The organism is Vibrio sp. 11-4(1), assembly GCF_013048625.1.
In the GTDB taxonomy this organism is placed as follows: domain Bacteria; phylum Pseudomonadota; class Gammaproteobacteria; order Enterobacterales; family Vibrionaceae; genus Vibrio; species Vibrio diabolicus.
The window spans coordinates 346029-403699 of sequence record NZ_VHSY01000006.1; the positions used below are offsets into that span (position 1 = coordinate 346029).

Annotated in this window: 47 protein-coding genes (2 of these 47 cut by a window edge); 32 read left to right on the forward strand and 15 right to left on the reverse strand. The window is 43.3% G+C overall.

Translation table 11 applies throughout. The features are described from left to right. The 12 genes from nrfE to FKN16_RS14620 all read left to right on the forward strand — a co-directional run. A protein-coding gene (gene nrfE / locus FKN16_RS14565) for a heme lyase NrfEFG subunit NrfE (protein WP_085343485.1) crosses the window boundary here: on the forward strand, window positions 1-1775 show its 3' portion. The gene continues 130 nt to the left of window position 1, outside the view; the window shows 1775 of its 1905 coding nt (coding positions 131-1905); its start codon lies beyond the left edge, outside the window; the stop codon is at window positions 1773-1775. Beyond that, on the forward strand, window positions 1753-2286 hold the full coding sequence (locus tag FKN16_RS14570; RefSeq protein WP_170902998.1) for a DsbE family thiol:disulfide interchange protein: 534 nt from the start codon (window positions 1753-1755) through the stop codon (window positions 2284-2286). Before nrfE ends, FKN16_RS14570 begins: the two co-directional genes overlap by 23 nt. Further along, window positions 2273-2683 carry a heme lyase NrfEFG subunit NrfF gene (nrfF, locus tag FKN16_RS14575; RefSeq protein ID WP_170902999.1) on the forward strand — a complete coding sequence of 137 codons (411 nt, stop codon included), beginning with the start codon at window positions 2273-2275 and terminating at the stop codon, window positions 2681-2683. The genes FKN16_RS14570 and nrfF overlap by 14 nt, the downstream gene beginning before the upstream one ends. 146 nt (window positions 2684-2829) lie before the next feature. After that, window positions 2830-3006 (forward strand): hypothetical protein, encoded by a 177-nt coding sequence (locus FKN16_RS14580; RefSeq protein WP_005394761.1) that lies wholly within the window; start codon window positions 2830-2832, stop codon window positions 3004-3006. Between the two features lie 216 nt (window positions 3007-3222). Further along, the gene (gene ribA / locus FKN16_RS14585; RefSeq protein WP_005394759.1) at window positions 3223-3879 is read left to right on the forward strand and encodes a GTP cyclohydrolase II; all 657 of its coding nucleotides are present in this window, start codon (window positions 3223-3225) and stop codon (window positions 3877-3879) included. A gap of 176 nt (window positions 3880-4055) precedes the next feature. Further along, window positions 4056-5318 (forward strand): imelysin family protein, encoded by a 1263-nt coding sequence (locus FKN16_RS14590; RefSeq protein WP_047009973.1) that lies wholly within the window; start codon window positions 4056-4058, stop codon window positions 5316-5318. 97 nt (window positions 5319-5415) lie between these two features. After that, window positions 5416-6798, forward strand: a complete 1383-nt coding sequence (locus FKN16_RS14595) for a di-heme oxidoredictase family protein (RefSeq protein ID WP_170903000.1) — start codon at window positions 5416-5418, stop codon at window positions 6796-6798. Window positions 6799-6808: 10 nt separating this feature from the next. Next, on the forward strand, window positions 6809-7846 hold the full coding sequence (locus tag FKN16_RS14600) for an imelysin family protein (protein ID WP_170903001.1): 1038 nt from the start codon (window positions 6809-6811) through the stop codon (window positions 7844-7846). Beyond that, the gene (locus FKN16_RS14605; RefSeq protein ID WP_170903002.1) at window positions 7827-8909 is read left to right on the forward strand and encodes a DUF1513 domain-containing protein; all 1083 of its coding nucleotides are present in this window, start codon (window positions 7827-7829) and stop codon (window positions 8907-8909) included. Before FKN16_RS14600 ends, FKN16_RS14605 begins: the two co-directional genes overlap by 20 nt. 141 nt (window positions 8910-9050) lie before the next feature. Next, entirely contained in the window at window positions 9051-10592 is a 1542-nt protein-coding gene (locus FKN16_RS14610) for a L,D-transpeptidase family protein (protein ID WP_170903003.1), read from the forward strand. A 166-nt stretch (window positions 10593-10758) separates the two neighbouring features. Beyond that, a complete protein-coding gene (locus FKN16_RS14615) occupies window positions 10759-11307 on the forward strand; it encodes a DUF882 domain-containing protein (RefSeq protein WP_170903004.1) in 549 nt (182 codons plus the stop codon). Between the two features lie 95 nt (window positions 11308-11402). Continuing rightward, window positions 11403-12059: an MBL fold metallo-hydrolase gene (locus FKN16_RS14620; RefSeq protein WP_048625699.1), complete on the forward strand. Its 657-nt coding sequence runs from the start codon at window positions 11403-11405 to the stop codon at window positions 12057-12059. Between the two features lie 18 nt (window positions 12060-12077). On the opposite strand, the gene FKN16_RS14625 is transcribed toward FKN16_RS14620, so the two are convergent. Continuing rightward, complete coding sequence (locus FKN16_RS14625; RefSeq protein WP_046876193.1) at window positions 12078-12743, reverse strand: DUF2982 domain-containing protein; 666 nt, start codon at window positions 12741-12743, stop codon at window positions 12078-12080. Window positions 12744-13016: 273 nt separating this feature from the next. Here FKN16_RS14625 and FKN16_RS14630 point away from each other — a divergent pair, with 273 nt between their 5' ends. From FKN16_RS14630 to FKN16_RS14655, 6 genes are all read left to right on the forward strand, one after another. Beyond that, window positions 13017-13421 carry a hypothetical protein gene (locus tag FKN16_RS14630; RefSeq protein WP_005394736.1) on the forward strand — a complete coding sequence of 135 codons (405 nt, stop codon included), beginning with the start codon at window positions 13017-13019 and terminating at the stop codon, window positions 13419-13421. 414 nt (window positions 13422-13835) lie between these two features. Further along, window positions 13836-14927 carry a TRAP transporter substrate-binding protein gene (locus FKN16_RS14635; protein WP_005394734.1) on the forward strand — a complete coding sequence of 364 codons (1092 nt, stop codon included), beginning with the start codon at window positions 13836-13838 and terminating at the stop codon, window positions 14925-14927. Window positions 14928-15042: 115 nt separating this feature from the next. Continuing rightward, complete coding sequence (locus tag FKN16_RS14640; RefSeq protein ID WP_012841642.1) at window positions 15043-15582, forward strand: TRAP transporter small permease subunit; 540 nt, start codon at window positions 15043-15045, stop codon at window positions 15580-15582. Window positions 15583-15594: 12 nt separating this feature from the next. Beyond that, a complete protein-coding gene (locus tag FKN16_RS14645) occupies window positions 15595-16881 on the forward strand; it encodes a TRAP transporter large permease subunit (protein WP_005394731.1) in 1287 nt (428 codons plus the stop codon). A gap of 151 nt (window positions 16882-17032) precedes the next feature. After that, complete coding sequence (locus FKN16_RS14650) at window positions 17033-18388, forward strand: cache domain-containing protein (protein ID WP_005394729.1); 1356 nt, start codon at window positions 17033-17035, stop codon at window positions 18386-18388. Continuing rightward, entirely contained in the window at window positions 18381-19019 is a 639-nt protein-coding gene (locus tag FKN16_RS14655) for a response regulator transcription factor (protein ID WP_005394727.1), read from the forward strand. Before FKN16_RS14650 ends, FKN16_RS14655 begins: the two co-directional genes overlap by 8 nt. A gap of 40 nt (window positions 19020-19059) precedes the next feature. Here FKN16_RS14655 and FKN16_RS14660 read toward each other — a convergent pair whose 3' ends face one another. Next, window positions 19060-19536 (reverse strand): MarR family transcriptional regulator, encoded by a 477-nt coding sequence (locus tag FKN16_RS14660; protein ID WP_031780419.1) that lies wholly within the window; start codon window positions 19534-19536, stop codon window positions 19060-19062. A 387-nt stretch (window positions 19537-19923) separates the two neighbouring features. Between FKN16_RS14660 and FKN16_RS14665 the strand changes: the two genes are divergently transcribed. Both FKN16_RS14665 and FKN16_RS14670 read left to right on the forward strand, forming a co-directional pair. Beyond that, a complete protein-coding gene (locus tag FKN16_RS14665) occupies window positions 19924-21495 on the forward strand; it encodes a BCCT family transporter (protein ID WP_005394723.1) in 1572 nt (523 codons plus the stop codon). A gap of 230 nt (window positions 21496-21725) precedes the next feature. After that, window positions 21726-23609, forward strand: coding sequence for a methyl-accepting chemotaxis protein (locus FKN16_RS14670; RefSeq protein WP_012841645.1), 1884 nt, complete (start codon window positions 21726-21728; stop codon window positions 23607-23609). Window positions 23610-23679: 70 nt separating this feature from the next. On the opposite strand, the gene FKN16_RS14675 is transcribed toward FKN16_RS14670, so the two are convergent. Both FKN16_RS14675 and FKN16_RS14680 read right to left on the reverse strand, forming a co-directional pair. Continuing rightward, on the reverse strand, window positions 23680-24399 hold the full coding sequence (locus FKN16_RS14675; RefSeq protein ID WP_080955984.1) for a 3'-5' exonuclease: 720 nt from the start codon (window positions 24397-24399) through the stop codon (window positions 23680-23682). Window positions 24400-24407: 8 nt separating this feature from the next. Beyond that, the gene (locus tag FKN16_RS14680) at window positions 24408-26297 is read right to left on the reverse strand and encodes a DUF294 nucleotidyltransferase-like domain-containing protein (protein WP_005396868.1); all 1890 of its coding nucleotides are present in this window, start codon (window positions 26295-26297) and stop codon (window positions 24408-24410) included. 318 nt (window positions 26298-26615) lie between these two features. Between FKN16_RS14680 and FKN16_RS14685 the strand changes: the two genes are divergently transcribed. Beyond that, window positions 26616-27257: an outer membrane beta-barrel protein gene (locus FKN16_RS14685; RefSeq protein ID WP_046876189.1), complete on the forward strand. Its 642-nt coding sequence runs from the start codon at window positions 26616-26618 to the stop codon at window positions 27255-27257. An 82-nt stretch (window positions 27258-27339) separates the two neighbouring features. On the opposite strand, the gene FKN16_RS14690 is transcribed toward FKN16_RS14685, so the two are convergent. From FKN16_RS14690 to FKN16_RS14700, 3 genes are all read right to left on the reverse strand, one after another. Beyond that, complete coding sequence (locus FKN16_RS14690) at window positions 27340-28530, reverse strand: amino acid aminotransferase (RefSeq protein WP_012841647.1); 1191 nt, start codon at window positions 28528-28530, stop codon at window positions 27340-27342. A gap of 331 nt (window positions 28531-28861) precedes the next feature. After that, window positions 28862-29161 carry a hypothetical protein gene (locus FKN16_RS14695; RefSeq protein WP_005396873.1) on the reverse strand — a complete coding sequence of 100 codons (300 nt, stop codon included), beginning with the start codon at window positions 29159-29161 and terminating at the stop codon, window positions 28862-28864. Window positions 29162-29406: 245 nt separating this feature from the next. Beyond that, window positions 29407-29637 carry a hypothetical protein gene (locus FKN16_RS14700; protein ID WP_005396877.1) on the reverse strand — a complete coding sequence of 77 codons (231 nt, stop codon included), beginning with the start codon at window positions 29635-29637 and terminating at the stop codon, window positions 29407-29409. A gap of 259 nt (window positions 29638-29896) precedes the next feature. On the opposite strand from FKN16_RS14700, the gene FKN16_RS14705 reads away from it, so the two are divergent. Both FKN16_RS14705 and FKN16_RS14710 read left to right on the forward strand, forming a co-directional pair. After that, window positions 29897-31318 (forward strand): PLP-dependent aminotransferase family protein, encoded by a 1422-nt coding sequence (locus FKN16_RS14705; protein WP_170903005.1) that lies wholly within the window; start codon window positions 29897-29899, stop codon window positions 31316-31318. Window positions 31319-31424: 106 nt separating this feature from the next. Further along, a complete protein-coding gene (locus FKN16_RS14710) occupies window positions 31425-31643 on the forward strand; it encodes a hypothetical protein (RefSeq protein ID WP_012841649.1) in 219 nt (72 codons plus the stop codon). A gap of 101 nt (window positions 31644-31744) precedes the next feature. Here the strand turns inward: FKN16_RS14710 and asnS are convergent, their stop codons facing one another. Both asnS and FKN16_RS14720 read right to left on the reverse strand, forming a co-directional pair. Next, window positions 31745-33145: an asparagine--tRNA ligase gene (gene asnS, locus FKN16_RS14715; protein WP_046876186.1), complete on the reverse strand. Its 1401-nt coding sequence runs from the start codon at window positions 33143-33145 to the stop codon at window positions 31745-31747. 188 nt (window positions 33146-33333) lie between these two features. Beyond that, a complete protein-coding gene (locus FKN16_RS14720; protein WP_170903006.1) occupies window positions 33334-34959 on the reverse strand; it encodes a methyl-accepting chemotaxis protein in 1626 nt (541 codons plus the stop codon). A gap of 595 nt (window positions 34960-35554) precedes the next feature. On the opposite strand from FKN16_RS14720, the gene FKN16_RS14725 reads away from it, so the two are divergent. The 4 genes from FKN16_RS14725 (at window position 35555) to queD (ending at window position 43451) form a co-directional block, all read left to right on the forward strand. Continuing rightward, complete coding sequence (locus FKN16_RS14725) at window positions 35555-36757, forward strand: EAL domain-containing response regulator (RefSeq protein WP_346341426.1); 1203 nt, start codon at window positions 35555-35557, stop codon at window positions 36755-36757. Beyond that, window positions 36757-41541: a PAS domain S-box protein gene (locus tag FKN16_RS24805; RefSeq protein WP_170903007.1), complete on the forward strand. Its 4785-nt coding sequence runs from the start codon at window positions 36757-36759 to the stop codon at window positions 41539-41541. Before FKN16_RS14725 ends, FKN16_RS24805 begins: the two co-directional genes overlap by 1 nt. Before the next feature lie 20 nt (window positions 41542-41561). Next, on the forward strand, window positions 41562-42485 hold the full coding sequence (locus tag FKN16_RS14735; protein ID WP_104971889.1) for a hypothetical protein: 924 nt from the start codon (window positions 41562-41564) through the stop codon (window positions 42483-42485). Window positions 42486-43079: 594 nt separating this feature from the next. Beyond that, entirely contained in the window at window positions 43080-43451 is a 372-nt protein-coding gene (gene queD / locus FKN16_RS14740) for a 6-carboxytetrahydropterin synthase QueD (protein WP_170903008.1), read from the forward strand. Between the two features lie 90 nt (window positions 43452-43541). Here the strand turns inward: queD and FKN16_RS14745 are convergent, their stop codons facing one another. The 5 genes from FKN16_RS14745 to FKN16_RS14765 form a co-directional block, all read right to left on the reverse strand. After that, window positions 43542-44009, reverse strand: coding sequence for a GNAT family N-acetyltransferase (locus FKN16_RS14745; RefSeq protein WP_065646580.1), 468 nt, complete (start codon window positions 44007-44009; stop codon window positions 43542-43544). 94 nt (window positions 44010-44103) lie between these two features. Continuing rightward, window positions 44104-45819: an EAL domain-containing protein gene (locus tag FKN16_RS14750; RefSeq protein WP_104971878.1), complete on the reverse strand. Its 1716-nt coding sequence runs from the start codon at window positions 45817-45819 to the stop codon at window positions 44104-44106. A 210-nt stretch (window positions 45820-46029) separates the two neighbouring features. Continuing rightward, window positions 46030-47391, reverse strand: a complete 1362-nt coding sequence (locus FKN16_RS14755) for an L-serine ammonia-lyase (RefSeq protein ID WP_005396900.1) — start codon at window positions 47389-47391, stop codon at window positions 46030-46032. A 98-nt stretch (window positions 47392-47489) separates the two neighbouring features. Then, on the reverse strand, window positions 47490-48743 hold the full coding sequence (locus FKN16_RS14760) for an aromatic amino acid transport family protein (RefSeq protein ID WP_170903009.1): 1254 nt from the start codon (window positions 48741-48743) through the stop codon (window positions 47490-47492). A 344-nt stretch (window positions 48744-49087) separates the two neighbouring features. Then, on the reverse strand, window positions 49088-49687 hold the full coding sequence (locus FKN16_RS14765) for a CoA pyrophosphatase (RefSeq protein ID WP_046876183.1): 600 nt from the start codon (window positions 49685-49687) through the stop codon (window positions 49088-49090). Between the two features lie 242 nt (window positions 49688-49929). Between FKN16_RS14765 and FKN16_RS14770 the strand changes: the two genes are divergently transcribed. Together FKN16_RS14770 and FKN16_RS14775 are read left to right on the forward strand one after the other, a co-directional pair. After that, a complete protein-coding gene (locus tag FKN16_RS14770) occupies window positions 49930-50469 on the forward strand; it encodes a heme NO-binding domain-containing protein (protein ID WP_012841652.1) in 540 nt (179 codons plus the stop codon). A gap of 7 nt (window positions 50470-50476) precedes the next feature. Continuing rightward, the gene (locus FKN16_RS14775) at window positions 50477-52177 is read left to right on the forward strand and encodes an ATP-binding protein (protein WP_170903010.1); all 1701 of its coding nucleotides are present in this window, start codon (window positions 50477-50479) and stop codon (window positions 52175-52177) included. 372 nt (window positions 52178-52549) lie between these two features. On the opposite strand, the gene pabB is transcribed toward FKN16_RS14775, so the two are convergent. Further along, entirely contained in the window at window positions 52550-53911 is a 1362-nt protein-coding gene (gene pabB / locus FKN16_RS14780; RefSeq protein WP_170903011.1) for an aminodeoxychorismate synthase component I, read from the reverse strand. A gap of 270 nt (window positions 53912-54181) precedes the next feature. On the opposite strand from pabB, the gene FKN16_RS14785 reads away from it, so the two are divergent. The 3 genes from FKN16_RS14785 to FKN16_RS14795 all read left to right on the forward strand — a co-directional run. Then, on the forward strand, window positions 54182-55699 hold the full coding sequence (locus FKN16_RS14785) for a fumarate hydratase (protein WP_005376905.1): 1518 nt from the start codon (window positions 54182-54184) through the stop codon (window positions 55697-55699). A 173-nt stretch (window positions 55700-55872) separates the two neighbouring features. After that, window positions 55873-56058, forward strand: coding sequence for a hypothetical protein (locus tag FKN16_RS14790; RefSeq protein ID WP_012841654.1), 186 nt, complete (start codon window positions 55873-55875; stop codon window positions 56056-56058). Window positions 56059-56314: 256 nt separating this feature from the next. Next, a protein-coding gene (locus tag FKN16_RS14795) for a YcjX family protein (protein ID WP_170903012.1) crosses the window boundary here: on the forward strand, window positions 56315-57671 show its 5' portion. Its footprint extends 20 nt past the window's final position; only the first 1357 of its 1377 coding nucleotides appear in the window; the start codon lies at window positions 56315-56317; its stop codon lies off the right edge, out of view.

The window sequence follows — 57671 nt, forward strand, 5'->3', positions numbered from 1 at the left end:
ATATTATCAGCTTAGCCTCCTTAGTTTGTTTGGCGCTTTTGATAGTCTGTTTTATTCAGGATAATTTTGCGCTTGAGTATGTGGTTACACACTCGAACAGCCAGTTACCTATCGCGTTTAAGATTGCAGCTGCTTGGGGCGGCCATCAAGGGTCTATGTTGTTTTGGGTGGTTACGTTGAGCTTATGGGCGTCTTTTATTGCTATCAAGTCGCCAGTTTGCACTCAATATACAGGCGATTGCTTGGGTATCATGAACTTACTTATTGCTATTTTCGCTTGGTTTACCCTCACCACGTCCAATCCTTTTGAGTATGCTCAGACACTAGCGTTGGAGGGACGAGATCTCAATCCGATGTTGCAAGATATCGGGCTTATTATTCATCCACCGCTGTTGTATTTGGGTTACGTTGGTTATGCCGCGATACTGGCGTTCGCCTTAGCTGCGTTATTAGCGAAACGACCTATAAATGAATGGTATGGTGTTGCCCGTAGTGCCGCTTTCTTTGCTTGGGGTACGCTAACAATTGGAATTTTGATCGGTTCTTGGTGGGCATACAATGAGTTAGGTTGGGGCGGGTGGTGGTTTTGGGACCCGGTAGAAAACGCGTCTTTGCTGCCTTGGTTAATGGGTACCGCACTACTGCATAGCGGTGTGTTGTCGAAGCGTAATAAAGGAGCAATTTGGAGCACCTACGCATTGGCTTTTGCGACGTTCAGTTTGAGTATTCTCGGCACATTTGTGGTGAGATCGGGTGTATTAACCTCAGTACACGCGTTTGCGGTTGATCCAACCAAAGGTGTAGTACTTCTTGCTGTTCTCAGCATTTTGGTGATTGTCACCTTTGGTGTGCTCATTATGCGAGGGCTACATATTCCTCGTTTTACGCTCGATTCGTTAATAAGTCGTGCCTACATGGTATACATCGCTATTGGACTTCTCGTTGTTTGTATGGCGATTGTTTTCCTCGGTACCTTTTACCCAATGCTTTATCAACTGCTTGGCTTGGGTAATATATCCGTTGGGGCACCTTACTTTAACAGCCTCGTTTTTCCCCTTACATTACTTGCTCTGACCTTTCTCGCCTTTATGCCCGTGTTGAAGTGGACGAAAGGAGCCAGTCCTCATGCCGTTAAAACTATTGGGTTTGTCGGTATTCATGTTATTGCGGTTAGCGCTATTTTCGTTTTTGCTACTAAAGAGCTTCATATAACGACTTTGATTACTCTGGTATTAGCGACGTGGGTAGTGGTTTCTCATGTGCTATTGCTGTTTTGTGCAGAAAACAAGAGCAAATTAATGCCTATGTTTCTTGCTCATGTTGGCTTTGCGTTGGCTGCAAGCGGGGCAGTATTTAATAGTGACTATTCGTATGAATACAACTTACGGGCAGGGCCTGGTAGCTCGTATCAAAAAGCGGGTATCACCGTTGATTACCACGGGATTGAATGGTTAGTTGGGCCGAACTACACCGCAGAACAGGGAAGTGTTGATCTTTATTTGGAGAGCGGTAAGGCGCTGAACTTTCAACCCGAGAAACGGCATTACCCTGTGCGCGTGATGAATATGACCGAGCCCGCTATTCGATCACTATGGCATGGAGACTACTACATCACTTTGGGTGACAAGCTCGACAACAGCGCCTACGCAATTAAAGTGCAATATCGGGCGGGTATCTGGTGGATATGGTTTGGTGGCGCTTTAATCGTAATAAGTGCTTTGGGGAGTATGACGAATCGAAGGGGAAAAGGTAATGAGATCGAAAAATACGCTTAAACTGATCGTTCTCATATTGTTAGTTGCGATTTTTGTTGTCACCGCGACAATGGCATTGTCCGATAGACCAAACGTGGAGATACAACAAAATCGTGTGTTATCTATCCCGGATTTTACCGCTTACTCACTTATTTCAGGCAATCGAATTACCGATGCAGTACTAGAAAATCAAGGTTATGTGCTATTGAATGTTTGGGCGTCTTGGTGTGGGGTTTGTAAACAAGAACATGATGATTTGCTCAACTTAGCTCGACAAGGTGTGCCCATCGTTGGTCTTAACTATCGAGATAAAGAGAGCGCGGCTAAACGCTATTTGAGCTCTTCACACAATCCATATACCGAAGTTATATCCGATCCTAATGGGCAACTGGCGGTTGAACTTGGTGTAATAGGAACACCTGAAACTTACTTAATTGATCAAAATGGCAATGTTTTGATCAAATATAGAGGTAAGTTAACAATAGACAAATGGAATTCGTTATTTTCGGGGTATTTTAATGTCTCACTTTAAATATGCTTACTTCATTATTGTTTTGTTTTCTTTGTGTTCTTCTTGGGTCAAAGCAGAGCAAATTACGCAGCATGTTGATCTGTTTGAATTTCATTCCGTTGAACTGCAACAAAGAGCAAATGCATTAGCCAAGGCTTTGCGATGCCCACAATGTCAAAACCAAAACCTTGTTGAATCTAATGCACAAGCCGCTAAAGATTTAAGATTGAAAGTGTACTCGATGGTAAACGAAGGAAGTACGGATCAAGAGGTAAAAGATTATTTGGTTCAGAGATATGGGAATATCGTTTTGTATCAGCCACCATTTAATTATTCGACAGCAGCGTTGTGGATCTTTCCTCTATTACTTTTGATCTTTTTTATCCTATTTTCGATCAAAATAATAAAGCGTCAATAATGTGACCACTATTCCACTATGGGAAATAAATCGTGCAGATAACAAACAGAATGTTATCATTTTTCCGAATTTATGAAGATTCCAGTATAAAGAAAATCAACGATTTGAGCTGGAGAAGTAATAAAAGAACTAAGTAGGTGCACGCAGTGGATTCAGTTATATTACAGTTAAAAAAAGACTTTTATTCGCAGATTCGTGCATTGCAAACCTCGAAACTGCCTCAAGTTACATCGTCTCTCGCCGTATTAACCGAAGAAGAAATTCAAGAACTCGAAGCGGTATGGATAGAGCTTACGGTTTGGAAACGTAGCCAAACACATTAAATCATCACCCCTACATACAACTCATTATCAACCCCAGACAAAATTTGTCTGGGGTTTTTTATTGTAGTTTTTCAAAATTGTTATACTATAACAATTCGTCAGCGCGGGGAGTTGTTCTCTTTGGCTGTCTTTAGGGGATAACTGCTCTCAATTGTGATCTCTATATTGAAAAATGCGGTATCAATCCCCATAGTTGAAGAGCAATGAGTGAATCCCATGAATGCAATAACGAAAACGCATCAAGCGCATCAAGCAATAAATCGAGTGAGTATAGATATGGCGGAAGTACGTGCCAGAGTAGATTTTAAAGTCGGGGCTAAAAGTAATATCGATGCTGAAATCCTGTCTTTTCGTGGCCTGAAGACAGATAAAGAGCATGTGGCAGTTATCTTTAGGCAAGCGGATCAAACGCAAGAAACGCCTTTGGTGCGTATGCATTCAGAATGTCTTACTGGTGATGTTTTTCACTCATCCCGCTGTGATTGCGGCGAGCAATTAGAAGAAACCATTCAACGCATGGGCGAATCTGGCGGTATTATTTTATACCTACGTCAGGAAGGTCGTGGTATTGGTCTATACAATAAGATTGATGCGTACCGTTTGCAAAGCCAAGGTATGAACACCTATGAAGCAAACAACCATTTGGGTTTTGACGATGACCTTCGTGATTTCACTGAAGCAGCGCAAATGCTCGAAGCATTAGGTGTGAGTAAAATTCGCCTTGTGACCAACAACCCTAAGAAAATCCGTGAATTAGCAGAATACGGCATCGAGATTGTTGAGGTTGTCAATACCTCTGCACATATTAAAGATGGTAATGAAAGCTACCTAAAAGCAAAAGTTTCTCATGGTAAGCACAATCTAAAATTCTGATTTTATTTATTAAATCATCAGTTTTACATGTTAAAAGCCTCACAATGATGAGGCTTTTTTTGTATCTAGAGTTGAAAATAAATTGTAAATTTGTATTATCTCGTGACTAATAGTGCAAATAAGAATAATTAGCACTACGAATAAAACAAATAAATTGCTCAACAAGGATGCTTCAGATGAATGCAAAAACAGTTTTAGTCCAATCTATTGCTGCATCACTCCTCATTGCCAGTGGTTCTACCGTTGCTGCCCAAGTAACGAAACAACAAGTCGTTGAACATTATGCAGACGTTGCACATGCAGTCTTTGCTGACTCAGTGACAACGGCGAAAACGCTCGACGTAAAAATCGACGAATTCCTAAAATCGCCATCAGCGGATAAGCTTGAAGAAGTAAAACAAGCGTGGCTAGACTCTCGCGTTCCGTACCAACAATCTGAAGTATTCCGTTTTGGTAACGCGATTGTTGATGACTGGGAAGGGCAGTTAAATGCATGGCCACTTGATGAAGGCCTAATTGACTACGTAGCGACAGATTACCAATATGAACTCGGTAACGAAGGCGCTGCTGCAAACATCATCGCAAACACCAGTTTACAGATTGGTGCTTCTAAACTAGACGTTTCAAAAATTACTCCAGAATTGCTAGCGGATCTCAACGAAGTAGGTGGTTCTGAGGCAAACGTTGCGTCAGGTTACCACGCGATTGAATTCTTACTTTGGGGTCAAGACCTAAACGGCACAAACGCAGGCGCAGGTCAGCGCGCTTACACAGACTTCGTTGTCGGTTCTGAGTGTACGAATGGTCACTGTGACCGTCGTGGTGAGTACCTAAAAGCGGCAGCCGATCTACTGGTTCAAGACCTTGAATGGATGGAAAAACAGTGGTCTGCGGAAGTGAAAGGCAACTACCGTGAAACGCTTCTTAATGATTCTGCGGATAATGGTCTACGTAAAATGTTGTTCGGTATGGGTTCATTGTCTTTGGGTGAGCTTGCTGGTGAGCGCATGAAGGTGGCGTTGGAAGCAAACTCGACAGAAGATGAGCACGATTGTTTCTCAGACAATACGCACAACTCTCATTACTACAACGAGCAGGGCATCTATAACGTTTACACAGGTCTTTACAAGCGTGAAGACGGCACATTGCTTTCTGGTCCGAGTATTGCTGACCTAGTGGCTCAAAAAGACAAACAAGCAGCTAAAGAGATCCAGAAGCAGTTTGATGTTACGCGTAACCAAGTTGGTAAATTGGTTACGTCTGCGGAGAAGAACAACCAACACTTCGACCAGTTAATTGCAGCGGGTAATGCACAAGGCAACACGTTAGTGAATGACACCATCATGTCATTGGTTGCTCAAACCGGTTCAATTGAGCGTGCTGCGGGTATCATTGGCATTGATAGCCTAAGCCCTGATACTGCTGACCACGAGTTTTAATCAAAGTACAAAAAATAATTGAAAGGGCTCGTTTGAGCCCTTTACCGTTTTAACTCGCTGTTATCCCACTCCTCTTGTTGTGTTTTAGAGCAATGATATGAAGCCTTACTTAATTTCGGCCTTGGCCGTGATCTTTTCTTCTACTGCTATCGCGTATGATGTGAAATCTGGTGGACAAACGAGCGTGAAAAAAGAAGGCGCCAACGCGTATTCTCTTCCTGCCGCGAACCTTCCTATGAGTAAACGTCTTGATTTTAGCGTGGGCAATAGTTTTTTCCGCAACCCTTGGGTACAAGCGCCAGCGTCTACCGATGCCAGAGATGGTTTGGGACCTCTTTTCAATACAAATGGTTGTCAAAACTGCCACATCAAAGATGGTCGTGGTCACCCTCCAGAGCAAAATGATTTGCATGCGGTGTCCATGTTAGTGCGTTTGAGCATCCCTGCGATGACGTCAGAACAAAAAACAGCGTACATCAGAGACGGCGTTATACCTGAGCCGACTTATGGCGGCCAGCTCCAAGACTTTGCCCTGCAAGATCAAACGCCAGAAGGAACAATCGAAATCACGTACACCGATGTGCCAGTGAAGTTTAAAGACGGCACGACGGTGACACTAAGAAAACCTCATTTGAATATTACCGATCTAGGTTACGGCGATATGCACCCTGATACGGAATTTTCAGCGCGTGTTGCATCGCCAATGATCGGCCTTGGTTTGTTAGAGAGTATTCCTGACGAAACGCTACTTGCATGGGCTGATGCACAAGATGCAAATAAAGACGGTATCTCAGGTAAAGTAAACAAAGTTTGGGATATTGAGAAGGACGACTTCTCGATTGGTCGTTTTGGCTGGAAAGCCGGACAACCGACGTTAATGCAGCAAAATGCAGCAGCATTCAATGGTGATGTGGGTCTGACGAGCCATTTATTCCCCAATGAAAACTGTACCTCGAAACAAAGTATTTGTGACGACATGCCAAATGGCGGTAAACCAGAAGTGAGTGAAAATATTCTCGACTTCGTTGAGTTTTACAGCCAGCACTTAGCCGTACCTATTCGCCGAAATATGAACGATCCTAGCGTGAAACTCGGTCAGAAAATCTTTGCTGCATCTGGCTGTGAAAGCTGCCATAAGACCAGTGTCAAAACGGCGAAGCGACCAGAGTTACCAGCGCTTTCTGAGCAGCTTATCCATCCATATACAGACATGCTTCTGCATGACATGGGTGAAGGTTTAGCCGATAACCGTCCTGAGTACTTAGCAAACGGCCGTGAATGGCGAACGGCACCCCTATGGGGCATTGGTTATACCGAAGAAGTAAACGGGCATAGTTACTTCTTACATGATGGCCGCGCCCGTAATCTGATGGAAGCGGTGTTGTGGCACGGCGGCGAAGCGGAAACGGCCAAACAAAACGTGCTAGCACTGAACAAAAAAGAACGTGACGCATTGATTGCGTTTCTGAATTCTCTATAAGGAACCAACCATGAAAATAACACGATTAGTGAGTGCGGTTGCCGCAACGTTAAGTTTGGTTGGTTGCCAATCGACAGTCGGTACGAGCTCTGCCAAGCCTGAGAGTACAAGTCATATTTCTCAAGCGGTCTATGCAGTTGAGTTTCAATCAGCGCAGACATTTTTAGGGCAAACCACAGAACTTGAACAAAGCTTCGCGGATTACTGCTCATCAGAGACGAAAGATGATGCGCAAGTAAAACAGCAATGGCACCAAACTATGCTGACGTGGATGGCATTACAAGGTCAAGAGCGTGGCCCTGCTACGGCGTTGGAGCAAAGTTGGAATGTCCAGTTTTGGCCAGATAAAAAGAACACCACTGGCCGAAAAATGTCTGTGCTGATGAAATCTGACCAAGTTTGGAGTGCGGAAAAGATCTCTACGCAAAGTGTCACTGTGCAAGGTTTAGGTGCGCTCGAATGGCTGCTTTACGATAAAGCGTCGACCTTATCTAGCAACAGCAATACCTGTACGACAGGTGTTGCAATTGCTGAAAACCTAGAAAACAAAGCGCAGATCATCGCAGACTCTTGGGCACAAAATCCCTGGAAGTTGTTAGAGATGACGGAATGGAAATCCGAGTACATTTCGCTGCTCTCTAATCAGCTTGACTACAGCATGAAGAAGTTGAGTCGTCCATTAGCGAAGATTGGTAAGCCTCGTCCTTACTTTTCTGAATCTTGGCGTTCAGAGACGTCGCTTTCAAACTTAAAAGCAAACCTTGAAGGAATGGAAGCGCTGTATCTTGCCAACGGTAATGGTCTAGATACTTTACTAAGAGAGCAAGGCCATGCAGATCTCGCAGACCGTATTGTTCACCAGTTTGAAATGGCGTTGGAAACATGGCCGGAAGATAAGAGTTTGTTCACGGCTTTACAAAGTAAAGAAGGTTACCGCATGGTACTCGCTCAATACAATAAGCTAGAGCAATTGAAGTACTTGATCCATGAAGAAGTGGCGATCGAGCTTGGCGTAGTTATAGGATTTAATGCAACCGATGGTGACTGATCAAACCCGCCGAACCTTACTGAAAGCCGCTCTCTTTGGTACGGCCGCACCTATGATGCCATTTGGTTGTGCTTCAACACGTTCACGTCAACCAGCGTTGATTGGCTGCTCAATCATCGGCCGAGATAAATACGCAGCGGTAGTGGCCGATGAGCATGGTATGCCGCTATCTTCGTTGCCGATTCCTGAGCGTGGTCATGGTGTGGCGACCAACCCACAAGGTCACGCAGTGGTCTTTGGCCGTCGACCAGGAACTTTCTTCATGGTGTTTGATTATCGCTCTGAGCAGATGATCAAGCTGCAGCTAGCAAAACCGGATCGCCATTTCTATGGTCATGGTGTTTACTCCCGTGACGGCACGTTGCTATTTGCTACAGAAGGGGAAAGGGGCACAAGCCGTGGGATCATCGGTGTTTATGATGTGCAGAAGCAATATCAAAAAATCGATGAGTTAACGGGTTTTGGCCTTGGCCCTCATGAAGTGATCATGATGCCTGATGGCGCATTAGCGATTGGTGTCGGTGGCGTACACACCAACGGCCGTGAACCGCTCAATCTTGATAGCATGAGACCAAGCCTGAGTTACCTTTCACAAGAAGGTGAGCTGTTGGATCAAGTCTCTTTACCAGATCATAAGTTGAGCATCCGTCATTTAGCGCATGATGGTGCAGAGACGGTACTGTGTGGTCAGCAATATCGTGGAGAGCCGGATGAATACCCAGCTTTACTTGCGATGCACACTCGTGGAGGTGTGATGCAATCTTTGCATGCGGAACCCGAAGAGTGGGCGAGATTTAATCACTATGTCGCGAGTATCGCGGCGACGGATGAATGGATCCTTGCGACTTCTCCTCCGGGCAGTTGTTATGGGATATGGTCCAAAGCTACAGGGAAGTTGGTTGAGTTAAGTGCTTTGCCAGATGCATCGGGAGTGGTGACGTATGGAAAGGAATTCAGGGTCAGCTCTGGTGCTGGCAAAGTGGTTGAGCAAAGGCCAACAACACATAAAAGCGCTTCTGTTAGTGGTGTTCAATGGGATAACCATTGGTCAAAGATTGTTTGAACCCAAATAGATAAAGAAACTTGATGTTAATTTCGACATCAGATTCTTAATTTTAAACCTGCAAGCTGTGAGATATTTGCCATACTTTTCATTATGGCAAGTAGCGCAAGGATCGTTTCAGTGTTTGCTAGGGTTTTAATCATGACGGCACTTATGGTGCCGTTTTGCAGCTTTTCTACCGTCGTTTCTCTCGAAGCTTCTGCACAAATAGAGCAAGAGGGAGCGGTACAAAAGCTGTCTGTCGAAAAAATGATCCATTATCCAGAGGTGATTGACCAGCTTTATCAAAGTACCAATTACCGTTTGAACTGGGAAAATGAAAGCGATATTGAGCAGTTTCTTTTTCAAGTAAACCTGGTTGCTCTTGCTGGCGTCACGGACGAATTCGAGAATCAACTCCATCGTATAAACCAAGTTCGATGGCAGGGAGATAACCTCGACTTTGATTTGGTGATGACAGATTCACTGTTGATGTATCTCAGTTATCTCGAGCAGCTCCCTGAAGAAGGTATCAACTGGTTATTTGCTAACAAAGCCCACGTGATTTTACCTGCTCCTAGCATCGATACTTTGTCCGTACTGAGTAACGAAATTACAGTTGGCAAACTTGGTCAATTCTTAGCAAGCCTTCGCTCTCCTTTACAAACGGACGAAGCTTTTTATTCCGCTTACTCCTCTTTATCCGAGCACGCTCAGTATCAATACCCAATCTATGAACAAACGGGCCTTGCCCGTGTCGGTGACCAATTAGAAAATAAACCGCTTCTGATTGAGCGTATGGAAGTGGTCGGTGTGGATGTATCGTATTTAGATATCACGACCCAACAGTATGATGAAGAATTAGAGTTAGCGGTGAAAGAGTTTCAGCGTATTCATGGCTTGAAAGAGGATGGGGTGATTGGCCCGAATACCATTCGATGGATCAACTTTTCTCCTCAAGAACGATTGCATCTATTGGCGCTGAACTCAGAACGTTCAAGGATTTGGTCCAAAGACAGAGATAATGTTGTCTTTGTAAATGTACCTGGATACGAAGTAACGTATTGGCACGATGGTCAACCGTTGTTCGAGTCTAAAGTTGTGGTTGGCAGAGCCTCAAGAAAAACACCAATCATGTCGGGGACTCTTGACTCCGTCATTCTCAACCCCACATGGAATGTGCCATGGACCATAATGGTGAAAGACATCATTCCTAAAGTGAAACGTAATCCGATGTATTTGATTAACCACAATATTCAAATCATCCGGTCTTGGACTTCAAACGAAATTATTGACCCTACAACCATCAATTGGGCGACGGTGAATCCGAGAACATTTCCTTATCGTATGCGACAGGCATCGGGCTTACACAATGCATTGGGATTGTATAAGTTTAATATGCCAAACCCCCAAGCTATCTATTTGCATGATACGCCAAGTAAAAACTTGTTCGAACGAGATAGACGCGCATTCAGTTCCGGGTGTGTCCGCGTTGAACATGCCGACCAACTGGCGGAGCTCTTATTCAAAACTCAGGGATTAGAAGAACGCCTAGCGAAAAAACGGGAAAGTACGCGTCGCTCTAACACGTCGGTCCCTTTAGGAGAACGCATCCAAGTGCACATTATTTATCAAACCGCATGGCTAGAAGAGGGAACACTTTACTACCGAGATGATATCTATAAATACGATCACCGTAGTTGAAATCTTTAAGTAAAATTTACAAAACTAAGAATCTTCTGTTTGTTCAATAATTAAGCGTTAATCGCCACATCTTAAAATTAGGGTGGAGCGATTTATGCATTTGACGTGACAAATGTGTTTGGGTAATGTCCGCGACTTGTTTAGTTGTTGAGCATTGTTTTTTGAAATGGTAAGTCGTAATTTTTCCCGCCGAGATTTCCTTAAAATGACCACTGGTGGCGTAGTATTGGCATCTGCCTTGCCATCGATTTCATGGGCTTCATTCCCTGACGAGCCACGTGAGTTGGCGATGAACAACCTTAATACTGGAGAGCTCCTCGAAACATGCTATTTCGATGGTAGACGCTATCTTGATGATGAACTAAAAAAGCTGAATGAGTTTTGTCGTGATCACCGTCGAAACGAAGTTCATCCGATGGATCGACGCTTGTTCGATCAAATCAGCCAGATTCAAAAGCTGATCGGTACAGATGCAGAAGTCATTGTAATTTCTGGTTACCGTTCGCCTTTGACCAATGCGTCCCTGCGTAAAGGGGCTAGCGGAGTGGCGAAGAAAAGTCTTCATATGGAAGGTAAGGCCATAGACTTCCGTCTTGATGGAGTGAAATTGTCTACTGTACGCGATGCAGCAATTAGCTTGAAAGCTGGTGGTGTTGGGTATTATCCAAGTAGTAACTTTGTCCATATCGATACAGGTGCTGTGCGTTCTTGGTAAGTCAATAGCAAGCCTCAGCAGGTCTTGAAGTCGCATGGGGTTAGTGTCATAGTTGCGCCAGTTTTAACGCAAATTTGTTTGGTAATAGGTTTTCTATGGCTCTGAAATACCAAGTTGTCCCAGTGACATCTTTTTCTCAAAACTGTTCTATCGTGTGGTGTGATGAAACGATGAAAGGCATCGTTATTGACCCAGGCGGTGACGAAAAGCAACTTGCTATGCTCATTAAAGAGCTTGGTATCGAGATCGTCAACTTGGTGCTAACTCATGGTCACCTAGATCATGTTGGCGGAACAGAGCCGCTGGCTGCAATGCTTGGTGGTACTGAGATCATTGGTCCTCATAAAGCGGATAATTTTTGGTTACAAGGTCTAGAAGGGCAAAGCCAAATGTTTGGTTTCCCATTGACTGAAGCCTTTGAACCGCATCAATGGTTAAATGAGGGTGACACTGTCACGTTTGGTAATCAAGTATTAAAGGTATTCCACACACCAGGTCATACCCCTGGTCACGTTGTTCTTTATAGTGAAGAAGCGCGATTGGCGTTTGTGGGCGACGTATTGTTTAACGGTAGCATTGGCCGAACTGACTTCCCACAAGGTGATTTCAATACCTTGATTAGCTCTATCAAAGAGAAATTGTGGCCTTTAGGCAATGATGTCACGTTTGTCCCTGGTCACGGCCCTCAATCGACTTTCGGTCACGAACGTAAAACTAACCCGTTCGTTGCTGACGAGATGCCGCTTTACTAAAAGCGCGTGTAGTAAGCATTATTCTGGCTCGGCGGCAGCTAAGTATCGCCGAGTCAGTCCCACAAAATCCTCTGCTTCACGATCTAGGTCACTGGCTGATATAAACAGATCGTAGCCGTAAAATCCTCTTTGATATTTCATACGGTTGGCGAGCATCGCCAGTAAGCCTTTATACTCAATCCCATTGCTGTTTATGTATGGCTTAGGATCAAGCACCATATCTTCAAACTTATCTTCACACTGATTTTGCTTCGCACCTAAATAAAGTAGTGCGCGTTGGCTAAGGAGAATTTCTGTCGCTATACGAGGGCAGATCGAATCCAAATAAGGTGAGTAGTGTTTTAGACGAATACCAATCCAAGGTAGCGGCTGATGCCACCCTTCCTGCTGGTAGCTACAAATCCCTATTGACTCAATATTTCGCCATCGGACGACCCATCCGCCTTTAAAAAGATGTTGTTGGAAGTGAGAAGCTGTCAGCGTAAAAGTGACTTGGCTTTTTTTGATCATCAAGATGGCGAAACCAACAATTGCAGACATCAAAATGACCGACAACATGGCTTGCTTCCATCCCGGAGAAATGACAACCAAAAACAGGGTTATCAGTGCAACGAGCAACAAAAGTATTCTGTTGATAGGGGAGTCGGGTTTGAAATGTGAATTTGTTAGGTGCAGCGTTTCCATGCTTATAACCTCATCGAATACTTGATCAAAAATGCGTGGATGACTAAATGTGCATTGACTTGCATTTGAAATAAAAGAAACCTCTGTTTTTATACCCAGTATTCAATAAATCCGTTCATAAAATATCTGATTAAATAGTAGACGTTCTATGCTTTGAGCGCATTTTTCATCGCGTTTCGCCGCTAAAACCTACAAATTGCTTGTGAATTTTGGTATAAAACGCGCTTCAAATTTTCATCCCTGCTGAGATGCAGTGAACTGGAGAAATATTCAATGAGACTTGCTCATAAGCGTAAAGTGCAGATGAAACTGCAAAAACGCATTAAAGCGACAGTAGCAAACTTAGCTGCAGCACCTAAAGCAGTGAAGCCTGTTGCCGAAAAAGCAGTAGCACCTTCTGTTGCTGAAAAAGCTGTTGCGGAGAAAGTAGTAGCTGAGAAAAAAGTAGCTGCAGTGAAAACAGTTGATGTTGCCCTTACTCCTAAGCAACAACAAGTATTAGACATCGTTGTAGCAAATGCTGAAGGTATTAACCCTAAAGGCATTGGTCTAGCTGCAGGTCAAGAAGATACTAAAGCGGCATCATGGGCTACTGGCGCACTGAAGAAGCTTCTTGAAGAAAACCTGGTTCAAAAAGAGCAGTTAGCAGGTAACAAAGTTATCTACAAAGCAGTTTAATTACCGCTACCGTTCTAGATTGAATACCTCGGCCAATGCCGGGGTATTTTTTTATCTTCGTATTGAAAGTAATCCATTAGGTATTGATTTTAACGCTGCCAATAAGTGCTTTGTCACATTTTCTTAAATACTATGTAAATTTTTTGGCAGAGAAGTACGTACGTATCATTTTTCTTTTTACATCGTTAAGGGAAAAGTAACTCATTAATTTTATGACGGTTGAACTTGTTGCATAACAGCTGTCCTACGTAGTTATACGTAATACCTAAGGCTAATGTCTTATTGATGAATTACTCGCTTCCGTGTTCATGCCCATTTCGCATTCGACAACATTGTTACATCTTTTATACCGAATACAGCCAATCCTAATGAAATGGATGACAACAATAACCTTGGTGATAAAGGACGTGAACGATGAGTCTAATCCAAAAATCTTTAAAACGAGTGCTCAAAACAACCGCTGTCGTTGCCGCGATGACATTCGTTGTGACTTCTGCAAATGCTGCTGAAAAAGTCTATCGTTTAAAGCTTGCTGAAACTTGGGGACCTAACTTCCCGATTTTTGGTGATGCGACAAAAAACATGGCAAAAATGGCAGAGGAGATGTCCAACGGGCGTCTGCAAATCCGTATTGATTCCGCAAACAAGCACAAAGCGCCTTTTGGGGTGTTTGATATGGTTAAGTCTGGCCAATACGACATGGGCCACTCGGCGTCTTACTACTGGAAGGGCAAGGTTCCAAACACACTTTACTTCACTTCTATGCCTTTCGGTATGTTACCAACTGAGCAGTATGCGTGGTTTTACTACGGCGGTGGTATGGAGCTGATGGAGAAGGTGTACTCTCCACATAATTTGATGTCTTTCCCTGGCGGTAATACCGATACTCAGATGGGCGGGTGGTTCCAGAAAGAGATCAAGTCCGTCGAGGATTTGCAGGGTTTGAAAATGCGTATCCCAGGTTTTGCTGGTGAGATTTTGGCAGAGTTAGGTGCAAAACCAACGAATATCGCCCCTGGTGAGCTATATACCTCTCTAGAGCGTCGCACAATTGATGCCTTGGAGTGGGTTGGTCCATCATTGGACTTGCGCATGGGCTTCCACAAAATCGCGCCATACTACTACACAGGTTGGCATGAGCCAGCAACTGAGCTTCAGTTCCTTGTTAATAAGCGTACTTGGAACCGTCTACCTGATGATCTAAAAGCGATTTTACAAGTAGCAATGAAAACCGCCGCTTACGATATGTACACGCAATCGAAACACGAAAGTGGCAAAAACTGGGCATCTATCAAATCTGAATACCCAAATGTTGAAGTCAAAGACTTCCCGCCTGAAGTAGTAGCTGCGTTGCGAGAAGCAAACGATCGTTTGTTGAAAGAGCACGCAGAAAAAGATGCTTTGGCGAAAGAGATTCAAGAGTCGCAAGCGAACTACATGAATCAAGTTCGACCTTGGTCAGACATTTCACACCGAGCTTACTTAAACAGTCAAGCTCAACAATAACGTTATGACGCAGGCGACGCCGAGAGGTTTAGCCTGCGAACGAAGCCCAAGAAAACTTCATAATGAATGCTCCGCACCATAGCGGAGCGTATCCAAACGTTCCACGGAGTTCGGAATGAGAAGTCTTATTTATATTGAGCGATTATTTAACCGCTTTAGCGATTTTCTCGGATGGTTGTCCAGCATCCTGTTTATTTTATTGTTGGTGAATGTGGTTTACGACGTTGTGATGCGATATGTATTCAACGATGTATCCATTGCATTCCAAGAAATGGAATGGCATCTATTCTCCGCCGTATTTCTGCTTGGTGTGCCTTACGCGATTAAGTCTGGTGGCCATGTTCGCGTCGACATTTTTTATGAACGCTTATCTTACAAAGCACAATCCATCATCGACATCATCGGCACGCTATTTTTCTTATTCCCTTTTTGCCTACTGGTGGCTTGGTTTGGTATCGATTTCGCCAAAGAAAGTTACGCGCTAGGCGAGACGTCTGGTGATCCAGGCGGATTGCCATATCGTTGGATCATCAAAGCGATGATTCCGCTGTCATTTTTCTTTATGGCAGTTAGTGGCATTGGACTGCTGCTGCATTCGATCAACAAGATTGTTAACCCTCATCTTATCTATGCCGGTAATAACGGTAAGTCGTAAAAGGAAGTCATTATGATCGGTATAGTGATGTTTTTTGTCGCGCTCTTTGCGCTTTTATTGGGATTCCCCGTTGCCTTTACTTTTGGCGGTATTGCACTGATTTTTGGTGTTTGGGCTGAAGGCATCGAGATGTTTGCTTTCATGCCATATCGTATTCAATCCATTATGGAAAATACGGTGCTAATGGCCGTACCATTGTTTGTCTTCATGGGACTAGTACTTCAGAAGACGAAGCTTGCAGAGCAACTGCTTGAGTCAATGGGACGTCTGTTCGGCGGTGTCCGTGGTGGTATTGCTATTTCGACAGTCTTAGTTGGCGCATTACTTGCCGCGTCAACGGGCGTAGTCGGCGCATCGGTTGTGGCGATGGGGTTGATCTCATTGCCTGTGATGCTTAAATACAATTACGACAAAGGCTTGGCGTGCGGGACTATTTGTGCGTCTGGTACCTTGGGACAAATTATCCCGCCTTCTATCGTGTTGATCTTGTTAGGGGATGTACTCGGCGTTCCGGTCGGGGACTTATTCCAAGCTGCAATCTGGCCCGGTATCACGCTCGTCGGCGCCTATGTTATCTACATTCTTATTTACGCGAAGTTGAATCCTCAAGCCGCACAGGCGATAGAGCGCGATGAGTCGATCAGTCGAAAGCAAGAAGTGTTCACCGCACTGAAAGCCGTTTTACCCCCGCTAGCACTGATCATTGTGGTTTTGGGCTCCATCTTTGCAGGGATTGCAACGCCAACAGAGTCAGCGGCTCTGGGCGGCGCTGGTGCGATAGTTCTGTCGTTACTGTATAAGCAGTTTAGTTGGTCGATGATTTATGATGCATCGAAAGAAACCGTTAAAGTAACCGCAATGGTCTTTGCTATTTTGCTAGGGGCAACCGCCTTCTCAATGGCATTTACCTACACTGGCGGTGATTATCTAGTCGAAGAGTGGATGCTAGAACTGCCTGGAGAAAAGTGGGGCTTCCTCATCATTACCATGGTGGTGATTCTGATTTTAGGCTTCTTTATCGACTTCGTTGAAATCTGCTTTATCATCGTGCCAATTATTGCGCCGGTCGCTGAGTTGATGGGTATCAACATGACGTGGTTTGCGATTCTTATCGCAATGAACTTACAGACATCATTCCTAACACCGCCATTTGGTTTTAGTTTGTTCTATCTAAAAGGCGTCGCACCAGCAGGTGTCACTACGCGAGATATTTACAAAGGTGTGATGCCGTTTATCGCGATTCAAATTGTCGTGTTGGCTTCTTTGCTGTTTTTCCCAGGCTTTTATGGCATGAGTTGATCACTCGATAATAAAAGAGATTTTGTGAACTGAGAGTTTTTACCTTTTGAGACAAGTTGTTAAGCTGCTATTTATGTCTAGGCGGACGAAGTCGAGTTATTTGTGCTGCTAAGATAGTGAGCTGTAAAGCAGCGTTTCATGGAGGAAAGGGATGCCTCTCAAAGCAAAGTTAATTCTGCTGACATTGATACCCGTGGTATTGGTGTCAGCGAGTATCAGTTGGATTTCTATCTATCAAACCAAGACTCTTGGCAAAAGGGAGGTAGAGATCTTTCATCAAAACCTGATCCAATCAAAAGAGGCGGCGCTCAAAGACACGGTCGACGTCGCCTTTGACTCCATTTCTTATATCTACAACGATCCAACCTTAGAAGAGAGCGTTGCTAAAACACGCGTGAAAGCGATTTTAAACCGTTTAAGCTACGGAGCAGACGGCTACTTTTTTGCTTACGATAAATATGGCACCAACCTTGTACATCCTGTTCTTCCAGAGCTAGTCGGGGAGAACTTACTCTATCTTGAAGACGAGAATGGCGATCGTCTAATCGAAGCTTTGTTGTATCAAGCTCAATCAGGTGGTGGATTTCATCAGTACCTGTGGCAAAAGCCATCTACGGGTGAAGTCGTCCCAAAGCTTAGCTACGCCGCATGGCTCGATAAGTGGGAGTGGATGATAGGGACAGGGCTCTATATTGAGGACGTCAGTCAAGAAGTCGCCAATATGCGTGCTGCGGTGAACAAAAATATCGAAACGACTTTTTTCTCGGTCGTCGTGATCTTAGCGGTGACAGTTGCTGTAATTATCGTTCTCACTTTAGCGATCAATCTGCATGAACACCGTCTTGCTGATAAAAACCTTAAAGAGTTGGCACATAAAACCGTCATGTTTCAAGAGGATGAGAAAAAGCATCTAGCGAGAGAGTTGCATGATGGAATCAACCAGTTGTTAGTTTCTAGTAAATGTCATTTGGATTTAATGAGTCATAGACTGGAAGACGAAAAACTCAAATCCCACTTAGACAAATCGCAACGCTCATTGGTCACCGCGATAAATGAAGTAAGGCATATTTCTCATCAACTTCGCCCTAGCGCCCTTGATGATATCGGCTTAGAGGCGGCACTGACCACTTTACTGCAAGACTTTCACTCTCACTCTGGGATTGATATAGAAAGTAATTTTGATACTCAGCAGTACAAACTGACGTCGGAGGTCGCGACGACCTTGTATCGTGTTGCTCAAGAGTCTTTGAACAACATCGAAAAACACGCAAGAGCGAAAAAAGTGACGGTTACTTTGCAAAAAATGGGCAATATGCTGCAATTACTCATACGTGACGACGGTGTTGGCTTTGTGGTTAACCAAGCAGTGCACCAGCAAGGGATTGGGTTAAGGAACATGCAAGAGCGTGTAGAGTTCATTGGTGGTGAGTTTGAACTGATGAGTGAGCTTGGTTTAGGAACAGAGATTACCGTGCTGCTTAATTTGGATGAATTAGTTTATGGATAAACCGATTAGTGTGGTGATTGTTGATGATCATCAAGTGGTCTTAGATGGCTTCATGGCTCGCTTGGAGTTAGAGCCTGACATTGAAGTGGTCGGTACGGCAAGCAATGGGCTGGAAGCGATTGAAGTCGCAAAGCACCTTCAGCCTGATGTCATCTTGATGGACATTAGCATGCCGATAATGAACGGTATTGAAGCGACTGGGGTAATTAAAGAAGAGCGACCAGAGAGCAAAATACTTATGCTGACCATGCACGATAACCGTGAATACATCATGAAGGTCATGCAAGCTGGCGCTGTAGGGTACATGCTCAAGGAAATCTCGGCCGAGAAAATGGTGCAAGCAATAAAAACGGTAAATCAAGGTTCAACGTATTTCTGTGAGTCTGTCACACAAACGCTTTTTACCCAAGAGGTGGTGCCAGCCACTCAAAAAACGAATCCACTCAGCCGAAGGGAAGAAGCGGTGCTTAAATTAGTCGCTCAAGGAAACAGCAGTAAGAAAATAGCCACACTACTTAACATTAGCTACCGAACAGTAGAGACGCATCGCCACAACATTAAGCACAAGTTGGATTTACATTCGACGGCGGAGCTAGCGAAATATGCGTTTGAAACAGGGTTAACGGAGTAGGAGAGTAGTGCCCGCAAAAAGCGAGCACGTGAGAGCGAAATTAATCGACTTTTGTAATGCTGCCAAGCTCTAGCATTGGAGCGACATCGATATCCTCTGCATTCATCATTGTTGAGATGCGCTGAACGGAAGATAGCAGCAGAGACTGCTCCCATTCTTCCAATTTTTGGAATCGATTAATGAAGTGTTCCTGCAATGGCGTTGGTGCTTGCTTTAAGGCTTCTTGGCCTTTGCTCGTAAGTACAGCATGCACTTTACGCTTGTCTTGAACACTGCGTTGACGCTCAACAAACTGGCCTCGTTCTAGTCTATCTAGAATGGTCGTTGCGGTCGCTTGGCTCATGTTAGTGTGGCTAGACAACTGTTTAATCGTTACGTTATCTAACTCATTGATAGCACGCATCAAAATCAACTGTGGAGCGGTCAATCCAGACTCTTTGCTCAGCTTTTTAGAATGTAAATCAATAGCGCGGATGATCTGACGAATCGAGACCAATACTTCTTCGTACTTTTCCAATTTATTCATCCAGTCTGTAGGGAACATTTATCGAGGCGACACTAACTTAAATGCGCCCTTATTTAAAGGGGTGGAATCAAAAATTACCACTACAATTTTAAGTAGTGTCTCCAATTTCATTTTGTCGCGTCGTGTAGACAAAATAAGAAGACCTAAAATTATTATAGCAATAAATGTTTGTGGTCTAACTATTGCGGTAGTGGTTTATCCTTTTAAAGGCGGAAATTGCTGAGTGAAAAGTAAGTTATTGGATTTTTTCATAGCAAAAAGATAGACAAAAACGTGTCAAATGATAGGATCTTGCGCCTTCACGGAATGTAAAACGTATCGTGTTCGAAAGATTTTTTTGTTTGGTACGTAAAAACAGTACAAAAATAGAGAGGAACGATGACAAAGGGTATAGATAAGTACAGTATCGATAGTACCGACTATACGGTAGGTCAAGACAACGTTCAAAAATGGGGTTTTGATGTTCATAACCCAGTTTTTGGTATTAGTGCAGGTTTAATTGCGCTGTTTCTTGTCGCTGCATTAGTTCTAGATGCACATACCGCAAAGACGGCACTTGATGGGCTGAAATGGAAGATCATTGGTTCATTCGATTGGTTGTTCATTATTGCAGGTAATATTTTCGTTATTTTCTGTTTGGCACTTATCGTTTCGCCAATGGGTAAAATCCGCTTAGGTGGTAAAGACGCTGTTGCAGATTACTCGTTCATGTCATGGCTTGCAATGCTATTTGCGGCTGGTATGGGTATCGGTTTAATGTTCTGGAGTGTCGCAGAACCTGTCGCTTACTTCACTGGTTGGTATGAGACGCCACTCGGTGTTGAAGCAAACACACCAGAAGCAGCGAGATTGGCACTGGGTGCGACGATGTTCCACTGGGGTCTTCACCCATGGGCAATTTACGGTGTTGTAGCACTTTCTTTAGCATTCTTTGCCTACAACAAAGGTTTACCGCTTTCTATGCGCTCGATCTTCTACCCGCTTCTGGGTGATCGCGCGTGGGGCTGGGCTGGTCATATCGTGGATATCTTGGCCGTTCTTGCGACCTTGTTTGGTCTTGCAACGTCACTGGGCTTAGGTGCACAACAAGCGGCAAGTGGTATTCATCACGTATTTGGTGTTGAGCCAGGCCTTGGCCTACAAATCGTCGTCATTACCGTTGTAACTTTGCTTGCTGTTGTTTCAGTCGTACGTGGTATTGATGGTGGCGTTAAAGTCATTAGTAACATCAACATGGTTGTGGCGTTCTTGCTACTGATTCTTGTTGGTCTTATCGGTTGGGCGGCGAGTTTAGGCTCGATTCCAACCACACTTATGGCATACGTAGAGAATATTATTCCGCTAAGTAACCCGTTTGGTCGTACAGATGAAGCATGGTTCCAAGGCTGGACAGTATTCTACTGGGCTTGGTGGATTTCATGGTCACCATTCGTAGGTATGTTCATTGCGCGTGTTTCTCGCGGTCGTACCGTTCGCGAATTCATTACAGCCGTTCTATTGGTTCCAACCGCTGTTACTGTTGTTTGGATGTCAGTATTTGGTGGTCTAGCGATCGAGCAAGTTGTTGATAAAGTAGGTGAGTTGGGCACGAATGGTTTGACTGACGTTTCACTTGCTATGTTCCAAATGTTCGATGTTCTTCCATTTGGTAGCATGCTTTCAATCATTGCTGTTGTGTTGGTACTTGTGTTCTTCATCACGTCTTCTGACTCTGGTTCACTTGTTATCGACAGCATCACAGCGGGCGGTAAAGTCGACGCTCCTGTACTTCAACGTGTTTTCTGGGCATTTATGGAAGGTGCAATTGCGGTTGCTCTACTGTGGATTGGTGGCTCAGAAGCAGTTCAAGCGCTTCAGGCAGGTGCAATTTCTACAGCACTACCGTTTACCTTCATTCTGCTTGCAATGTGTGTGAGCTTATTGATGGGTATGAGAACAGAACGTCAATAACTCAGGCATTTTATAAATCTGTCTGAGTAACAAGTAATCAAAAGGCCAGCATTTTGCTGGCTTTTTTTGTGCGGTTTTTATGACGGTGAGACAAAAAAATGACACATGAAAGTTTATATTTTACAAAGAGTTAATGTGCTATTTTGTTTTTTAAAAATTAGTGAATAGTCGTGAAAAAGTGTGTAATATTCACACACCTTAACTGTTCTCCCAACTCAAAAACTATAAATATGAAATTATCATTAAAACAAAAGCTTATTGGCGCAAGCCTTTCTGCTGTTGTTGTGATGGCAACAGCACTTACTTGGTTGTCGGCTGGTCAATTATTTGATCAGACTCGTTCAGGTGTCTATTCACGTGCGCAAAGTCTAAGTACTACTGCGTCAGAAGGAATTTCTGATTGGGTCAATATCCGTAAAGATATTGCTACCGCATTCAACGACTACTCGACAGAGCAAGACGTTGTCCCTTTCCTACAACAAGCTCGCAAGGCTGGTGGCTTTGATGACATCTTCCTTGGTACACCAAACGGTGATATGTATCGCTCTCACCCTGAGCGTAACCGTGCTGATTACGACCCTCGTACTCGCCCTTGGTACAAAGATGCTAACGCCGCAGGTAAGCAGATCATCACAGCTGCATATCAAGATGCAATCACTAACGCGCTGCTTGTAACCATTGCTGAGCCAGTAATGAAAAATGGTCAGTTTGTTGGTGTTGTTGGTGCAGATGTACTGATCGATCAGCTCATCAGCGACGTGATTAACCTAGATGCAGGTGAAAATGCGCATGCGATGTTAATCGATATGAATGAAGGTACGTTCCTAGCGCATCCAGATAAAAGCTTAACGCTTAAGCCTATCACCAGTGTTCTAAAAGACTTTTCAGAAGAGGCAATCGAGCGCGCTGCAGATGAAGGTCGTATCGAAGATACGGTCATCAAAGGCAAAGAGAAGCTTTACTACTTTAATAAAGTACCTGGCACGCATTGGATGTTCGCGATTGAAATGGATCGCGCAACGGAAGAAGCAGGGCATGCGGTATTGCTACGTGACCTATTGATCACTGCAGTGATGATCACCATTGTGGTTATTCTTGCGGTATCTTGGTTGGTTGGTTTCTTGTTCCGTGACTTGAGCCGTGTATCAAATGCACTTGAGGAAATTGCATCTGGTGAAGGTGACTTAACGCAACGACTAGAACCACGTAGTGATGATGAAGTCGGTAAACTGGCTGAAAACTTCAACCGCTTTGTTGGCAACATGCACACGATGGTGACCAAGCTTAGCCACGTATCATCTGCGCTTTCAGAGCAAGCACGCACGACGGCACAGCAAGCTGAAGAGCGCAGTCAGCGTATCTCTTACCAGCAAGATGAGATCAACATGGTGGCGACGGCTGTGAACGAAATGGCAGCAGCGACACAAGAAATTGCAGGTAATGCAGATAGCACGGCAAGTAACTCAGAGGAAGCGGTTCAAGCTTGTTCACACGGTTCTAGCCAAGTGACTCAGACGCAAGGTTCTATCCAGAACTTGGCGCAAGAAGTTCAAGTCGCCACTGATGTGATTCAAGAGCTAGAAGCACACGGAAATAGCATCAATACGATTCTATCAACGATTCAAGGTATTGCTGAGCAAACTAATCTACTTGCACTTAACGCGGCAATTGAAGCGGCACGTGCAGGTGAACAAGGTCGTGGCTTTGCTGTGGTTGCGGATGAAGTTCGCGTATTGAGCCAACGCACTCATGCTTCAACGCAAGAGATTCAAGAAACTATCGAGATGCTACAGGGCACAACAGCGAAAGCGGTTGGCATCATGGGTGATAGCCGTCGTCTGGCTGACACCAGTGTTGATGATGCAAACGCGGCTGCAGCGAGCTTGACGCAAATCCATACTGCTGTTGAGCGCATCAGTGACATGGCAACGCAGATTGCATCGGCGGCAGAAGAGCAAGCATCGGTAACAACCGAGATCACGCGTAATACTGAAGGCATTCGTGACGTTTCTAACGAGCTGTCGGTTGAAGCTCATCAAGCAGCAGAACAAGCTGCCCACCTATCTGAGCTTTCACACGAATTAGAGCAAGAGATTCAACGCTTTAAGCTGTAATCGGATACCAACCTAAATAAAAAGGAGCCATTTGGCTCCTTTTTTGATCGCTTATTAAGCTAGAAAGACGTTATAGCCAGAACTCACTGATCGGTTGCTCTTCGCTATAATGATGGGCGATTTGCGCTTGTAGCAGTTCTGCCGTAGCAATTGCATCGGTTAATGCATGGTGAGGGGTATAGTCTGGCAGACCATAACGGCGTCGAGATTGCGCTAGCCGAACCGATTCTGGCTTTTTCCCTTTTAAACGCTCCCAGAGTGAGCCAGAGCGTTTCTGTTGAATGGTTTCTTCAAGATGCAGCGTATCTATCACTGGAAACTCAATTCCTTCACCTAAACGGCTTTTGAGTGCTTTATCCAGAAATTCTCTCTCGATACGACGATAATGCACAACAATGATTTTTCCGCTTAAGCATGGTAGTAGCTCGCTTAAGATGTCGCCCAAGTCAGGTGCATCGATCAATTCACTGTGAGTAATACCATGTATGATTACCGAGTCTTCATCGAGTGCTCGCTGCGGGCGAACTTTCCAATGACGCGAATTGCGCAAGAAAATACGTTTCAAGTTAAACGGCACTAAACCAATGGTAATGATGTCATGTTTTTCAGGGTTCAACCCCGTCGTTTCGAAATCTAGTGCCACGAACTCGACCTCAGACAGGGGGGTCTCTGGTGCAGGTGGTTTATTGCTATAAAAAGCAATTAAATTCTCATCTTTAGCCATCTCCAACTTTTGTTCAAATTTCGTTGGCCACTGAATGGTCGGCTTCTGAAAGAGCTTTTTGATCATGTTCAACCTCACTTAAAGCTCTTATTTGCTTGGTAGCGGAACTTAAGGAAGTTCTGACCATTGCTTAGGATTTGGAAAGCATCTTTTAGGTTGCGACGTTCAAATTCAGAGAGGTTTTCTGGTTCGATATTGTTATCTGGGTCAATGCCTAATTCCACGTCCGTCGCTTGGTGACGAATACGCACCATGGAAATAAACTCTAGTGCGTCTTTTAAGTCTTGTGCACGACCTTTTGGCAAAATGCCAGCATCAATGATGTCGTCGAGACGCTCAAACGAATTCTGTGCGCGTGAGCCAACCGCCAGAGAGTGAACGCGAATTAAGTCGACCAGAGGAGCCGTACCACGACGTTTGAGGTTGATGGAGTTGTTGTGTCTGCCATCTTTCTCCATCACAAAGTCTTTAAAGAAGCCAAGTGGCGGCGTTCGGTTAAGTGCGTTGCGAGCCAGACAGGCTAAGAAGCGATTGTTTTTACGCGCACGACGAACAATAAAGCTGGTTAATTGTTCTGCCCATTTTAAGCGACCGTAAACGCCATCCAAATCGAAAAAGATGGACGCGTTGAGTAGCGCTTTCGGGTTCGGGTTATCAATCCAGTCAGCGAAGCACTCTTCCCACTCTGAACGAGTCATGCGCCATAATGGGTTGGTTGCCATAATATCGCCCGTACAATACTTGTAGCCACAGGCATCTAATCCATCACTGACGTATTTCGCTAAAGCTTCGAAGTACTTACCATGTTTCTCTTCTTGGTAGGTCTCATCTAGAATGATGGCGTTATCTTGGTCAGTCACCAACAGTTGCTCATCACGTCCCATTGAGCCAAGTGCAAGGAAACAATAAGGAATTGGTGGTGGGCCAAGCTCTTCTTCAGCCATTTCTAACAGACGCTGTTTGAAGCTTCGACCAATCACGGACATCGCACTGCCCACCATGTGTGAGTTGGCATCTTCGTTGACCAGGCGTACAAAGCTGCTTTTTACTTCTTCAGCAACAACTGCCAAATCTTCGATAGTCTGTTGTTGGAAAATGCTACTCACCAATAAGAGCGAGTTTTGTGATTCATAGCGAACAATGTCGGTTGTTTCGATAATACCAATAGGCAATTGGTTTTTAACCACAGGCAGGTGGTGCACGTTGTAACGCAGCATCGTTAACATTGCTTCATAGATGTAGGCATTGTGATCAAGAGACATGACTTCAGTGGTCATCACACTTGATACATCGTCCTGTGGAGACAAGCCTTCGGCCAACACACGGGTACACAAGTCACGGTCAGTAATAATACCAAGTACCGGAGACTGTGGGTCATCTTCGTCACGAACGAAATCTGGATCGACGATAAGTAGAGCAGATACGTTGTCATTCGCCATCTGCTGCGCGGCTTGTTGGATTGTCTGTCCTCGATCAATCGTATGAGCATCGCCAGTCAGCAAGGTTTTCACTTTCGATGTCGTCAGGTCATTGGCATCTTTGTTTTCTGAAATGGCTTGGCGTAAACGAGCACTATTTTCCACTTCGACAAAGTCTGCAAAGGAATCAAAGTTGTCGTATATTTCTTGGAAAACGTCACCAGGAATACAGTAGAGCAGAGTATCTTCAATGGCTTTTACCGGAAAGCGTACTTTGTTGTTGGTTAGCATTCCCATCTGGCCAAATAGGTCACCTTCATCAAGACGGTTATAAAGCTCTCCTTTGCGTCGATAAACTTCTACGACCCCGCTTCGCACCACGTAGAGATCTTGGATATAGTCTCCAAAATGGATGATTGGGGTATCTTCTCGGTAGTACGAGATCTCGACACTCTCTGTCACCTTGTTTAGTGTTTCTTCAGGGAGTTCATTGAACGGGGGGTACTTGGCGAGAAAGTTATAAATCTCGAGAAGTTCTGCATCCATCGAAGGTGCCTTTTAGTTCGCAAATAATAAAGTAATCTTAACTTAGTTTTAAAACAGAGTCTTATCTGAACCGTGATTTTCGTACTCAGTCATAAGATTCTGACATATCGCACGATAAGGAATCGGCATTTCTACTACTATATAGTCACTTAAAAGGTGAGCGGACGTGGTCGATATATTTTGGGCCAATGCTTGATTTAGAGGCATAGCAGATTTCAAATCGTTACCGCGTCTGTAAACTAAGTTATTTTTGTTGAACTAAGCCACTCAAGGTGATTTGGGGGCAGTGTTTAAATAATTCTCATGAAAGGAAGTCGAATGGTGAGAAGTTTATTGCTTGCGTCTTTAGCTGCTTTGCCAGCAGTAACTAGCGCGGCGGTCATGGACCAAGCAGAAAAATTTGGGTATGAACACATTCACCTGGATGTGGGTGCCGGAACCACAAATGAAGAGTGGTTAGATAATTCGAACGCGACCACAATTGGGCTCGGTGGTAATTACTTATTTACTGAGAACTGGTTGTTTAATGTCGATTACTCGGCGCAGTTTTTCCATCCGGACGACTTTACTCTTCGCATTGACCGTTTGTTGTTTGGTGGTGGTTATCGTTATGGGATTACGGATCAATTCGATATCTACGGTAAATATGGAATAGGTGCAATCAAAGCGAAAGCGACGGACGACAAAACGGATAATACGTTATCTTCAGATAGCGAATTGCTTCAAGCCGTCACCGTTGGGGTGAATTACTTATTCAGTGAAAAACTTATTGCGACGGCCGAGGTGGAAGTTAACCGCAGTGATATCGTCGATGAGAACAATTTTAAGATAGGTTTTAACTACCAATGGCATGATGTTATTGGTACTGGTCTTTTTTATCAGTTTAGAGATACCGATTACAGCGGTGAGAGCTCTGATTATGTCAATGAAGTGGGGCTGAGTTTGAAGTTTGTCTACTAGCGGACAGGTTCATTTATTGGCAATAAATAAAAAAGGTCAGCTTATGCTGACCTTTCCTTTTAATAAAGTATGCGACTATCGATTATAAAACCGCTGCAATGCCTTTACATAGAGGACCCATATTTGACTTCGTCATACCAGCAACACTGATTCGGCCTGAACCGACGATGTAAATACCGAACTCTTCTTTCAGACGGTTTACTTGCTCTTTAGATAGGCCAGAGAAAGAGAACATACCATTTTGACGTTCGATGAAGCTAAAGTCTGCGTCCACACCTTCTGATTTTAGTGTCGCTACAAATAGTTCACGCATCTCTTGGATACGGTCACGCATTTCTGCTACTTCAGCTTCCCATTCCGCACGCATTTCGGCATTGCCAAGAATGTGAGTCACGACCGCGCTGCCGTGCGCTGGTGGGTTAGAGTAGATAGAGCGAATAATGGCTTTAACTTGCGAGAATGCGGTTGTTGCGACTTCTTCTGATTCCGCTACTAACGTGAAGGCACCAACGCGTTCGTTGTATAGGCCAAAGTTTTTCGAGAAAGAGCTCGCGACTAGGATTTCTTTGTTGTACTTAGCAAAAGTACGAAGACCCGCCGCATCCTCTTCCACACCTTTAGCAAAGCCTTGGTATGCGAAGTCAAATAGAGGAAGCAATTTCTTCTCTGCGACTAGTTTCGCCAATGTTTCCCATTCTTCAGCAGTTGGGTCGATACCTGTAGGGTTGTGGCAGCAGCCGTGTAGAAGCACGATGTCACCTTCAGATGCAGATTGCAGATCGTTTAGCATTGCATCGAAGTCTTTGTCTTTTGTTTCAGCGTTGTAGTAGCTGTATTGTGCCGTTTCGATACCAGCAGCAGTAAATACGCCGTTGTGGTTTGCCCAAGTAGGGTTGCTGATCCAGATTTTTACATCGCCAAGTTGGCGTTTAATGAACTCACCAGCAACACGTAATGCACCGGTACCACCTGGAGCTTGAGCTGTTTTAGCGCGTTTTTCGTTTACAATTTCCGCATCAGAGCCGAAAAGCAGTTTTTGTACTGCAATGCCGTACTCTGCTGTGCCTTCGATAGTTAGGTAAGACTTGGTTTTTTCAGTTTCAACAAGCGCTGCTTCAGCTTTCTTTACTGTTGCAAGAACGGGAGTTTCGCCTTGCTCGTTTTTGTAAATACCTACGCCAAGGTTAATTTTGTCTGCGCGAGTATCTTTTTTAAACTCTTCAGTAAGGCCAAGAATAGGGTCAGCCGGAGCGGCAACTACTTTTTCAAACATAATCTTCATCCATGTTAATCGAAGGGGTGTGCTAACATTTATACCTTTCAGCAATATTGGTTACAACCGTTACTGAAAAGAAAACCTAAAAAAGTTGCGATTTGAAACAGAATTCTAACATAACTAAAGTTTTTGCCATGAAAACGTTTGGTAGGCACAGAGTTTGAAGGGGATTTATACCATGGTTGATGAAGTTTTGTTCACGTACCAATCGTTTGACTTCAGTGCTTTGCGTTAGTGATTTACGTGGAGTGGCGGTTACTCGTTGAGACAAAAACGCCCCACTAAAGGTGGAGCGTTTGCTTGTAAGGAGTATAGATGTCGGCTGATGTTATTTCTTCAGATCGATTTCAGACTCAACCGCATTGGTTTCGATGTCTGGGTTAGAAGAAAGCTTCTCAGTTGCCCAGTCGTTCATATGCTTTAAGATTGCTTTTAACGCGTGCTTCTCTGTTGGGACTTCCGCTTTTTCGACTTCAAGCTTTTGTTTCGGGTGTGTGCCCGTCGCATCTTCCGCTACGTGTAGCCAATCTGGGTGCCAATAATAAGGTTGGCCGGAAGGTGAACTCCAAGAATGTACGCCGTTGGATTCACCTTTGTATTTAATGTCTTCTTCGTTGTATTTCGCCATTACTGTTTTCTCTCATAATTCATGAGTTGAGGTGTGCATCACCATTACTATCTAAATGTAACAGATGTAATGAAAATTAATGTGATAACTATCGACTTATTTTGTCATTCGATAGCTACAGACGATGCGTACTTCTCATTCAGAAGAATTTATTATTTGGCAGGTTTTGGCTTTATCTGCGTTTAAAGCATACGACGATGGATTCGCCTACCTAACGCTATTCTTGAACGGTGATAGAACCTAAACTACTCGTCATTCAAGTGTTTGAGAATCGCCGCTTTTGCATGCTCTTCTGTCGCTGCTTCTCCGTCAGGGACTTCAAGGTCAGCCTTTTTGTGTTCACCCAAAGCATCTTCAGCGATATGCAACCAATCAGGATGCCAGTAATAAGGGGTTGTGCCGCCAGGATGGTCCCAGCTATGTACACCTTTATGTTTCCCGCGATAAGAGAGATCGTCCATTGTAAATACTTTCATCGCTTCCTCCCGGCTTAAAAGATAGATGTCTAAGTGGATTTAACACTCTCAGCTCCGTGGAATGCCTTGCTTTTCGGACAAGGCAAAGATTTAAGACCACTCGGACGTATCAATAAAAGTATGGAACATAAATTCTCACTTCGTCGTCGAAATTGCTATTAACAAGCTTGATAAATTACGTTGCTAAATTGACTACTGCCATATCAGAATGCTGGCGCGAAGTATGCTATGGTGCAGCTGCAAGTGAAATGAGGGATACATGAATCGATACCGTCAATTGGCCGAATTGTTTAAGGCACAAATTCAGCAAGATACTTGGAGAGCAGGGGAGAAGCTGCCTTCAATACGCGTCACCAGCTGCAATCATTCCGTAAGTGCAGGTACGGTATTACAAGCCTATCAATTGCTAGAGGCGCAAGGCTGGGTGATAGCAAAGCCTCAATCTGGTTACTATGTGACTGCCGATCTTGAACGTCTCACCAATACGAATGGAATTAAAAGCAACAATACGCCATGCACTAAGTTGAATGATGAGTTGTATTCGTTTTTGAAGCACCAGGCAACATCGGATGTTGTTCATTTAGGCTCGGCGTTTCCGGATCCGTGTTTGTTTCCTTTAGAGTCGCTTAACCGTAATTTGGCCAGCTCGGGACGAAAAATGGGGCCGGATAAGTTGCTAGACAACTTACCTCCTGGTGCCGAGTCGTTAAGGCGACTCGTCGCTCAGAGGTATATTCATCATGGGATATCACTAACCCATGATGATGTGGTTATTACTTCCGGTGCGCTAGAAGCATTAAACTTGAGTTTGCAAGCGGTCACCCGACCAGGTGATACCGTCGTTGTCGAATCCCCAACGTTTTATGGCGCACTTCAAGCGGTAGAACGATTAGGGCTCAAGGCTATTGAAATCAGTGTCGATGATGAGAGCGGGCATTCGCTTGAACAAATCGAAGCAGCCTTTGCCAATGAAGACGTTCGGGCTTGTTGGTTAATGACGAACTTTCATAATCCAACCGGGGCTTCTTTGTCTGATGAACACAAACGATACATTGTTGAGTTAGCCAATCGATATGATGTGTATCTCATCGAAGACGATGTGTACTCTGAGCTGTATTTTTCTGGCAAAAGGCCGAACTCATTGAAGACCTTTGATGAGCAAGAGCGTGTCCTTCATTGTGGTTCTTTTTCTAAGAGTTTATGCCCTGGATATCGCTTGGGTTGGGTGGTGAATAAGCGTTTTAACGAGACTATTCAAAAGCTCCAGTTAATATCGACATTGTCTGGGAGTGCCCCTATTCAGCAGGGGGTTGCACATTACTTACAAAACGACAGTTACGACAACCACCTGAGAAAGCTGCGTAAGACACTGCAACAACGTCAAGCTGACTTCGTGGATTTACTTGCAAAGCACCTACCTAAAGAGGTTACCTATCAACGTCCTGATGGTGGTTACTTTCTTTGGTTGAAATTGCCAGATGGAATATCAAGTAAAGCGGTATATCAAGCACTATTGTCTGAGCAGGTTACCGTCGCTTATGGCAAACTCTTTTCGATAAGTGATCAATACGAAAACTATTTAAGACTGAATACATCGCTTCCTTTAGAAACGAGTTTGGAACGTGCTATCAAAAGGTTAGGTGATTTGCTTCGCGAATTACTCAGAATTGAAACTCATTAAACTGCTTAGTGTTTTTTTGCTCCAACTGTATCAGCGCCATTTTTGCAAATTGTGCTTCAATTATTATTCAGGTCGACAGACCTTGGACGATTAAGCAGGATTTAAGATGAAAAAGCAGTTGGTTAAACATGAGTTAAGGTTAATCGCCGTTGCTATTTTTAGTGCGTTTTTACTGGTATTTGCGCATCTTATTTTGGCGAAGTCTTTCTCTCATATGGCTTGGACAGAGTACACCGCGGCCGTGATCCCTTTCGTAATGTTTGGCTTATGTATTGTGGGCGTAAAGTACGCTGAAAAAGCGGACAGAGATAAGGAAGAAGACTAACTCAAGCTTGAGTTGCTTGGCAGATAGTATTGACGGTTGAGCACAAAATAAAAGACCTCCACTAGGGAGGTCTTTTCTAATTCTGTCTCACTAAAAAGTGATTAGAAGTTCGCAGAGCGAGGCGTACGTGGGAATGGAATCACGTCACGAACGTTGCCCATGCCTGTTACGTAAGATACTAGACGCTCAAAGCCTAGACCAAAGCCTGCGTGTGGCACTGTGCCGTAACGACGCAAGTCGCGATACCAGCTCATGTGCTCAGGGTCGATACCCATTTCGCGCATGCGTGCATCCAGTACGTCTAGACGCTCTTCACGCTGAGAACCACCGATGATTTCACCGATGCCAGGTGCTAGAACGTCCATTGCCGCTACCGTCTTACCATCATCGTTCATACGCATGTAGAATGCTTTGATGTCTTTCGGGTAGTTCTTAACGATTACCGGCGCTTTGAAGTGCTCTTCCGCTAGGAAACGCTCGTGCTCAGATGACATATCGATACCCCACTCAACTGGGAATTCGAACTCACGGCCAGAATCCAGCAGGATTTGGATCGCGTCAGTGTAGTCAACTTGTGCGAAGTCAGAAGAAACAAAGTTCTCTAGACGGCTAACGGCTTCTTTGTCGATGCGCTGAGCAAAGAACTCAAGGTCATCGCGACGCTCTTCAAGTACTGCTTTGAATACGTACTTAAGCATGTCTTCAGCCAGTTTCGCAACGTCGTCCAGTTCTGCAAACGCAACTTCAGGCTCAACCATCCAGAACTCTGCTAGGTGGCGGCTTGTGTTTGAGTTTTCAGCACGGAAAGTAGGGCCGAAAGTGTAAACCTTACTTAGTGCACAAGCGTAAGCTTCCGCGTTTAGCTGACCAGATACCGTAAGGAAAGTTTCTTTACCGAAGAAGTCTTCGTTGTAGTCTACTTTACCAGCGTCTGTACGAGGCAGGTTTTCCATGTCTAGCGTAGAAACGCGGAACATTTCACCAGCGCCTTCAGCATCTGAGGCAGTGATCAACGGCGCAGATACCCAGAAATAACCTTGCTCGTGGTAGAAGCGGTGGATCGCTTGAGATAGGCAGTTGCGTACACGAGCTACCGCACCGATTACGTTTGTGCGCGGACGTAGGTGCGCAACTTCACGTAGGTACTCGATAGAGTGACGAGTTTTTGCCATCGGGTAAGTTTCAGCGTCTTCAACCCAACCAACCACTTTAACGCCAGTGGCAGCAAGTTCGAAGTCTTGGCCCTTTGCAGGAGATTCAACAATCTTACCAGTTACTTCAACAGAGCAGCCAGTCGTTAGCTTTAGTACTTCGTCTTCGTAATTATTAAGATTATTTGGGACCACGGCCTGAATCGGGTCGAAACAAGAGCCGTCATATATGGCAAGGAAAGAGATTCCAGCTTTGGAATCACGACGTGAACGGATCCAGCCACGAACAGTCACTTCGCTGTCTACTGCTAGCTGACCTTTCAATACGTCTGATACAGGCGCGTAAGTCATGTTTTCAATATTCTCCATTGAGGTAAAAATTCAACCCAACACTTATCAAAGTACTTGTCTAATAACATTTTTGTTCAAAAAACAAGCTAAGTGCTGAGTTGGGTAGCATTTTACAGATTCAACGAGACATATTACCTGTCAATTCGCTCGCATCAACCTTTATATTCATTTTGATGGGGAGAATCTCTCTATTTATTCACTCTTTGATGCTCTGAAAGTGTGAATTGGTTAAGTAATTGCTCTAAACGTTCGGATAGATGCTCTAAATCAACACTAATATCACGCGTGTGCGATGCTGATTGCGATGTGTCGTTAGCATGCAGTGTGATCACATCAATTTTGGATTGAATACGCTGACTGACGTCGGATGTGGCTTGCGTCTGGCTTTGAATGTTTTCCGCATGTTTCAGAACTTGATGCATTTCATCGACAACGTTATGCATCGTGACTGAAAGTGTCTCGACATCGACTGAACGTTGATGAGCAAACTGGCAGACAGTATCCACAGAGGCTAAGGACTCTTCACTCCCTTGCTGGAATTGAGAAATGATATGCTCAATGTTGCCTGTGGCTTCGGCGGTCCGAGAAGCTAGGTTACGCACTTCCTCCGCGACGACGGCAAAACCGCGTCCTTGCTCTCCGGCTCGGGCGGCTTCAATTGCAGCATTCAACGCGAGTAGGTTCGTTTGTTCTGCAATGCCTTTAATGACCCCAAGAATGGATGATACTTCTTCGGTTCTTTGGTTTAACGAACTGATTTTTTCCCGTACGCCGTCAATATTGCTCACCAAGTGTTTGATGTCTTCGCTCACGCTGTGTGCTTGGCTTGCGCTGTGAGTGGCAACATCAACGGTATGGTTGACTAGAGCTGTGGCGTTATTGGTCGAGTCTTCAACGGCGGTTTGTTGTTGCAACATGTCGGTGATGTTGCTTTGTACGTCACTGGTTTCCAATTGTTGATTATTGGCCGCTTTGTCTGTTGATTGTGCAACATCCGTTAACTGACTGGCTGAATTGGCAAGAGAATGGGAGGTGTCTTGTACACGCTCTAAACTCTCAGATACCGTGTCCATAAACGAATTAATCGCGGTAGAAAGTTGGCCTACCTCATCTTTTTGGTGATGAATAAGTCGTTGAGATAGATCTTTACTATGGCTCACATTCGCCATGAATTGCGACGTTTTTTGTATTGGGCGAACAATGATCTTACGAATCAAACTCATCGTTATAATAAAACCAACAAACGCGATAACGGCCATTATTCCCATCGCAAACATTGCCTGTTTATTGATCAGTGAATTGACGTGGTTCATGTTGTATTCCAAACGAATCGCGCCCAATACTTCGCCTTCTGGTGCTACATGGCAAGAAACGCAGTTGGTGCCACGATAATTTTCGCTTGATTTCATTGGTAGCGCGACAACCAGTCCGTTCCCCCAATCGGCTGAAATTGGCTCAATGACCAGTTCGCCATTTAAAGCTCGTTGGTCAATATCATCGACCGGTTGTTGGTTTGCTTGTCCTGGTCCGTAAAGCTTGGTTACGGTATCAGCCCGCAACACGCGAACTTCTTCAATCCCTTCTTGAGCGAGTGCTTTTTTTCGCAAAGTTTCTTTTTGCGACATGGTGCCTGTTAGCATCATCATGTTTAGGCTATCGAAGTAATTACTAGCCTTATCATGAAGCTGTTCACTGAGAACATCATTGATTAAGGTTTTTTGTTGATGGTATTGATAAGCCGTAGAGGCAGCCAGAACACAGCTGAAGACGGCAATTAACGCGAGCAAGAGCTTAAAAGTGATAGTTGAGCGCATAAATTTATAAGTGTAATTGGAACGAACTGCACAATCTTAATGTGCACAAATGCACACTGCGATCAACGAAATGAATGATTGTGACCCCACTCATGTTGGGGATATGTAATTGTGATGTGAGTGCTGTGTAATCAAATCTTTGGCGCATGACAGAAATACGACGATCAGGACAAAGGTTTAATTATTTTCGCTGAGAACAAACGGCGTTTTGCTACGCTTGTATTGAGTAGCGTTATCAAGGTTGGTGCGATTAACGTTACTCAGATGGCTGAGTTAACAGATATGGCAGAGCAAGAATCTTCAGACTACGCAGTCAGGTCCAGAATCTTTGATGAATCAGGAAATGGGGCTTATGACATACAAGTTATTAAGCGGTTATCTACACGAATACTGCCGATTCTACTATCTAAAGTAATACCAGTATGAGTTAAATTAAAATAGTAACGTTGAACCGTAACATTCGTCACCTTTTCGCTAAGAGAGTATGTAATAACGCAAATTTTTGGCATAAACCTTTTCTCACACCTACACTGAAAACTGAGAAAAGTGAGGTACTTGCCGTAGTGGCTTGCAACTTTCAGTAGGGGGGGGGAGTGTGAATACTTCAGAATATAAGATACTTGTAATTGACGATCAGCCAGTGGTTAGGAAAACATTAACGATCTGTTTGAATAACATAGGTATCAAGACAGTTTTCGAAGCTGAAAATGGTAAGCAAGCGAAGGAGCTTTTGGCGTTTAACGAATTTAATGTAATTTTCTGTGATTTGAATATGCCAGTAGAAGATGGTTTTGAAGTTCTAAGAGCTTTAGGAGTCATGAAGTTTTCTGGCGCCGTAATAATCATTAGTAGTGAAGAACAAGAAATCCTAGCGTCTACATCTAACTTAGCGCGGTTTTATGACTTGAACATTATGGGTTGTGTAGAAAAACCTATAACGTTCAAAGTGGTTCAAAATATCATCGAAGCAATACAAGCTTTACCTACTGTTAAACGGGCAACAACACAACTTTCCGAGCTACCTGAAGAGGAACTTATTAGGTACCTAGAGGCACAGAAAATAGAAGCTTACTTTCAACCTCAAGTAGATCTGATATCAAAAAAGATGAAAGGTGTAGAAGTTTTAGCTCGAATTCACGATGACCAAGGTTCTTTGATCCCACCAGATAGTTTTATTCCGGTAGCAGAAAGGTCTCCGTCCATCATACTTGAGCTTACTCAGAAGGTTATTGATAAAGCCTTGAAAGAAGTATCAAGAAACTATAAATCACTTTGCAATCTAACATATGCATTTAATATATCGGGAAAAGTTTTAGAAAATGAGGACTTTCCAAAGTGGCTATGTAGAACAGTTGATAAATATGGTATCCCTCATGAAAAGATTATTTGTGAGTTAACTGAAACAGCAATAAGTTCAAGTCCAACTATTATCGACACTCAGATGCTTAGGTTAAGAATTATGAAGTTTAAGCTATCTATAGATGATTTTGGAACGGGATACTCCTCAATAGCTAAGTTACACACAATCCCATTTAATGAACTAAAAATTGATAAAGAGTTTGTTTTTAATTGTCTAACCAATATTAAGTCGGCTGCGATTGTTGAGCAAAGTATAGAAATGGGAAGAGCACTAGGAATGTCAGTTGTAGCAGAAGGTATTGAAAGTGTTGAAGTAGAAAATTTTCTATTAAATAAGGGGTGTGAAATAGGACAGGGTTATCTTTATTATAAGCCTGTGAAAATTAGTGAAATACTAAATGGGATTGATGATTTTAATTTTAATAGTGAGAGTCGTTAATGAAGTTTTCTATTAAACTACCTTTACTATTTTTTGTTTTAAGTTTAGTTATGTTAAGTGCTGTTACATTTGTGTCCTGGAAAGGGAAAGATATTCTTCAGGATACAACTTTAACAAATATTGAGAGAGAAGCTACATTATTAATTAGACTAATAGAAAGAAACTTATTTGAACGATATCATGATGTACAGGCTTTTAAACTATCCTTAGGACAACTTGAAGGGAGTCATTTATATAAACGTTCATTCAATTCAGAAGTTGTTGATAATTTAAATCATTTCGTGAAAAATTATAAAGTATATAGACGGATAATAATATTAGATACGAACGGAAATATCTTAGCTTATAATTCTGAAAATCCTTTCGGAAAGAAACTAAAAGATCTTAATATTACTCCCAATGAAATACGTGATAGCATCTGGTTTCAAGAAGCCATGAGTGGTATTACGCTTGAACCAAAGCAGCCTGAAAGCAGTTATGTAACAGGTCCAAATCGATATTTAATTGATAGTGACTCTAATTCTTTCGATATGATTTTTGCTTCGGTTATTCGCAACACTAATGGTCAAAAGATCGGACTTTGGGTTAATGTCGTTGATTTTAGCGCTGTTGAAAAAATAGTTGAGGAAACTTATGAGCTACTTTCGAGTAGGGGGTTGCAAAGTGCAGAGTTGACCATCCTTGATGATCAAGGAAGAATTATCGTGGACTATGACCCTGTGGGACAGAGCAAGCCTAGGTATGCTCGAGATTTTGGTGTCTTAAGTAATTTAAATTTAGCAAGTAATGGTGTCGAGGGAGCAAGATTGGCAGTCGCAGGACTTAGCGGATCAAATATTTCAAGACATTTTCGAAAGCAAGTACAACAAGTCACAGGTTACGCACATACTAGTGGAGCATATGATTATCCTGGTCTTGGTTGGTCTGCGATGATTCGTGTTGGTGTTGATGAAGCGTTTTACGAGTCAGACTCCCTTTTTAAAAATACGTTGCTGCTCTCAATACTAATTTTGGGATTAATTTTACTAATATCATTTTATTTAGGTAAGCAGATTGCTCGTCCGCTAAGTGAGTTAGCGCTGAGTGTTAAGCGACTAGCAAGTGGTGAAAAGAATATAAAACTTCCTGCTATCTATGGCAAAAATGAACTAGCGATTATGGTTTCAGAGTTAGATAATTTAAAAGAAATTGTTATTGAAAGGGAGAGGCTTAGCAAGGAAACGGATGAACAAAGATTTTTGTTGGATATTCAAAGTAAGGCGATAGACTCAACTGCATCGGGAATAATAGTTACAGATATTAATCAGAAAGATTATCCAATTATCTTTGCGAATAGAGCGTTTGAAGTTCTTACTGGTTACTCTAAAGAGGAAGTTATTGGTAGAAACTGTCGATTCTTACAAGGTAACGATAGAGAACAAGAAGGTTTAGACAGAATACGTGAAGCTCTGGAAAATCAGTCATCTATATCCGTTATTTTGCGGAATTACCGTAAGGATGGAACATTATTCTACAATAACTTAAGAATTGACCCTGTTTTTGATGATGAAAACAAAATCACACACTTCATTGGTATTATTACTGATATTACAGAGATAAAAAGGCGTGAAGAAGAAACAAAGATTAAACTAGAGAGCGAAATACAAATAAGAACAAAAGAAGCTAGAGAGTCTGAAACCCGCTTAAGAACAGTATTTGATACAGCTTTAGATGGTACTGTTGTTATTGACATAAATGGGATTATCTTAGATCTAAATCGATCAACAGAACTTATATTTGGTCGTGTTAGAGAGGAGCTAATTGGCGAAAACGTTTCTATACTTATGCCCCCCCAATATGCTCATGAACATGATGATTATATTCGTAAGTTTTTATTTACTGGCGATAAAAAGTTAATCGGAACTCCAAGAAAGGTTGAAGGCTTACATAAATCAGGGCGTGTTTTCCCAATAGAGATATCTGTAGGAGAAACCAAGGTTGATGATTCTCAAGTATTTGTTGGAATTATAAAGGATATAACCAACCAAGAGGAAACAAAGAAACGAGAACTAATACTTCAAAACGAGCTTCGTGAGCGAGAAATAATTTATAGAGCTGCGTTTAGCCAGGCTGCTGTAGGGATATGTCGTGTTAGTTTAGAAGGAAAGTTCATCGAAGTTAACGATAAAATGTGCGACATATTTGGCTACAGTGAAGAGCAATTACTTTGTATGTCAATTGAAGAGATTACTCATCCCGATGACCTCTATAAAAGCCGTATAATGATAACGTCATTAATTGAAGGCAAAAAGCGTAGCTTTGCAATAGACAAGCGATATATTAGTAAAACAAAAGAAATGTTTTGGGCGACAGTCTCTGTGTCTGTTGTTCTGGGTGAGGACGAGCAGCCTAAATATTTTATATCAGTTATAGAAGATATTTCTAATAGAAAGAAAATTGAGAAGGAGCTTCGCTCGGCGAAAAGATCTAGAGATGAGCTATTAAGAGGTATGCGCTTAGCTTCCGATGCTGGCGGGATTAGTAACTGGGTGTTGAACCTCAAATCAGGGGTTCTAAAGTGGGACGATAAGATGTATGAGCTATATGGCGTACAAAAAGGTTCCAAGCTTACAGTAAAAGATTGGGAAAAAGCATTACATCCAGATGATTACGAACAAGCAACAAAAGCTTTTAATGAGTCTCTGAAAACTAAGGATGTATTTAACGCCGAATTTAGAATTATCAATCAAAGTACAAATCAAATTAGGTGGATAAAAGCGGCAGGAGATGTTGTCTTTGACAAAGAGTCTGGTGACGAGATGGTCTTTGGAATCAACGTGGATATCACTGACGAGAGGAATGCACAAGCTGCTTTAGAGCGTGAAACGTTGTCAGCAAAGCAAGCTAATGAGGCGAAGTCTCGTTTTCTTGCCACGATGAGTCATGAAATACGCACGCCCATGAACGGTGTTATCGGCATGGTTGATTTACTTAAAGAAACAAATCTAAGCAAAGATCAGCATAACATGGTTCGCACTATACGTGATTCATCATTTTCTTTGCTGGAGATAATAAACGATATATTAGACTTTTCAAAAATAGAGTCAGGGAAAATGGAACTTGACTTTACCAACGTAAATATTATCAATCTAATTGAAAAAACTCTTGATGCATTGTGGGTGAATGCTCATCAGAAAGGTATTGGTTTATATCTTTATTTTGAAAATAATATTCCTAAAGAGCTATTGCTAGACACGGTTAGAGTACGGCAAATCCTTCTAAATTTGTTGGGTAATGCAATCAAGTTTACAAGTAGTGAAGAGCAAAAGGGAGTTATTAAATTATGCGTTGGTTATCAAAACAACCGGTTAATAGTATCCGTTGAAGATAACGGAGTAGGAATGAGTTCAGAACAAGTGTCTCGACTCTTTACTCCTTTCGCTCAAGCAGACGGTTCTACTACACGAAAATTTGGAGGAACAGGTTTAGGGCTTAGTATTAGCAAGTCTTTTGTCGAGCTCATGGGAGGAGAGATAGAAGTTTCAAGCAAGCTTGGTCACGGAAGCTGTTTTTCATTCACCATTCCTGCAGAGTCTAATGACTCTTCATCACTACTCAACAGTTATGAGCTATCGAATTTTAAAGTCGTACTAAAAATCGATGATGAAAATTTATCTGATATTGTCAGAAAAATGCTCTCTAATCTCAAAGTGGCCGATGTTTTGAGTGAGATTGAAAAACTAACGGATCAGCATGAGCTGAGTATTTATATTGGTGATCAAGCAAACCAGCTCGATGAACATAGTAAGTATCGTGTTTTAGAAGTCGTAGATAACCCGACAGCAACCAAAGGATATATTAAACCTAACAAATACGTCATTGGTACACACCCTTTCAAACCTAGCGATTTTATTACAGCTTTAGCAGTGCTATCTGGACACGAAAGTCCTGATTTCGACTGGTCAGAGTGCCTTTACGACGAAGATAATAGCCAGTTTGATACAAATGATGAGGATAAAAGTGGTATCACTATACTTTGCGCTGAAGACCAACCAACCAATCAGTTAGTTTTATCTCAGCAGCTTGATCGCCTTGGCTTTAGCTATGAGATGGCTTCTGATGGGAAAGAAGCACTTGAACGATGGCTAGAAGGAGATTACGACTTAGTATTAACAGATTGCCATATGCCACAGATGGATGGTTTCGAGCTGACATCAGAAATAAGGCGAATAGAGGAAGAGAGAGGAGAAGAGAGAACACTTATCATTGCTCTAACGGCAAACGCGATGTTGGGTGAGGCAGAGCATTGTTTAGAAGCAGGTATGGACGACTATATAACTAAACCTGTTGAGTTAAGAACGTTGAAAAAAGTATTGTGGTTACGTTTAAGGGGAAAAGATCTAAGACAAAAGGTTGATAGAAAGCCTATTGACATATCACATATGAATGTATCTGAGGATACTGATTCTCGCGGATTGATAGATTATCATCATTTATCTGCCGTTATTGGATCGGACAATGAGGAGGTGCAGAGAGCAGTACTATCAATGTTTTGGGCTAATATTGTGACGGATATAGAGAAATTAGAAGCCGCTATTCAAGAAGCCAATTTTGAACAAGTTAGAAGCCTAGCCCACGGAGCTAAGGGGGCTGCCACATCGAGTGGTGTATTAGCCCTAGGGGATTTATTCAAAAGTTTAGAAGAAAACTACATAGATGTAAGTAAAACTAGCGCTTTAGTTCGGGATATAAAACAGCTTATTAAACAAGTCGAGATCCAATTGATGCAAGAAAATATAATTTAACGTTCCTTTAGGAGATATGGATGTTTAACTCAAATACGATAGATCAAGCTCCTTTCGATTCCTTTGAAGAGGCTAGTCGCTTTACTCTGAAGTATCTCCACAAAAAGTATGGTTTTGGTGCTTGGATGTTAACGAGAAAAAATGAAGAAGATTGGGTCATTTTGCAGGTCGAAAGTGATAAATATCAAATTAAAGAACTATCGACCCTAGTTTGGAGTGATTCTATTTGTAGCCGAATGGTGCAAGGCAAAGGACCTCGATGGACTCCTTCTGTACAAGCTGTTGAAGATTATAAGTTGGCACCTATAAACGAGCAGCTAAGTATTTGCTCTTATGTTGGTATACCTATCTGCTATCCTGATGGAAGGTTGTTTGGGACACTGTGTGCAATAGATACTGAAGTACATAAATCCATTCCATCTGATGGCCAACTAACGGTAGAGCTTATTTCAAAGCTTCTCTCTAGCTTGTTGTGCATGGAGATAGAGCGAAATGCCGCTGCGAGCAGACAAATGTACCAACTCCCCCGTCAGTTTAAAGACGCAGAAACTGGTTTTTTTAATAGGCTAGGTTGGTCTATATTTTTAGATAAAGAGCAGAGCGATGTTAGAACCGTTGGTGTACCAATATATATAATTGCAATTGATGCTTTGTGTATATTGGACGGCTACGATAGTGCTCACAAAAGTAACTTACACAACTTATGTGAAATATTACAAACCCACCAAAAAGGTGATAATTATGTAGCTAGGCTAAGTGATAGTGTATTTGCTATGCTAGTACATAATATCGATTCCATAGAGTTTAACTCACTCTACAGTGAGTTATGCAAAAAACTATCAGAAGCAGAACTTCAAGTTAAAATTGGGCATAAGAAGCATGTATATAATCAAAACTTAGACGATACTGTTGTTGAGGCGATAAAATTATCTCAATCAGAATAATGATAGACTCAGTATGTTATAACGGTGATAAACGGCATAAGCACATACTATAATAACATCTAATGTCGTATAGCTATTCTTCGATCGTGTCTAAGGGTTCAATATTAATAATAAATAAGCTAAAAACAATACTAAATGCACTGCTCCTTGCATGATATTAGTTCGTGCGCTGTTAAAAGTCATAATACACACTACTAGTGTTAAAAGTAATAGTACCATATGGTGCCATATCGAGCCCTAATATTAAGCTCTGCTCTGTAACGAGACTAACTGCTAGGACTGCTGGGAGAGTCAAACCGATTGTAGATAACGCAGAACCAAGCAAAAGATTTATTGAACGTTGGAGTTGGTTAGCTCGTTGTAGTGGTACGGTGAAGGACAATGAGGTGCTAGCTTACTTTTAGAAAGCTTGCACGTTCGTCCTGTGCCAAGGATAATGACCCTATCATTTTTTATTACTCTCAGCCCTACCATACTGATTTGTGTATATCGGAGAGTATGAGAAAATACAGTGTGTATATGAGTGTATATATGGAGACGTATGAACACTCTTTTCATGGTATATAAAGTTATTTAAAACAGAGGTTTACTAAGTTGTCATCCCATACGTCTGAAATATACAAAGAGTTTATGTTCGAAGCGGCACATCACTTGCCACATGTACCTGAAGGCCATAAGTGTGGTCGTTTGCATGGACACTCTTTCTTAGTTCGTCTTTATGTAGAAGGTGAGGTAGACCCGCATACTGGTTGGGTAGTGGATTTCGCTGAAATCAAAGCGGCATTCAAACCAATTTACAATCGTTTAGACCATTATTACCTGAACGACATTGAAGGTTTGGAGAATCCGACGAGCGAAGTGCTAGCAAAATGGATTTGGCAACAGCTTAAGCCAAGTTTACCGTTGCTAAGTAAAGTTGAAATCAAAGAGACGTGCACAGCCGGTTGTATTTACAAAGGTGAATAAGTCACTTTTTATTGAGCATTGAAGACAAAGGCAAGCCATGAGCTTGCCTTTGTTGTATCTGGATATTCCCTATTTTTTATACTTTTCTTGCTAGCTCAGTGGATGACGTAAAATCCACTCTTTTTCGTTCTCACCAAACGTTGTTTTCTCTGTATTGATGAATCCACACGCATCAAGAAAACTGATAGCGTATTGCTGACTCTGTGGCACAGTGACGCAAAGAGAGTTGCTTTCAGGGTCAATGGTATACGCGTAAACGAACAGTTTGCGTAACGCTTCACTCCCAACCCCTTGGCGTTGGAAACGTTGATCAACCATCAAGTACTTGAGCCCCAGTTCGTGCCTTTTGGCAAAGGGCGCATGTTGGGAGAAGCCTTTATCGATAACAAGATAGCCAACTAATAGATCGTCAGAATAAATCGTAAAGAACGCTTCAGACTTATTGCGTTTTTGATAAGCCACTTCAAACGGCGTAGAAAATCCTTTCTGCTCTTCCTGCACATCCAATTGCATCAAACTCGAAAAATCTTTCAGTTTGGTGGGTTTAATAGCAATCATCGTTCAACCACAAATTGGCGGCATATCCTCATGCCGCCACGAACTTTAATAGAGTATTCACTCTAGTTTAAGTAACTCACGAGGTTAAGAAAAGCTAGAAATGCAGAGGATAATAATAACCTTGGTGAATATAGGCACCTAATGTTGTGAGTAAGTGAGCGCTATCGGCGGTTTCTACGCCTTCAACAATGACGGTACACCGATACGTATTTCCCATGGCGATTAACTGACGCAACGTTTCCACTTTCTTATCGTCCGACTTTAAACCAATCACAAACTCCCGATCTATTTTCAAATAATCTGGATTGATTTTACTGATGAGCGACACGTTGTTGTTGCCAGTGCCAAAGTCATCGATACTGATTTTACAATCCAGTGCTTTTAGTTTCGCGACATTGCCATAAATCTCGGAGGTATAGTACATCGATGCATTTTCCGTGATTTCAATCGTCAGTAAACGACAATCTCGGTTAGATAGTTCTCTGTGTAGGATTGAAAAGTTGCGTCCTCGCAGCAAAGAAGGACAAATATTGATGCTGATAGGAATAGGCAACGCCTTGTGCTTAGTATAGATGGACTCTATCACCAGTAAGGTATGAGTAAGGAGCAGCCCATTGCGGATCAGTGTCTCAATAAACCGTTGCGTATTTTTTACCTTAAACCGCGAGAGCGCTTCGTAATGCACAATCTTTTGCGCTGAAGTGTCATAAATCGGCTCTAGTTTGATTTTAAATTGTCGAATTGCACACAAATAAGCCATAAAGGCTTGTAGGGAGCGATGACGCAGTATTATGAGAAACAGCAAGCTTAATAAAATGATGCTTTGAAACGGGCCAGAGATGTAATACACCTCTTTATAGCCGCTGTTCTTCACGTGATAGTTGAAAAAGCGTTCATTGGTGTTACCAATTTCTAAAGAGGTCCCTGTATTGGTTGATAGCTTCATGCCGGAAAGAAAAAAACGCGAAATATGATTTTCAACGTTGTCGGATAAGTTAATGTTTTTGACACGAACCAAAACGGTCGCGTTATTCAAGCCAAATGATTGGGTCGTATAATTGCTATTATTACTCCACTCTTCAAATGCTTTTTTGCTGACAGGGACAACGGTTTCGGGGGTGACTAAACACCGGATATTGAAACGGTCCAGCATCATGCTCGATTCCACCAGCTTTACATTATCAAAGAGCGACTTCAATTCTCTTTCATCAGCAAAGCAGCTCTTTTGGGAAAGGTTTTCTGCAATTTCGAAGGCGTTATCAAGATAATTATGTTTCACAATGCTGTTTATCGCGTAATAACAGATGACAAAGAAAATGATCGCTGTGATCAAGACGACCCACAGCGTATCTGAATAGATCTTTTTATTACGCAGACAAATACGAAGGGCTTTGCCAAGGCTGTTTGTTGTGTATTGATTGATCTTGTGTTGATGGTCGATGCCATTCTGATGGTTGTTTTGCATAGTAAAAGGGATGAAGTATCCGGTCCGGTGAATATTTTCGATAATATTTTTTTTTGTGGTTACGTGTTCTTCCGTGAGCTTGCGAAATTTCTTTCTTAGAGCGGCCACCGCGTTTTTAAAGCCATTTTCAGGCAGTGTCATTTTGTATTGTTGAGTGATTTTGCTTTCTATCAATCGCTGGCTAATTGGCGTATTTAAGCTGCCGTATTTGGCGATGGTTGACAGAATGGCGTACTCATTTGGGTTGACAGGAATGGAGTGGTGGAGTGATTGATTGAGCTCTAAAGATATTTCGTTTTCGGACAAGCAAACGCAGATTTGGTTTCCAATTTCAAACCTAATCATGTGTTGGTGTGCTCCAAGTTTAATTTTTGGCTACGTTATCAATAAAGCTAGGAGAGGGATGTGATTTTTTACGGGGATATCCATAATATTTGGATATATTCAAGGTTTTAGGTTTTTTTATGCTGGGCGTAGCAACCCATTATTCATAGTTAATGAGGTATAAAAAACCCGAGCAGCGGCTCGGGTTTCGTCGATATTCAGCAAGGCTTATTAACAGATAACTTTTACTGCTAGGCCGCCTTGAGAAGTCTCACGGTATTTCGCGTTCATGTCTTTACCTGTCTCTAGCATTGTTTCGATAACTTTATCTAGAGAAACAGTAGGAGCAGAAGAACGACGCAGTGCCATACGAGTTGAGTTGATTGCTTTTACAGCTGCAATACCATTACGCTCGATACATGGAACCTGAACCTGACCTGCAACCGGGTCACAAGTTAGACCTAGGTTGTGCTCCATCGCAATTTCAGCCGCCATACATACTTGCTCTGGACTACCACCCATAAGCTCAGCAAGGCCCGCTGCTGCCATAGAACATGCCACGCCAACTTCGCCCTGACAGCCAACTTCTGCACCAGAGATAGACGCGTTACGCTTGTAAAGACCGCCAATTGCACCAGAAGCTGCAAAGTAACGGATGTAGTCTTTCTCAGTTACGGTTTGGATAAACTTGTCATAGTAAGCCAGTACCGCAGGGATGATGCCACATGCACCGTTAGTCGGCGCAGTTACAACACGACCACCTGCTGCGTTCTCTTCGTTTACTGCAAAAGCAAACATGTTTACCCAGTCAACAACAGACATTGGATCGTTTGTTGTTTTTTCAGAAGTAAGCAGTTGCTGACGAAGTGCAGCTGCACGACGAGGCACGCGTAGTGGACCAGGCAGAATGCCTTCTTCGTTCATTCCGCGATCCATACATTCGCGCATTGTGCGCCAGATGTTTGCGAAGTAAGTACGAGTTTCTTCGTCAGAATGAAGCGCATGTTCATTTTTCATGGTTAGCGCACTGATAGACAGGCCGCTTTCATGACATTGCTTTACAAGCTCTTCTGCCGTTGTAAACGGGTAAGGAACTTTTACTGGGTTCTCAACTTCTTTACCGAAGTTTTCTTCATCAACGATGAAACCACCGCCGATGGAGTAGTAAGTTTTTGAGTACGCTTTTTCGTCATCAATCCAAGCGTGGATTTGCATGCCGTTTTCGTGTAACTCAAGGTTTGTTTTGTGGAAGTTCATTCCACCTTCACGTGGGAACGATACTGTGTGACAGTGCATGCCAACAGGAAGGCGTTCAGTTTCTTCTACGCGAGCGATAAAGCCCGGGATAGAATCGATATCAACTTTCTCAGGAGTGTTGCCTGCAAGACCCATGATGATAGCAATATCTGTGTGGTGACCTTTCCCTGTCAGTGATAGTGATCCATAAACGTCAACGGTGATTTTAGTGATGTCGCGCAGTTTTCCCATTGCACGAAGATCATCAATAAACTCTTTACCCGCTTTCATTGGGCCTACAGTGTGTGAGCTTGAAGGTCCAACACCGATTTTATAGATATCAAAAACACTAATCATATCGATTACCTCAGAAGAAAGCCTCCCAAGGGGAGTTGGGAGGCTTAATTTTATCGTTATATTTTTGGATTAATCATACCTTGCTAGGGCAGGGATGATTAAAGAGCGCCGTAGATTACAGAACTAATGGCAGCAAGACCACAGATTGCTGTGAAAATTTGCACAGGTGCTGAAGTTTTGTACTTAGCCATCGCTGGAACTTTTTGCATTGCGAAGATAGGCATCAAGAATAGGATTGCCGCAATCATCGGTGCGCCCATTGTTTCAATCATACCTAGGATGCTTGGGTTAACGATAGCAACGATCCAAGTTGTGATTACGATGAAGATAAGAGACATCTTCTCGATCTTGCTTATTGGCGATTTTGAACGAGATTTCACTAGACCAACTAGACCTTCATGCGCACCTAGGAAGTGGCCGAAGTAGCTAGAAGTGATAGCCGCGAAAGCAACCAGTGGACCTAAGTAAGAGATCAGTGGAGACTCATGAACGTTTGCTAGGTAAGAAAGAACAGAGATGTTTTGCTCTTGTGCTGTTGCTAGTTGCTCTGGAGACAGAGAAAGTACAACAGAGAAAACGAAGAACATTACAAAGCCCATTAGCATCATCGCTGCGCCACCAGTGATAGCGTCAGTTTTCTTAACTGCGTCATCACCGTATACACGACGTTGTTCTTTAGAGAACTGAGAAATGATTGGGCTGTGGTTGAAAGAGAACACGATAACAGGGATTGCTAGCCATACGATAGCTGGCATTGCACCCCAGTCAGGTGATACTTCCATCATTGAAGTGTTCCAACCAGGAATTAGGTACACAGACAGCGCTAGTAGGATGAACACTAGAGGGTAAACCATCGCTGAAGTTGCTTTCAGCATAAGCTCTTTACCAAACACTACGCCCGCTGTCATTGCAGCGATAAGTGCACCGGAAAGTAGCCAGCGAGGAATAGATTCCATACCCATTTGGTTAACTAGGAAAGAGTCAACCGTGTTTGTGATACCAACACCGTAGATAAGTACGATTGGGTAGATAGCGAAGAAGTAAGCGAACGTAATAAGGTTTGCGCCAGTCTTACCAAAGTGCTCTTCTACTGTGTCAGTGATGTCCGCTTCTGGGTTTTTCGCAGAAAGAACGAAGCGAGCTAAAGATTTGTGTGCGAACCAAGTCATTGGTGCTGCGATTAGGGCTAGGATTACTAATGGCCAAAAGCCACCTGCACCTGCTTTAATAGGAAGGAATAGTACACCGGCACCTACTGCCGTACCAAAAAGGGACAGACACCAGGTAAAGTCTTTGTAAGAAAACTTACTAGACGATTGTGCGGTAGAAACCGCAGAAGTAGTTGTATTCATTTTTTAGTTACTCATTTTGGGAACAGGAAATAAGTCGGGAGTAATTTTGCAAGATTTTACACTAGGAAAATTAGATCTAAATCATTTATTGCTTACGCTTATTGAATGATATGTCAAAAACCTGCTTTTTATCACGAAAATGATGTGCTACTCGTGATTTCTGCTAATGAATAAAATTAGAAAAACTTATCGATAGGGCTGTTTGTATAAATTTATTTCACCGCAAGCGTTTGCGGTGAAAACGGCAAATTAATCTAATGTGAATGAATGTTTATGAAGCAACGTTTTATTAATATTGATGCGCATGATGATCGCATCCATAAAAATACCGATATCAGAAGTTTTTAATGTGAAATGATATGTTTTTGCATCGATTCGATGATTTGTGCGGTCATGCCCCAGATGAAATGCTGTCTATATGGGATAGCAAATACACGATGACTGCTGTTTTTTAGGTCAAACTTGGTGCTGTACAATTTTGTCGGATTCAGAATGTGGTTAGCAGGAACTTCAAAAACAGACTCCACCTCATTTGGGTCAATATGCGTTTTATACTCAGGAGAAATAAAGGCCAAAAACGGTGTCACATTAAACTGACTAATCGTTGGCAATGTTGGAAGCTGGCCAAATACATGAATATGTTCATCTTCTATACCGACCTCTTCTTTGGTTTCTCTTAATGCCGTATTGATTAGATGATGATCTTCCTGCTCAAACTTACCGCCGGGGAAACTGATTTGTCCCGGATGATGACGCAAGTGCGCAGCTCGCTTTGTCAAAATGACCTGTAGCCCCTCCGGGCGTTCTACAAAACCAATTAAGACCGCTGCGTCTCGCAGTGATTTTCCTTTCATCCATTTCAGTCGCGCGAGGGACTCTTTGTGGTAACCCGTTGGAAGCCGAAATTGAAAGTTTTGCAGTAATTGAGTTTTGTCGATAACCAAACCAAATCCTTATTTATTGTACCTAACCATTATTTATTATACTCAATGGCCGCAAGAGGCGTGGTGCTATCGCCGTTGGTACGGTATTAAAGTATTAGTGCGGCAATACCAAAGCACGTCCATTGGTTCTTTCCCTGCTTTGTGTCGTGTGTCTCACTCTGCTTGGGTATAATAATTTGAAACTTATAAGGTTATAAACCATTCTTTATTTTAAGACGTCACTATGGGGCAAGTATTGACTAATGAAAGGGATTATTTTCACCGAGTTCATGGAGTTAGTGGAAGAGAAGTTTGGCCTCGATGTGTTAGACCAGGTGCTCGACCTTTCTAATGACGAAGGGATTTATACGGCGGTTGGTAGTTACGATCATAAAGACTTGGTTAAATTGATTGTGAATCTCAGTAAAGTATCTGGCATTCCACCTGAACAACTGCAAGAAGTATTTGGAGAGTGCGTTTTTTTGAATTTACTTCGCTCGATTCCTAGTCATGCCAGTTTGCAGCAGTGTGAAACGACATTTCAATTTGTTCGCCATGTTGAAGATTTTATTCATGTCGAGGTCAAAAAGCTCTACCCAGATGCTAATCCTCCTCAGTTTGATTTTATCAGCGAGACTCAATCAAACATGGTGTTTGATTATCGAAGTGCGCGGTGCATGTCTCACGTATGTTTAGGTCTAATAAAAGGCTGCGCAGCGCACTTTGGCGAAGTTATTCATATCAAACACCAAAACCAGTCAGAAGATGGTAGCCAGGTCCGCTTTTGGTTAGAGGCACAATAAGAACGATATGACAGGAAGTTCCTCGCTAGAAAGGAAACTCAAACGAGAAATCGAATCAAGAAAAGCAGCTGAGCGGTTATTGGAGCAGAAGAGCTTCGAACTTTATGAATCTACTCAACAGCTAAGTGTTGCTTTGAAAAAGCTTGAGTTGAAATCAAAAAAGGATTTACGCAAGTTTGAGTTCGAAGAGAAAGTTGACGCGACGCTGATTAAGTTTGGTCGAACTTTTTTGTCGAGCACCTTTGATGAAGCTATGATTGCCAGTTTTATTGAGCAGCTCACTTCGAACTCAATCATTTCTGCGGCTTACTTACATCTTGATTCCACAAAACTTTCTTCTTTGCGCCGACATCATTTTGGTCATTTACAGCTTCGCCATGAGAATACGATTAAGACTGTCCCCAATTGGCAAGGGGAGAACTTGCATTTGCCTATCATCATTGACAAGCAAACAGTAGGGGAGTTGATCTTCTCTGTTCAGTTGGATCAAATCGATCAGTCTTTTATTTCCAAACAGATGGAGCTGGTATCGGATTTGGTTCATGGGGTCATTGGCCGGCATTTGAGTTTAGAGCGAGAAGTGGAGCTGCGAAAGCGGGCAGAGGAATCGGAAAAAGCGACGAAAGAGTTTGTCGCCATGATTAACCACGAGTTGCGAACACCTCTTAATGGCGTGTTAGGTAGTGCTGAACTACTAAGTCGAACACAGTTAGGTGAAGAGCAACGCCATTACCTAAACAACTTGACTCAATCGGGAGACTTGTTGAGGGTCATCATTAACGATCTTCTCGACTTCAGCAAGATGAATGCCGGTATGATGGAAATCATCGATAAGGTCTTTGCTTGGGAAGAGCTTGAAAAAGCCATCATGGGCGTATTTTCAGCTAAAGCAGCAGAAAAGCGAATTCATTTCTCCATCGATAAAAAGCTCGGTATTCCCGAGTTTTTAGTTGGTGACTTAGAGCGAATTACACAGATCTTGGTCAACTTGGTGGGAAATGCTATTAAGTTTACTCATTTGGGTGGGGTGGTGCTGCGAGTGGAGTGGATAAACGGTATTGCGCATTTTGAGGTTGAAGACACGGGTATTGGCATCCCGATAGAAGCACAGCCCTCATTATTTGACCCATTTGTGCAAGTAGATCGCTCGGCGAAGCGCAGTTTTGAAGGCTCAGGTTTGGGCCTTGCGATTTGTAAAAATCTAGTGGATTTGATGCAGGGCGAGATTAGCTTTGAAAGTGAAGAACGCAAAGGTACCACCTTCAAAGTCTCTATTCCTCTAAAGGAGGGGCAAGCCCCAGGCGCAGCAGAGGGGGAATTAGCTACCATAGAGCGAAGTGATTTGGCAGGACGCTCAATATTGGTGGTTGATGACATCAGAATGAACCAAGTGATAGTTACTCAAATGCTGAAAAAACTCGACATTACACCTGATTTAAAAGCCAATGGGAAAGAAGCCTTAGAAGCGGTGAAAAACAAAGAGTACGAACTAATATTTATGGATTGCCGAATGCCAGAAATGGATGGTTATGAGGCGACGATGTATCTGAGAGAGAGTGGCTTTACTCATCCTATTATCGCATTAACCGCTGGCACTACTATCGAAGAGCGTCAAAAGTGCATTGATTCAGGCATGGACGACATCCTCACTAAACCGTACACCGCAACCGATATTGAACAGATTATGTGCAAGTGGCTCGAGCAGTAGACGTTGCCTCTTAAAAAAACGGACTCTTGTTAGCCAGCGGCTAAAAGCCAAAGTACCTGTAAATAAAACACACAAAAAACGCTCCACACTGGAGATAATGCCGATCATTTAACGATGTTTTTTGGGTCATTCTAGCGAGCCTTGGCGAGACTAAGAATCTATTAGCAGCACGCTGAGCGGATAATGAAACAAATTTGACCATAAAGTGCTCAGATAGAAGAGCCTGTATCACGTTCCTTCGTCGCGGTACAGGATGACGAGATACAGAAATATGCCACTCGCTGTTAAACGAGCGGCATTCTCAGTACTGGAGGCGTTTTAGCTTGTTTTCGTTAGCAGGATTCATAGACCGTTGCCATTTGGCGAAACCTACTATTGCAGCGCTGGCAAAATCTTTGAGAGCTTATCCAACGTTTCTTGATATTCAGAAGCGCAATCGCTATCCGCAACGACGCCGCCGCCTGCCCAAGCGTACAGTTTGTGATTCTCCGCTACGAGAGTGCGGATGGTGATGCTGGTATCCATACGACCATGGCGAGAAATGTAGCCAATACTGCCGCAATACGCGCTGCGTCGATGCGGCTCTAATTCTTCAATGATCTGCATTGCGCGAACTTTAGGTGCGCCGGTAATTGAACCGCCTGGAAAACACGCTCGCAGCAAATCCGCAGGAGAGTATTGCTCATCCAACGTCGCACGAATGGTGCTCACCAAGTGATGCACTGCGGGGAAGCTTTCAATCTCAAACAGCTTTGGCACGTGAACGCTCCCCGGTGACGCAACTCGACCAATGTCATTACGCAGCAAATCGACAATCATCAGGTTCTCTGCTTGATCTTTTTCCGCTGTCTGCAAGTCATGGGCATTAGCGTTATCTTGTTTTGGATCTTCGCTGCGTGGGCGAGTACCTTTGATTGGTTTCGTTTCAATGACGCGATCTTTGAGTTCTAAAAAGCGCTCTGGAGAGATACTCAAAATCGAAGACTCTGGCATACGGATAAAAGCGGAAAATGGCGCTTGGTTGGCGGACTCTAATTTTAGATACGCTTGCCACTCACAGCCTTGATACGGTGCGTTAAAACGTTGCGCCAAATTGATCTGATAGCAGTCACCGCTCAACAAGTATTCTTGCACTTTGTCAAAGCGAGTAGCGTAGCTCTCTTTCGTCATGTTTGACTGCCAATCACCAGACAGAGCGAAGTCTACGCTTTGCTCTGCTTCTTGCTCGTCTAACCATTGCCAAGCTTGCTCGATATTCTGACCGACTAGGCAGGCTTTTTTAAGCTTGTGGTCAACAACGACGGCCCATTCATACAGACCTACCGCCATATCCGGCGTGTTGAGGTCCTTTTCGGCCAGTTCTGGCATCGTTTCTACGCGTCGACCTAAATCGTAACTGAAGTAACCGAGCGCTCCGCCGACAAAAGGCAAATCCAATTCTTTATTTAACTCAACGTGAGGAAGCCACTGTTCTTGCAACTGATGAAGCAGCGCGAATGGGTCATCTTGAGTTGAATAGGCATTCGATGGTGTTTCAACTTGTGTGCTTTCGGCAGTGGTTTCTAACGTTGCAATTGGGTTGGCAACCAACATATCGAAGCGACTATCGATATGCGTTTCTGATGCAGAACGCAGCAACATCGCCCAAGGCTGGTGTTGAATGCGAGAAAAGAGGTGAAGAGCAAACTCTGGTGCATATTCCAGCGCTTTAAAATCAATGAATTGATTGTCCATGTTGTTCATTTGTGTAATTTGTGACAAAGAGATCGTTCACTGCATGGCATGTCATGGGCAGCAAGAGTATCATATTCCTCTGTATAGCCAAACTCCCTCTATTCATAGGGTTTTGAGATGGTTTACAAGTAGGCGACTTCAGCGTTTCGTGTGTCGATATCAGCCGTTCGACAATTGTTTATAAAAAACGAAGCTCAAAAGAGCAATAAGCTCAACAAACACGATTGAAGCCAAGCCAATAATGGAAGCATAACTATAACGAGGCATGTAATGACGGTAATACGCAAGCAGGATGTGATCAGCAGTGTCGCTGATGCGCTACAGTATATTTCTTACTACCACCCGCTAGACTTTGTTCAAGCTCTTGAAAAAGCCTATCACCGCGAAGAGAGCCAAGCCGCTAAAGACGCGATTGCTCAGATCCTAATTAACTCCCGAATGTCCGCAGAAGGTCACCGACCAATTTGTCAGGATACTGGTATCGTGACGTGTTTCGTCAACATCGGTATGGGCGTGCAATGGGACTCAACCGACATGACGGTTCAGCAGATGGTAGATGAAGGTGTTCGACAAGCGTATACGAATCCAGACAACCCGTTGCGTGCGTCAGTACTTATGGATCCTGCCGGTAAACGTATTAATACCAAAGACAACACGCCTGCTGTCGTACACATCAACATGGTTCCGGGCGATAAAGTTGAAATTCAGATCGCAGCGAAGGGCGGCGGTAGTGAAAACAAAACTAAGATGGTGATGCTAAACCCATCTGACGATATTGCTGAGTGGGTAGAGAAAACGCTACCAACAATGGGCGCGGGCTGGTGTCCACCAGGCATGCTTGGCATTGGTATTGGCGGTACGGCTGAAAAAGCAGCAGTATTGGCAAAAGAATCTCTAATGGAACACATCGATATTCAAGAGCTTATTGACCGTGGCCCGCAAAACGCAGAAGAAGAGCTTCGTCTTGATATCTTCAATCGCGTGAACAAACTTGGTATCGGCGCGCAAGGCCTTGGTGGTTTGACAACTGTTGTCGACGTTAAGATCAAAACGGCGCCAACGCACGCGGCTTCTAAGCCTGTTTGTTTGATCCCGAACTGTGCGGCGACTCGTCACGTGCACTTCACGCTTGACGGCAGCGGCCCAGCAGAGCTCACGCCACCTAAACTAGAAGATTGGCCAGACATTACTTGGGAAGCGGGAGAAAACACGCGTCGCGTAAACTTAGACACGATTACTAAAGAAGAAGTACAAGAGTGGAAGACAGGCGAAACCGTTCTTCTATCAGGTAAAATTCTGACTGGCCGTGATGCTGCGCATAAACGTATTCAAGGCATGCTAGATAATGGCGAAGGTCTACCAGAAGGCGTAGATCTAAACGGTAAGTTCATTTACTACGTAGGCCCTGTCGATGCAGTTGGTGATGAAGTCGTTGGTCCTGCTGGCCCAACAACATCAACGCGTATGGATAAATTCACCGATATGATGCTAGAAAAAACAGGTATCATGGGCATGATCGGTAAAGCTGAGCGTGGCCCTGCAACGGTTGAATCTATCAAGAATCACAAAGCGGTTTACCTAATGGCTGTCGGCGGTGCTGCGTACTTGGTTGCGAAAGCGATCAAGAAAGCTCGCGTTGTCGCATTTGAAGATTTAGGTATGGAAGCGATTTACGAATTTGAAGTTGAAGATATGCCAGTAACAGTGGCTGTAGACTCAAATGGCGTTAACGCGCACCAAATCGGTCCTGACACTTGGAAAGTGAAAATCCAAGAGATGGAAGCGTAAGGCAAACGGTAATCTTACATTGTCTCAGGAGAGAGAATGTGACAAGGTGCTGATTTACCTAGCAAACATTTGACAAAAGTGCAGCGAAAACTGCACTTTTTGTCTATATAATGTAGATATAAACCTCAGGGCATAGCAATCAAACGTTATGCGAACATTAATTAGGAGACGGCATGCCTCGTTTTATTCAGATTCTACAAATTATTCTTGCTGTAGTGGTAGGTGGCTTTGTTGGCTACGACTTGATCCTTCACGGCATCAGCATCTTTGATGAGAAGTACGTGACCATCACGTGTGTGTTGTGGTTGATTTTAGAAATCGCTCTATTTGTTATCTATAAGTTGATCGAAGACGACTAGGCTTAAAGAAAGCGGGTTCCTGTTTAACATAGTAATCAGCGCATATAGAGTTACTAATGCTGTAGATTAAGTAAGCCTCTGAACCACTCAGGGGCTTTTCTTTTTTTAATACAGCATTAAGCCGGATGTTTTGTTCATCTTTTATTAAGGTATATAAAGTTAAACTCATAGAATTCGGGATAGAACAGTATTCATAGATCGAAATTCGAAGTCGCTGACAACGTTGTTTTAAAGTGGAGTAAGATAAAGAAGCGTAATGAAGAGAATAAAGAAAGAAGTTAATGACTTTATCAACAGAGGTATGGACTCCAATGTTCGAATTGCCGTCACCGGACTTTCTCGTGCCGGTAAGACGGCATTTATCACGTCATTAGTGAATCAGCTCCTCCATACCGCTACCCATGATAATTTGCCTCTTTTGACTGCAGCCAGAGATAAGCGTCTTATTGGAGCGAAGCGTGAACCTCAAGCGAATATGATGGTGCCACGTTTCGCTTACGACGAAGCGATGAGCCAGATCCATGCGACCCCACCTCAATGGCCAGTACCAACACGGGATGTGAGTGAGATTCGCTTAGCGCTCAAGTACAAACCAAATAAAACGACTAAAAAGCTGTTGAGTAAAGCCGCAATTTTAAATGTTGATATTATCGACTATCCAGGAGAGTGGCTGCTCGATCTGCCTTTATTGGATATGGACTTTGCGACGTGGTCGCAAACTCAGTTTGATGCACTTAAAGGCCAGCGTGGCGATTTAGCCAAAGCTTGGCTGTCTGAATTAGAAAAGGTGGATCTTTCTGCTGAAGTGAACGAGAAACTACTCGAGAAAGTTGCGCACACATATACCGAGTACCTTCATGCCTGTAAAGGCGCAGGTCTTCATTGGGTACAACCAGGAAGATTTGTATTACCTGGTGAGCTCGCAGGCGCGCCAGTGCTACAGTTTTTCCCGTGTCGTGCTGATTCGGAAAGCAAGGCGCTTAAGGGCAGCAACTTGGCGATGCTCGAAGCGCGTTTTCAGGAATACCAACAGAAAGTAGTGAAAGCGTTTTATAAGCATCATTTTGCGACCTTCGATCGCCAGATTGTACTTGTGGATTGCTTGCAGCCTCTCAATGCCGGCGATGAAGCGTTTTACGACATGCGCCAAGCGCTAGAGCAGATCATGCATAGCTTTCGTTATGGTCGCAGTAGCTTTTTACGTCGTTTGTTCTCACCAAAAATCGACAAAGTGCTGTTTGCTGCCACAAAAGCGGATCACATAACGCCCGATCAGCATCCCAATTTAGTGTCTTTGCTACAACAAATGGTGCATCCAGCGTGGCAAACCGCAGCCTACGAGAATATCGAGATGAGTTGCATGAGTATCGCTTCTATCCAATCAACCACGACGGGATTTATTTCTTCTGGAGATAAGACGATTCCGGCGTTACAGGGTACGACGTTGGATGGTGAGCCGATGACGATGTTCCCGGGAGAAGTGCCGAAAAAACTACCAAATGCGGCTTATTGGCAAAACAACGGGTTTGATTTTACGTCATTCCGTCCAATGCCCTCACCGAATGATGAGCCAGTGAAGCACATACGCTTAGACAAAGCACTGGATTACCTGA

What these genes read in the sequence shown, in the direction of transcription:
- FKN16_RS14570 (WP_170902998.1), top strand. Translation starts at nt 1,753, where the DNA reads ATGAGATCGAAAAATACGCTTAAACTGATCGTTCTCATATTGTTAGTT.
- nrfF (WP_170902999.1), top strand. Translation starts at nt 2,273, where the DNA reads ATGTCTCACTTTAAATATGCTTACTTCATTATTGTTTTGTTTTCTTTG.
- ribA (WP_005394759.1), top strand. Translation starts at nt 3,223, where the DNA reads ATGAATGCAATAACGAAAACGCATCAAGCGCATCAAGCAATAAATCGA.
- FKN16_RS14590 (WP_047009973.1), top strand. Translation starts at nt 4,056, where the DNA reads ATGAATGCAAAAACAGTTTTAGTCCAATCTATTGCTGCATCACTCCTC.
- FKN16_RS14595 (WP_170903000.1), top strand. Translation starts at nt 5,416, where the DNA reads ATGAAGCCTTACTTAATTTCGGCCTTGGCCGTGATCTTTTCTTCTACT.
- FKN16_RS14600 (WP_170903001.1), top strand. Translation starts at nt 6,809, where the DNA reads ATGAAAATAACACGATTAGTGAGTGCGGTTGCCGCAACGTTAAGTTTG.
- FKN16_RS14605 (WP_170903002.1), top strand. Translation starts at nt 7,827, where the DNA reads ATGCAACCGATGGTGACTGATCAAACCCGCCGAACCTTACTGAAAGCC.
- FKN16_RS14610 (WP_170903003.1), top strand. Translation starts at nt 9,051, where the DNA reads ATGACGGCACTTATGGTGCCGTTTTGCAGCTTTTCTACCGTCGTTTCT.
- FKN16_RS14615 (WP_170903004.1), top strand. Translation starts at nt 10,759, where the DNA reads ATGGTAAGTCGTAATTTTTCCCGCCGAGATTTCCTTAAAATGACCACT.
- FKN16_RS14620 (WP_048625699.1), top strand. Translation starts at nt 11,403, where the DNA reads ATGGCTCTGAAATACCAAGTTGTCCCAGTGACATCTTTTTCTCAAAAC.
- FKN16_RS14625 (WP_046876193.1), bottom strand. Translation starts at nt 12,743, where the DNA reads ATGGAAACGCTGCACCTAACAAATTCACATTTCAAACCCGACTCCCCT.
- FKN16_RS14630 (WP_005394736.1), top strand. Translation starts at nt 13,017, where the DNA reads ATGAGACTTGCTCATAAGCGTAAAGTGCAGATGAAACTGCAAAAACGC.
- FKN16_RS14635 (WP_005394734.1), top strand. Translation starts at nt 13,836, where the DNA reads ATGAGTCTAATCCAAAAATCTTTAAAACGAGTGCTCAAAACAACCGCT.
- FKN16_RS14640 (WP_012841642.1), top strand. Translation starts at nt 15,043, where the DNA reads ATGAGAAGTCTTATTTATATTGAGCGATTATTTAACCGCTTTAGCGAT.
- FKN16_RS14645 (WP_005394731.1), top strand. Translation starts at nt 15,595, where the DNA reads ATGATCGGTATAGTGATGTTTTTTGTCGCGCTCTTTGCGCTTTTATTG.
- FKN16_RS14650 (WP_005394729.1), top strand. Translation starts at nt 17,033, where the DNA reads ATGCCTCTCAAAGCAAAGTTAATTCTGCTGACATTGATACCCGTGGTA.
- FKN16_RS14655 (WP_005394727.1), top strand. Translation starts at nt 18,381, where the DNA reads ATGGATAAACCGATTAGTGTGGTGATTGTTGATGATCATCAAGTGGTC.
- FKN16_RS14665 (WP_005394723.1), top strand. Translation starts at nt 19,924, where the DNA reads ATGACAAAGGGTATAGATAAGTACAGTATCGATAGTACCGACTATACG.
- FKN16_RS14670 (WP_012841645.1), top strand. Translation starts at nt 21,726, where the DNA reads ATGAAATTATCATTAAAACAAAAGCTTATTGGCGCAAGCCTTTCTGCT.
- FKN16_RS14675 (WP_080955984.1), bottom strand. Translation starts at nt 24,399, where the DNA reads ATGATCAAAAAGCTCTTTCAGAAGCCGACCATTCAGTGGCCAACGAAA.
- FKN16_RS14680 (WP_005396868.1), bottom strand. Translation starts at nt 26,297, where the DNA reads ATGGATGCAGAACTTCTCGAGATTTATAACTTTCTCGCCAAGTACCCC.
- FKN16_RS14685 (WP_046876189.1), top strand. Translation starts at nt 26,616, where the DNA reads ATGGTGAGAAGTTTATTGCTTGCGTCTTTAGCTGCTTTGCCAGCAGTA.
- FKN16_RS14690 (WP_012841647.1), bottom strand. Translation starts at nt 28,530, where the DNA reads ATGTTTGAAAAAGTAGTTGCCGCTCCGGCTGACCCTATTCTTGGCCTT.
- FKN16_RS14695 (WP_005396873.1), bottom strand. Translation starts at nt 29,161, where the DNA reads ATGGCGAAATACAACGAAGAAGACATTAAATACAAAGGTGAATCCAAC.
- FKN16_RS14700 (WP_005396877.1), bottom strand. Translation starts at nt 29,637, where the DNA reads ATGAAAGTATTTACAATGGACGATCTCTCTTATCGCGGGAAACATAAA.
- FKN16_RS14705 (WP_170903005.1), top strand. Translation starts at nt 29,897, where the DNA reads ATGAATCGATACCGTCAATTGGCCGAATTGTTTAAGGCACAAATTCAG.
- FKN16_RS14710 (WP_012841649.1), top strand. Translation starts at nt 31,425, where the DNA reads ATGAAAAAGCAGTTGGTTAAACATGAGTTAAGGTTAATCGCCGTTGCT.
- asnS (WP_046876186.1), bottom strand. Translation starts at nt 33,145, where the DNA reads ATGACTTACGCGCCTGTATCAGACGTATTGAAAGGTCAGCTAGCAGTA.
- FKN16_RS14720 (WP_170903006.1), bottom strand. Translation starts at nt 34,959, where the DNA reads ATGCGCTCAACTATCACTTTTAAGCTCTTGCTCGCGTTAATTGCCGTC.
- FKN16_RS24805 (WP_170903007.1), top strand. Translation starts at nt 36,757, where the DNA reads ATGAAGTTTTCTATTAAACTACCTTTACTATTTTTTGTTTTAAGTTTA.
- FKN16_RS14735 (WP_104971889.1), top strand. Translation starts at nt 41,562, where the DNA reads ATGTTTAACTCAAATACGATAGATCAAGCTCCTTTCGATTCCTTTGAA.
- FKN16_RS14745 (WP_065646580.1), bottom strand. Translation starts at nt 44,009, where the DNA reads ATGATTGCTATTAAACCCACCAAACTGAAAGATTTTTCGAGTTTGATG.
- FKN16_RS14750 (WP_104971878.1), bottom strand. Translation starts at nt 45,819, where the DNA reads ATGATTAGGTTTGAAATTGGAAACCAAATCTGCGTTTGCTTGTCCGAA.
- FKN16_RS14755 (WP_005396900.1), bottom strand. Translation starts at nt 47,391, where the DNA reads ATGATTAGTGTTTTTGATATCTATAAAATCGGTGTTGGACCTTCAAGC.
- FKN16_RS14760 (WP_170903009.1), bottom strand. Translation starts at nt 48,743, where the DNA reads ATGAATACAACTACTTCTGCGGTTTCTACCGCACAATCGTCTAGTAAG.
- FKN16_RS14770 (WP_012841652.1), top strand. Translation starts at nt 49,930, where the DNA reads ATGAAAGGGATTATTTTCACCGAGTTCATGGAGTTAGTGGAAGAGAAG.
- FKN16_RS14775 (WP_170903010.1), top strand. Translation starts at nt 50,477, where the DNA reads ATGACAGGAAGTTCCTCGCTAGAAAGGAAACTCAAACGAGAAATCGAA.
- pabB (WP_170903011.1), bottom strand. Translation starts at nt 53,911, where the DNA reads ATGGACAATCAATTCATTGATTTTAAAGCGCTGGAATATGCACCAGAG.
- FKN16_RS14785 (WP_005376905.1), top strand. Translation starts at nt 54,182, where the DNA reads ATGACGGTAATACGCAAGCAGGATGTGATCAGCAGTGTCGCTGATGCG.
- FKN16_RS14790 (WP_012841654.1), top strand. Translation starts at nt 55,873, where the DNA reads ATGCCTCGTTTTATTCAGATTCTACAAATTATTCTTGCTGTAGTGGTA.